At 62.6% G+C, this 57,671-nt stretch carries 44 protein-coding genes and 1 tRNA gene (1 of these 45 running past the window's edge); 20 read left to right on the top strand and 25 right to left on the bottom strand.

From position 1 onward, the window contains the following. The 9 genes from BTW08_RS01785 to BTW08_RS01745 all read left to right on the top strand — a co-directional run. On the top strand, nt 1–227 hold the end of the coding sequence (locus BTW08_RS01785) for a peptide ABC transporter substrate-binding protein (RefSeq protein WP_075560799.1). 1,372 nt of this gene lie to the left of the window's left edge; 227 of the gene's 1,599 nt are visible here — the last part of the coding sequence; its start codon lies beyond the left edge, outside the window; its stop codon occupies nt 225–227. Nucleotides 228–257: 30 nt separating this feature from the next. After that, on the top strand, nt 258–1,181 hold the full coding sequence (locus BTW08_RS01780) for a C40 family peptidase (RefSeq protein ID WP_075560798.1): 924 nt from the start codon (nt 258–260) through the stop codon (nt 1,179–1,181). A 244-nt stretch (nt 1,182–1,425) separates the two neighbouring features. After that, nucleotides 1,426–3,030: a peptide ABC transporter substrate-binding protein gene (locus BTW08_RS01775; protein WP_075560797.1), complete on the top strand. Its 1,605-nt coding sequence runs from the start codon at nt 1,426–1,428 to the stop codon at nt 3,028–3,030. Nucleotides 3,031–3,106: 76 nt separating this feature from the next. Then, nucleotides 3,107–4,711, top strand: coding sequence for a peptide ABC transporter substrate-binding protein (locus BTW08_RS01770; RefSeq protein ID WP_246837618.1), 1,605 nt, complete (start codon nt 3,107–3,109; stop codon nt 4,709–4,711). A 43-nt stretch (nt 4,712–4,754) separates the two neighbouring features. Next, the gene (gene oppB, locus BTW08_RS01765; protein ID WP_075560796.1) at nt 4,755–5,681 is read left to right on the top strand and encodes an oligopeptide ABC transporter permease OppB; all 927 of its coding nucleotides are present in this window, start codon (nt 4,755–4,757) and stop codon (nt 5,679–5,681) included. A 109-nt stretch (nt 5,682–5,790) separates the two neighbouring features. Continuing rightward, nucleotides 5,791–6,765, top strand: coding sequence for an ABC transporter permease subunit (locus BTW08_RS01760; protein ID WP_083627624.1), 975 nt, complete (start codon nt 5,791–5,793; stop codon nt 6,763–6,765). 10 nt (nt 6,766–6,775) lie between these two features. Continuing rightward, on the top strand, nt 6,776–8,377 hold the full coding sequence (locus BTW08_RS01755; protein ID WP_075560795.1) for an ABC transporter ATP-binding protein: 1,602 nt from the start codon (nt 6,776–6,778) through the stop codon (nt 8,375–8,377). 133 nt (nt 8,378–8,510) lie between these two features. Further along, nucleotides 8,511–8,816: a hypothetical protein gene (locus BTW08_RS01750; protein WP_139313555.1), complete on the top strand. Its 306-nt coding sequence runs from the start codon at nt 8,511–8,513 to the stop codon at nt 8,814–8,816. Between the two features lie 156 nt (nt 8,817–8,972). Beyond that, nucleotides 8,973–10,088 carry a porin gene (locus BTW08_RS01745; protein ID WP_075560793.1) on the top strand — a complete coding sequence of 372 codons (1,116 nt, stop codon included), beginning with the start codon at nt 8,973–8,975 and terminating at the stop codon, nt 10,086–10,088. A 201-nt stretch (nt 10,089–10,289) separates the two neighbouring features. Here the strand turns inward: BTW08_RS01745 and BTW08_RS01740 are convergent, their stop codons facing one another. Together BTW08_RS01740 and BTW08_RS01735 are read right to left on the bottom strand one after the other, a co-directional pair. Then, the gene (locus tag BTW08_RS01740) at nt 10,290–13,490 is read right to left on the bottom strand and encodes a hypothetical protein (protein WP_075560792.1); all 3,201 of its coding nucleotides are present in this window, start codon (nt 13,488–13,490) and stop codon (nt 10,290–10,292) included. Between the two features lie 310 nt (nt 13,491–13,800). Further along, a complete protein-coding gene (locus tag BTW08_RS01735) occupies nt 13,801–15,135 on the bottom strand; it encodes an outer membrane protein transport protein (RefSeq protein WP_075560791.1) in 1,335 nt (444 codons plus the stop codon). 313 nt (nt 15,136–15,448) lie between these two features. On the opposite strand from BTW08_RS01735, the gene BTW08_RS01730 reads away from it, so the two are divergent. The 3 genes from BTW08_RS01730 to BTW08_RS01720 all read left to right on the top strand — a co-directional run bounded on the left by BTW08_RS01730 (nt 15,449) and on the right by BTW08_RS01720 (nt 18,988). Beyond that, nucleotides 15,449–15,892, top strand: coding sequence for a MerR family transcriptional regulator (locus BTW08_RS01730; RefSeq protein WP_075560790.1), 444 nt, complete (start codon nt 15,449–15,451; stop codon nt 15,890–15,892). Continuing rightward, nucleotides 15,889–18,444 carry a heavy metal translocating P-type ATPase gene (locus tag BTW08_RS01725; protein WP_075560789.1) on the top strand — a complete coding sequence of 852 codons (2,556 nt, stop codon included), beginning with the start codon at nt 15,889–15,891 and terminating at the stop codon, nt 18,442–18,444. Before BTW08_RS01730 ends, BTW08_RS01725 begins: the two co-directional genes overlap by 4 nt. Nucleotides 18,445–18,553: 109 nt before the next feature. Next, nucleotides 18,554–18,988: a VOC family protein gene (locus BTW08_RS01720; protein ID WP_075560788.1), complete on the top strand. Its 435-nt coding sequence runs from the start codon at nt 18,554–18,556 to the stop codon at nt 18,986–18,988. A gap of 37 nt (nt 18,989–19,025) precedes the next feature. Here BTW08_RS01720 and BTW08_RS01715 read toward each other — a convergent pair whose 3' ends face one another. From BTW08_RS01715 to ffh, 12 genes are all read right to left on the bottom strand, one after another. Next, nucleotides 19,026–19,637 carry a YitT family protein gene (locus tag BTW08_RS01715; protein ID WP_075560787.1) on the bottom strand — a complete coding sequence of 204 codons (612 nt, stop codon included), beginning with the start codon at nt 19,635–19,637 and terminating at the stop codon, nt 19,026–19,028. Between the two features lie 235 nt (nt 19,638–19,872). Continuing rightward, nucleotides 19,873–21,684, bottom strand: a complete 1,812-nt coding sequence (locus tag BTW08_RS01710) for a DHH family phosphoesterase (protein ID WP_075560786.1) — start codon at nt 21,682–21,684, stop codon at nt 19,873–19,875. Between the two features lie 7 nt (nt 21,685–21,691). After that, the gene (locus tag BTW08_RS01705) at nt 21,692–22,312 is read right to left on the bottom strand and encodes a glutathione S-transferase (RefSeq protein WP_075560785.1); all 621 of its coding nucleotides are present in this window, start codon (nt 22,310–22,312) and stop codon (nt 21,692–21,694) included. A 53-nt stretch (nt 22,313–22,365) separates the two neighbouring features. Beyond that, entirely contained in the window at nt 22,366–23,754 is a 1,389-nt protein-coding gene (gene thrC, locus BTW08_RS01700) for a threonine synthase (RefSeq protein ID WP_075560784.1), read from the bottom strand. Between the two features lie 79 nt (nt 23,755–23,833). Beyond that, nucleotides 23,834–25,150, bottom strand: a complete 1,317-nt coding sequence (locus BTW08_RS01695; RefSeq protein ID WP_075560783.1) for a homoserine dehydrogenase — start codon at nt 25,148–25,150, stop codon at nt 23,834–23,836. Nucleotides 25,151–25,346: 196 nt separating this feature from the next. After that, nucleotides 25,347–26,105: a DsbC family protein gene (locus BTW08_RS01690; RefSeq protein WP_075560782.1), complete on the bottom strand. Its 759-nt coding sequence runs from the start codon at nt 26,103–26,105 to the stop codon at nt 25,347–25,349. Between the two features lie 2 nt (nt 26,106–26,107). After that, the gene (xerD, locus tag BTW08_RS01685) at nt 26,108–26,995 is read right to left on the bottom strand and encodes a site-specific tyrosine recombinase XerD (RefSeq protein ID WP_075560781.1); all 888 of its coding nucleotides are present in this window, start codon (nt 26,993–26,995) and stop codon (nt 26,108–26,110) included. Nucleotides 26,996–27,164: 169 nt separating this feature from the next. After that, nucleotides 27,165–27,521 (bottom strand): 50S ribosomal protein L19, encoded by a 357-nt coding sequence (gene rplS, locus BTW08_RS01680; RefSeq protein ID WP_075560780.1) that lies wholly within the window; start codon nt 27,519–27,521, stop codon nt 27,165–27,167. Nucleotides 27,522–27,642: 121 nt separating this feature from the next. Then, on the bottom strand, nt 27,643–28,422 hold the full coding sequence (gene trmD / locus BTW08_RS01675; RefSeq protein WP_075560852.1) for a tRNA (guanosine(37)-N1)-methyltransferase TrmD: 780 nt from the start codon (nt 28,420–28,422) through the stop codon (nt 27,643–27,645). 47 nt (nt 28,423–28,469) lie between these two features. Next, the gene (gene rimM / locus BTW08_RS01670; RefSeq protein WP_083627623.1) at nt 28,470–29,099 is read right to left on the bottom strand and encodes a ribosome maturation factor RimM; all 630 of its coding nucleotides are present in this window, start codon (nt 29,097–29,099) and stop codon (nt 28,470–28,472) included. Between the two features lie 11 nt (nt 29,100–29,110). Further along, nucleotides 29,111–29,362 carry a 30S ribosomal protein S16 gene (gene rpsP, locus BTW08_RS01665; RefSeq protein ID WP_075560779.1) on the bottom strand — a complete coding sequence of 84 codons (252 nt, stop codon included), beginning with the start codon at nt 29,360–29,362 and terminating at the stop codon, nt 29,111–29,113. A 174-nt stretch (nt 29,363–29,536) separates the two neighbouring features. Then, entirely contained in the window at nt 29,537–30,970 is a 1,434-nt protein-coding gene (gene ffh / locus BTW08_RS01660) for a signal recognition particle protein (RefSeq protein ID WP_075560778.1), read from the bottom strand. Nucleotides 30,971–31,308: 338 nt separating this feature from the next. Here ffh and ccsA point away from each other — a divergent pair, with 338 nt between their 5' ends. Both ccsA and BTW08_RS01650 read left to right on the top strand, forming a co-directional pair. After that, complete coding sequence (gene ccsA / locus BTW08_RS01655; RefSeq protein ID WP_075560777.1) at nt 31,309–32,112, top strand: cytochrome c biogenesis protein CcsA; 804 nt, start codon at nt 31,309–31,311, stop codon at nt 32,110–32,112. 107 nt (nt 32,113–32,219) lie between these two features. After that, nucleotides 32,220–33,503 (top strand): HlyC/CorC family transporter, encoded by a 1,284-nt coding sequence (locus tag BTW08_RS01650; RefSeq protein WP_075560776.1) that lies wholly within the window; start codon nt 32,220–32,222, stop codon nt 33,501–33,503. A gap of 7 nt (nt 33,504–33,510) precedes the next feature. Here BTW08_RS01650 and BTW08_RS01645 read toward each other — a convergent pair whose 3' ends face one another. Then, a complete protein-coding gene (locus BTW08_RS01645) occupies nt 33,511–35,412 on the bottom strand; it encodes an MFS transporter (protein WP_075560775.1) in 1,902 nt (633 codons plus the stop codon). Continuing rightward, nucleotides 35,409–36,023 (bottom strand): TetR-like C-terminal domain-containing protein, encoded by a 615-nt coding sequence (locus BTW08_RS01640; RefSeq protein WP_075560774.1) that lies wholly within the window; start codon nt 36,021–36,023, stop codon nt 35,409–35,411. Before BTW08_RS01640 ends, BTW08_RS01645 begins: the two co-directional genes overlap by 4 nt. Nucleotides 36,024–36,336: 313 nt before the next feature. Here BTW08_RS01640 and BTW08_RS01635 point away from each other — a divergent pair, with 313 nt between their 5' ends. Both BTW08_RS01635 and BTW08_RS01630 read left to right on the top strand, forming a co-directional pair. Then, on the top strand, nt 36,337–37,011 hold the full coding sequence (locus BTW08_RS01635) for an SOS response-associated peptidase (RefSeq protein ID WP_075560773.1): 675 nt from the start codon (nt 36,337–36,339) through the stop codon (nt 37,009–37,011). A 118-nt stretch (nt 37,012–37,129) separates the two neighbouring features. Next, nucleotides 37,130–40,033 (top strand): insulinase family protein, encoded by a 2,904-nt coding sequence (locus BTW08_RS01630; protein WP_246837617.1) that lies wholly within the window; start codon nt 37,130–37,132, stop codon nt 40,031–40,033. Between the two features lie 99 nt (nt 40,034–40,132). On the opposite strand, the gene BTW08_RS01625 is transcribed toward BTW08_RS01630, so the two are convergent. The 5 genes from BTW08_RS01625 to minC form a co-directional block, all read right to left on the bottom strand. After that, complete coding sequence (locus tag BTW08_RS01625; RefSeq protein WP_075560772.1) at nt 40,133–43,480, bottom strand: autotransporter domain-containing protein; 3,348 nt, start codon at nt 43,478–43,480, stop codon at nt 40,133–40,135. A 152-nt stretch (nt 43,481–43,632) separates the two neighbouring features. Beyond that, a complete protein-coding gene (gene sbcB, locus BTW08_RS01620; protein ID WP_075560771.1) occupies nt 43,633–45,141 on the bottom strand; it encodes an exodeoxyribonuclease I in 1,509 nt (502 codons plus the stop codon). 176 nt (nt 45,142–45,317) lie between these two features. After that, entirely contained in the window at nt 45,318–45,587 is a 270-nt protein-coding gene (gene minE, locus BTW08_RS01615; protein ID WP_075560770.1) for a cell division topological specificity factor MinE, read from the bottom strand. After that, nucleotides 45,584–46,405, bottom strand: coding sequence for a septum site-determining protein MinD (gene minD / locus BTW08_RS01610; RefSeq protein ID WP_075560769.1), 822 nt, complete (start codon nt 46,403–46,405; stop codon nt 45,584–45,586). Before minD ends, minE begins: the two co-directional genes overlap by 4 nt. Before the next feature lie 46 nt (nt 46,406–46,451). Then, nucleotides 46,452–47,207, bottom strand: a complete 756-nt coding sequence (gene minC, locus BTW08_RS01605; RefSeq protein ID WP_075560768.1) for a septum site-determining protein MinC — start codon at nt 47,205–47,207, stop codon at nt 46,452–46,454. Nucleotides 47,208–47,519: 312 nt separating this feature from the next. Between minC and BTW08_RS01600 the strand changes: the two genes are divergently transcribed. Then, nucleotides 47,520–50,288: a DUF349 domain-containing protein gene (locus BTW08_RS01600; RefSeq protein WP_075560767.1), complete on the top strand. Its 2,769-nt coding sequence runs from the start codon at nt 47,520–47,522 to the stop codon at nt 50,286–50,288. Between the two features lie 28 nt (nt 50,289–50,316). Then, nucleotides 50,317–50,393, top strand: a tRNA-Met gene (locus BTW08_RS01595). A 235-nt stretch (nt 50,394–50,628) separates the two neighbouring features. On the opposite strand, the gene BTW08_RS19430 is transcribed toward BTW08_RS01595, so the two are convergent. Beyond that, nucleotides 50,629–51,111 carry a cold shock domain-containing protein gene (locus tag BTW08_RS19430; RefSeq protein WP_075560766.1) on the bottom strand — a complete coding sequence of 161 codons (483 nt, stop codon included), beginning with the start codon at nt 51,109–51,111 and terminating at the stop codon, nt 50,629–50,631. A gap of 193 nt (nt 51,112–51,304) precedes the next feature. Between BTW08_RS19430 and BTW08_RS01585 the strand changes: the two genes are divergently transcribed. After that, on the top strand, nt 51,305–51,529 hold the full coding sequence (locus tag BTW08_RS01585; protein WP_083627622.1) for a SlyX family protein: 225 nt from the start codon (nt 51,305–51,307) through the stop codon (nt 51,527–51,529). Between the two features lie 92 nt (nt 51,530–51,621). Here the strand turns inward: BTW08_RS01585 and trxB are convergent, their stop codons facing one another. From trxB to BTW08_RS01570, 3 genes are all read right to left on the bottom strand, one after another. After that, nucleotides 51,622–52,575 carry a thioredoxin-disulfide reductase gene (gene trxB, locus BTW08_RS01580; RefSeq protein ID WP_075560764.1) on the bottom strand — a complete coding sequence of 318 codons (954 nt, stop codon included), beginning with the start codon at nt 52,573–52,575 and terminating at the stop codon, nt 51,622–51,624. 182 nt (nt 52,576–52,757) lie between these two features. After that, complete coding sequence (locus BTW08_RS01575; protein ID WP_075560763.1) at nt 52,758–53,360, bottom strand: peroxiredoxin; 603 nt, start codon at nt 53,358–53,360, stop codon at nt 52,758–52,760. 146 nt (nt 53,361–53,506) lie between these two features. Next, a complete protein-coding gene (locus BTW08_RS01570; protein WP_075560762.1) occupies nt 53,507–53,713 on the bottom strand; it encodes a CPXCG motif-containing cysteine-rich protein in 207 nt (68 codons plus the stop codon). 542 nt (nt 53,714–54,255) lie between these two features. Here BTW08_RS01570 and acnA point away from each other — a divergent pair. Further along, entirely contained in the window at nt 54,256–57,018 is a 2,763-nt protein-coding gene (gene acnA / locus BTW08_RS01565; RefSeq protein ID WP_075560761.1) for an aconitate hydratase AcnA, read from the top strand. The last annotated feature ends 653 nt before the right edge of the window (nt 57,019–57,671 follow it).

Below are 57,671 nucleotides of genomic sequence, written 5' to 3'. Positions count from 1 at the left end.
ATTCCAATCCCGAGTACGACAAGCTGATGGATCAGGCGGCGCAGACCCAGGATCTCGACGAGCGCGAGAACGTGCTGGAGAAAGCGGAGAACGTGGCACTCGACGATTATGCGTTCATTCCCATGCTGACCTACGTCACCCGCAATCTGGTGAGCCCGAAACTCGAAGGCTGGGAAGACAACGTCAAAGACAACCATCCGTCGCGCTGGGTCCACTTCTCGGAGTGATGGCTTGAACTGTCGACCGGGAACCTTGGCATGAGCTGCGTCGCTGTCGCCGTCGCCGGATTGTGGGCCTCGCCCGAAGCGCCGCGGGCAATCGATGCCCCGGCGCTGGCCAATCCGGTTCTGCTCGAGCGCTGGTTGGCGGCACTGGATGACGACACGCGCCTCACCCTGTGCCAGGAAAAATTGCTCGCCACCCAAGTGCTGCTGGACACGCCGGTCGAGATCCTCGAGCGAACGGTCGATAGCCAGGGCCTCGAATGGTGCCGCGTGATGGTGCCCAGCCAGGCCTCCTCGCTAGACGATCGCGGCTATCCCGGTTGGCTGCCGGCGCGACAATTACACGATGACCCCGGCTGCCGCCCTGATCACGACGATAGAGCTTGCGTCATTGCGCCAATCACCTGGTTGAGAGGGTTGCCGTCGGGCGAGTCGCTGAAGTTGAGCTTTCTGACGCGGCTGCGCCTGGCCACGTCTCCCGACGGTGAAGATTCCTCCCGCGTCTGGGTGGAGACGTCGCTCGGCCGGGGTTGGTTGCCACGCGACAGCGTCCATCTGCCGGGCGAGGGTTTCCCGGCGACTGCCGCGACGCTGGAAACGCTGGGGCGGCGCTTCGACGGCCTGCGCTATCTGTGGGCCGGCAACTCGAGCTTCGGTTACGACTGCTCGGGGCTGGTTCACAGCCTGTTCGCCGCCGTGGATATCGCATTGCCGCGCGATGCTCACGATCAGGTCAAGACGGGGCAGCCGGTTGAGCCAGGCGATCGATGTGCGGGCGATCTGCTGTTTTTCGAGAAGCCCAACGACGAAGGCCGGCTGGTGGTCGATCACGTCGCGCTCTATCTCGGCGAGGACCGCATGCTGCATTCGCCGACCAACAACGCGCGGATCGAATGTCGTCGCCTCGGCGGCAGCGATTATGCAAGACAGTTGTGCGCCGTGCGCCGCTATTTATGACGGGCGCTGTCTTTGAAGGGCTATGTCTTAGACGGGCGCTGTCTTTGAAGGGCTATGTCTTAGACGGGCGATGTCTTTGAAGGGCAATGTCTTTGAAGGGCTACGTCTGACGAGAAAATCGGCGGCAGACGCAGGGTAGCGCTAGTATCGAGTCGGGAGCGGTTTTCCCAGTACGACCATCGACGACAACAAATCGGCGACAACAAGCGACGACAACAAGCGACGACAACGGACGAACTCGATCATGCCCGAATTCCATTACCGCGCCGGACGCCGGCGCCGCCTGTGGCTACCCCTGCTGCTGGGGACGCTCGCATTTGCCAACACCACCCTGGCAGCGACCCTGGAGATCGGCATCCAGGGCGAGCCGGCCTCGCTGGATACCGCGCGGATCGGCGGCACCACCTGGGAAAACGACGTCCTGGGAGATCTCTTCGAGGGCCTGGTCACGTTGGACCCGGGCGGTGACTACATTCCCGGCGCGGCCAGTAGTTGGGACATCAGTGGCGACGGCACCGTCTATACCTTCAAGCTGCGCGACGACGCCAACTGGTCGGACGGCGAACCCGTGGTCGCCAAGGACTTCGTGCTCGCTTTCCAGCGCCTGTTCGATCCGGCCAATGGCGCGGTCTACGCCAGCCTGTTCTACCCGATTCGCGGCGCCGAAGCGCACACCAAGGGTGAAAAAGACGCCCCGGCTCTCGGCGTCGAAGCCGTCGACGCCAAGACGCTGAAGATCACGCTCGATCAACCGACGCCCTACTTCCCGACGCTGCTGGCGCATATCGCGGCGTCGCCCGTGCCCTCGCATCTGGTCGAGCAATTCGGCAACGACTGGACCCAGATGGACCACATCGCCACCAATGGCGCCTTTACCCCGGCCAGCTGGGTTTCCCACGATCACATCGCCGCGCGCAAGAACCCCGAGTTCCATGCCGCCGGCGACGTGGCTCTCGACGGCGTCGACTACTATCCGGTCGAGGATCGCAGCGCCGGCCTCCAGCGCTTCCGCGCCGGAGGTCTGGATATCGTCCGCGACTTCTCGCCGGATCGATATCAGTGGTTGCAACAAAACCTGCCCGACGCCGTTCATCTCGCGCCGCAGCTGGCCAACTACTACTTCGCGCTCAACCAGCGCGATGGCCACCCGACTGCCGACAAGCGCGTGCGCGAAGCGCTCAACCTGGCCATCCGTCGCGATGTCATCGCCAAGCAGATCATGGGTGGCGTCGTTTCCCCCGCCAGCGGTTTCGTGCCCGACGGCGTCAGCCATTTCGAGGCCCAGACCATGCCTGGCCTGGATCAGTCGATGGACGACCGGGTCGCCAAGGCCATAGGCCTGCTCGAGGACGCCGGCTACGACGCCGACCATCCGCTGGAACTGACCCTGCGCTACTCCACCACCGAGGCCAACAAGCGCATCGCCGTGGCGCTGGCCGCGATGTGGCAGCCGCTGGGCGTCGAGACGCAGCTGATCAACGCCGAAGGCGCGGTTCACTACGCCGAGCTTGCCGCCGGCAACTTCGATGTCGGACGCGGTAGCTGGGTCGCCGATTTCGATGATGCCAGCAACTTCCTCGGCATTTTGCAGAGCGATTCGCCCAAGAACTACGGCGGCTACCAAAGCGATGCCTTCGATCAGCTGATGGATCAGGCCAGCCGCGAAACCGACATGGATGCGCGTCAACGACTGCTCGAGCAGGCCGAGCGCCAGGCGCTCTCCGACTATGCGGTGGCGCCGATCTACGTCGACGTCTCGCGCAATCTGGTCAATCCGGAGCTGGCCGGGTGGAAAGACAACGCGCTCAATCGACACCTGTCGCGCTGGTTCTCGCTCGAGGCCGATTGACGACATAACAACTCGAATCACCAGCCCGTCGAATCGCACAATGGCTGCGATCGGCGGCCGGGGGACGCATTACACGATGACTTCGAAACACCACAAGATGATTTCACCTCGAACATTGGCCGCGCTGGGAAGCCTCACGCTGGGCGCTTTGGCCGGCCCGGCACAGGCCTTTTCGGTCGATATCGCCAACGGCGCCGAGCCGGGCTCTCTCGATCCGCAGAAGACCAACGGCGTCTGGGAAACCCGTATCACCCGGGCGCTGTTCGAACGGCTGGTCAGTTACGCTGCCGATGGCAGCCTCGAGCCTGGCCTTGCCGAAAGCTGGGAGATCAGCGACGACGGCAAGACGTACACTTTCCATCTCCGCGATGCCGAATGGTCGGATGGCGAGCCGATCACCGCGGACGACGCCGTGTTCGCGCTGCGCCGTGTGCTGGAACCGACGATCGCCAACCAGAACGCCAATCTCTATTACCCCATCGTCAACGCTCGAGCGGTCAACACCGGCAAGAAGGACGGCAGCGCGCTCGGCGTCGAGACCATCGACACCCACACGCTGCGCATTCACCTCACCCAGCCCACCGCCTGGTTCCTGCAGGCGCTGGCGATGACCGAAGCGTCACCGCTGCCCGAGCACGTGCTGGCCAAGGCTGGCGATGGCTGGGTCGAGCCGGGCAACACCGTCTCCAGCGGCGCCTTTACGCTGAGCCAGTGGCAGCCGCAGTCGCAGATCGTGGTGACCCGGAATTCGCGCTACTACGACGTCGACGAGGTCGCCGTCGACAAGGCCGTGTTCTATCCGATCGATGATGCCAACGCCGCGCTGAATCGCTTCCGTACCGGGGAGATGGACATCGCCTATTCGAGCGTGCCCGCCTCGCGTTTCGACTGGGCTCGGGAAAACCTGGGTGAGGCGCTCCGGGTCGGGCCGCTGACCGCCGAATATTTCTACATGTTCAACCTCCACGACGGCCAGCCGCTGGCAGATAAACGCGTCCGCGAAGCCCTCAACCTGGCCGTCCGCCGCGACGTCATCACCGACCAGATTCTGGGTCAGGGCCAGACACCCTCGTTCTGGTACGTGCCGCGCAACACCGCCAATGCGCCGCAGGGCGAACTCGAGTTCGCCGACCTGTCGCTGGACGAGCGCATGACACGCGCCAGGAAGTTGATGCAGGAAGCGGGGTACGGTCCCGATCATCCGCTGCATCTTCGGCTCAATTACAACACCCTCGAGGATCACAAGAAGATCGCGGTGGCCGTGGCCGCGATGTGGAAGCCGCTGGGCGTGGAGGTCGAACTGATCAACGCCGAAGCCGCGGTGCACTACGCCACGATTCGAGAAGGCAACTTCGAAGTCGCGCGCTACGGCATGGTGGCGACCATCAACGATCCGTTCGATTTTCTCAATGCCTACGCCGACAACGGCTCGGCCAGCCAGAGCAGCGGCTATCACGATGCGGAGTACGACGCGCTGGTCGCCGCCAGCACAGCGGAGCTCGATCCTCAGAAACGCCGCCAGTTGATGACCCGTGCCCAGCAGCGACTGCTGGACGACTACGCGCTGCTGCCACTCTACGACTACGTCTCCGTTCACCTAGTCTCTCCCCGACTTCAGGGCTGGGAGAGCAATCCGATGGACGTTCACCCGCTGCGCTATCTCCAGGAGAGCGAGCAATGATTCTCTCTAATACGCCGCTGCGTTCCGGCTCAGGTGATTCCGCATGCTGATCTACACCCTCAAGCGCCTGTTGCAGGCGATCCCCACGTTGCTGATCGTGATCACGATCTCGTTCTTCCTGATGCGGGTGGCGCCGGGCGGGCCGTTCGACGGCGAGCGCCAGCTGCCGCCGGAGATCGAAGCCAACCTGATGGCGGCGTATCACCTCGACGAGCCGCTGCCGATGCAGTATCTGCGCTACATGGGCAATCTGCTGCAGGGCGATTTCGGGCCGTCGTTCAAATACAAGGACTTCTCGGTCACCGAACTGATCATGCAGGGGTTCCCGGTCAGTCTGGAAATCGGGGGGCTGGCGATTCTACTCGCACTGATTGTCGGGCTGCCGCTGGGCATCGCGGCGGCGATCAAACGCAACTCGACCGTCGATTACGTGGTCATGGGGACGGCGCTGACCGGTATCGCGGTGCCCAACTTCGTGCTGGCACCCATCTTCGCGCTGGTGTTCGGCGTGCTGCTGGGCTGGCTGCCGGCGGGCGGCTGGAACGGCGGCGCCCTGCCCAATCTGGTACTGCCGGTGGTAGCACTGTCGATCCAGCAGATCGCCTATATCGCCCGGATGATGCGCGCCAGCATGATCGAGGTGCTGGGTAGCCACTTCATCCGCACCGCCCGGGCCAAGGGTCTCAACGAGGGCGAGGTGCTCTGGCGCCATGCGATTCGTCCCGCCCTGCTGCCGGTGATGTCCTATCTCGGTCCGGCCATCGCCGGGATCATCACCGGCTCGGTGGTGATCGAGCAGATCTTCGGCATCCCCGGTATCGGCCGCTATTTCGTCCAGGGCGCCCTCAACCGCGATTACACCCTGGTGATGGGCACCGTGGTCTTCTACGGCGTGCTGATCGTGTTGATGAACCTGATCGTCGACCTGCTCTACTCCGCGCTCGATCCGCAGATTCGCTATGACGACTGATTCATTACAACAACGACGCCATGACAACGAATCGACCATGACAACTAAACGACCATGAAAAAGACCGATCCACAACTTCATTCATGCTTACAACCCGGGGAGGCCGCTGATGACCAGTGACACCAAGCCCTACAGCGGCGAACAGGCCCACGGTGCGCCGCTGCCCGCCGGCGGCCCCAATCCGCCCCGCTCTCCGGAGCCGGAAGCCGACGTCGCCCCGGTAGGCGCTGCCCCTATTGGTGAAAGCCTGGCCAAGGATGCCTGGCGACGGCTCTCTCAAAACCGGGCTGCCATGCTCAGCCTCGGTCTGCTGATCGCCATCATCGTGGTGTGTATCGTCGGTCCGTGGCTGCTGCCATGGGGACTCGCCGAGGTCGACTGGAATGCTTTCGGCACAGGCCCCACGCTGGAAAACGCGCATTATCTCGGCACCGACGCCAACGGTCGCGATCTGCTCACCCGCGTGCTCTACGGCGGACGCGTCTCGCTATCGGTGGCACTGGTCGCGTCGTTCGTCAGTCTGGTGATCGGCGTACTCTACGGCGCGATCTCGGGCTATCTGGGCGGCCGCGTCGACAACTACATGATGCGTTTCGTCGATATCATGTATTCGCTGCCGTTCATGTTCCTGGTGATCCTGTTGATGGTGGTGTTCGGGCGCAACATCTTCCTGATCTACGCCGCCATCGGGGCGGTGGAGTGGCTCGACATGGCACGCATCGTGCGCGGCCAGACGCTGGCACTGAAGCGGCGGGAATTCATCGAGGCCGCCCATGCGCTGGGCGTGCGCGACACCAAGATCGTCACCCGCCATCTGATTCCCAACGCCATCGGCCCGGTGATCATCTACGTCACCCTGACCGTGCCCAAGGTGATCCTGCTCGAGAGCTTCCTGTCGTTCCTGGGCCTCGGCGTGCAGGAACCGCTGACCAGTTGGGGCGTACTGATCTCCGAAGGCGTCGACATGATGGAGAGTGCGCCGTGGATGCTGCTGGTACCGTCGATCTTCCTCGCGCTCACGCTTTTCTGTCTCAACTTCCTGGGCGATGGGCTGCGAGATGCCCTCGACCCCCGCACGCGCTGAGGACATATCGATGACTCAATCTCTGCTCGAAATCGACAAGCTCAGCGTCACTTTCCAGCTGCCCAATGGCCCGGTGACGGCGGTCAAGGACGTCAGCTTCTCCATCGCCGAAGGCGAGACGCTGGCGCTGGTGGGCGAATCCGGCTCCGGCAAGTCGGTGACATCGACCGCCGCCATGCGTCTGCTGCCGGAGCTTGCCGAGACCAGCGGTGCGATCCGCTTCAACGGCGAGAACCTGCTGGAGGTTACGCCCAAGCGCATGCGCCGGGTTCGCGGCAACGATATCTCGATGATCTTTCAGGAGCCGATGACCTCGCTCAACCCGCTGCATCGCATCGGCCGCCAGATCGGTGAAGTGCTGATCCGTCACAAGCAGCTCAAGGGCAAGGCCAACCGCCAGCGCGTGCTCGAGCTGTTGAATCAGGTCGGCATTCCCGAGCCGGAACGACGCATCGACAGCTACCCCTACGAGCTCTCCGGCGGTCAGCGACAACGCGTGATGATCGCCATGGCCCTGGCCGGCGAGCCCAAGCTGTTGATCGCCGACGAACCGACCACGGCGCTGGACGTTACCGTACAGGCGCAGATTCTCGAGCTGCTCAAGTCGCTGCAGGCCAAATACGGCATGGCGATTCTGTTCATCACCCATGACTTGAGCATCGTTCGGCACTTCGCCGATCACGTCGCGGTGATGCGCTACGGCGAAGTGGTCGAGAGCGGCCGCACGCTCGATGTCTTCGACAACCCTCAGCACGAATACACCCGCATGCTGCTGGACGCGATTCCGCGCGGACGCAAGGAGCCCGCGCCGGCGGATTCGCCGGTACTGCTGAGCGGGCAAGACGTCAAGGTGCGCTTCGCGCTCAAGAAGCGTCTGTTCGGCAAGAACGAGTACTTCGAGGCCGTGCGGGGTATCGACCTGTCGATTCGCCGCGGGCAGACGCTGGGTATCGTCGGCGAGTCCGGTTCCGGCAAGTCCACGCTCGGCCGCGCCCTGCTGCGGCTGCTGAAATCCGAAGGTGAAATCCGCTTCGAAGAGGCCGACATCTCCGGGCTCGACAAATCCGGGATGCGCCCGCTGCGCTCGCGCCTGCAGGTGGTGTTCCAGGATCCCTTCGGCTCGCTCTCTCCGCGCATGACGGTAGGCGACATCATCAGCGAAGGCCTCAAGGTTCACCATCCCGAGCTGAATCGTCGCCAGCGCGAGGCCGAGGTCATCGCGGCACTCGAGGAGGTCGCGCTGGATCCGTCGATGCGTAATCGCTATCCGCACGAATTCTCCGGCGGCCAGCGCCAGCGCATTGCCATCGCCCGCGCGCTGATCCTCAAACCCGAGCTGCTGCTGCTCGACGAGCCGACCTCGGCGCTCGATCGCTCGGTGCAGGTGCGCGTCATCGATCTGCTGCGGGACCTGCAGAAGAAGCACGGCCTGACCTATCTGTTCATCAGCCACGATCTGTCGGTCGTTCGCGCGCTCTCCGATGATGTGCTGGTGATGAAAGAAGGTCGCGTCATCGAACAGGGCTCGACGGAGATGATCTTCAGTCAGCCCAAAGAGGCCTATACCCAGGCGCTGCTCAAGGCGGCGTTTCTGGAAAGCGAAGCGGCCTAGCGCCCTTCTCTATCCAATAATAATAGATTTGGCCGCAGGCGCCTCACGGCGTCTGCTTAGGGCGCTTGCGGCTAAAAAGCGGGGAATAGCCCCAAAACCCACTCCTGCAAGGGAGCTCAAGATGTTCTTGAACATGAAGTCCATAACAACAGGACTCTTCACCACCGCCGCCGTCGTGGCATTGGCAGGTTGTCAGAACTACACCCCGGCGGGTGACGGTGCTGGCAGTTTCGATCGTGGCAAGCTGGAAATGAGCTTACCGCCAGCGGTGGTCGAGCAATTCAACTCGCTCGACAGCAATGGCGACGGCGTCATCGATGTCAGCGAAGCGCGCTCGAATTCGGACCTGATGGGTGCCTTCGGTACCGCTGACGTCGATAGTGATCGGCAGCTGTCGCTCGAAGAGTTCGCCGATAGTCAGGCCACCGATAACAACTAATCGCTCGAGCGATCACGGATCATCAATCAAGTGGCGCTTTTATCAATCGAGTCGACCTTTTTATAAATCCCGTGGACCTTTTTATAAATCCAGTGGACTCCGGTTTATAAAACGAATGACCACTTTCTACAAAAACAGTCAGTAAGAGTCATTACCATGAATAAAACTTTCTTGGCGGGTATCGTCGCCACCGGGACGCTTGTGGCCAGTCAATCCGCACTGGCCTTGACGCTGTACGAAACCACCCAGGACAAAGTGACCTTCAGTGGCCGTATCGCGGCGGGAAGCAGCTTCGTCGATGACGTGCATGACGATCACGATCCGACCAATGCCGGGTCACGTATTCGTCTGATTCATGAACACAACTTCAAGGGCGGCTGGTCATCGATCGCCCGCGCCGAGTGGGGCTTCGATCCCTTCTACGAGAACGGCGAAGATGCACACTACAAGCGACTGCTCTATGCCGGCGTCAGCCATGACGATTACGGCACCATTCTGGTCGGCAAGCAGTACTCACTGTGGTACGACATGGTGGGCGTCTGGACCGACTGGTTCTGGTACAACGGGGCGACAGCGCAGGGTTCGTTCAGCGGCGCTTCCAGCGATGGCGGCTTCGATGGCAACGGCCGGCCCGATAATGCCATCTCCTACAAGAACAGCTGGGGAGACTGGACACTGGGTGTGCTCTATCAGACTTCGAGAGACGACGTTCCCAGCTCCGTGGGCTATAGCGGCAACCTCACCGGCCTGGATCGGAAATACACCGCCCAGGGTGCGGCGGTCTACCAACCGCGCGATGATCTGTCGCTGGGCTTGACCTACACCCATAGCGATATCGATGGCGAACTCCGTGATGGCGACAACACCGACGAAAATGTCGATGCCGCCCTGCTCGGCGCGCGCTGGACGCCCGGGAACTGGTATTTCGCGCTGACCGCCGGGGAATATCACAACCTGGTTCGTGACGGCGACTTCAGCGGAGTCGAAAACGGCGACGGGATCGTCGACGAGGCGCGGGGTTACGAGGGTGTCGCGCTCTACAACGTCAAGGGTCAGGTTCCCGGCACGGTGCAGCTCTATACCGGTCTCAACCGGCTGGAAGATCGCGACTCCGATGCCCGCAACGCGTTCTATCTCGCCGGCGCGGCGTGGATGCTGTTCGACGACAATCTGATCCTCGCGCTCGAACAGAAGTTCGACGACTCGAAAAACGTCGACGACAGTGACTACAGCAACGACGAGACCGACCTGCTGGTACGCTACAACTTCTGATCCCACGTACATGGAACACTCCGGCAGGAGTGCTCCATGGACACACTCTGCCGAAAAGAGGCCCGAAGGCATCTCGTAACATGGTTTCTTCGATCGATTGCCGTTGCCCTGCGCAGCGGCTTTTTTTATCCGCCTCGCCAATGGCTCATGGAGGCACGGCGGAGCTTCCACCTTCGATCGTTGTCAGGACATCCATTAGGCTCAGGCGATATCAAGAAACTTCTTGAGGTCGTCGAGATCGTTGTAATCGTCGGTACTTCCGAACAGCTCGTCGACCTGCGCCGCGAGACGCTTGTTCAGCACGCCATCATCGTGGGTGATGTCGTAAAGCTCCTTGAGGTAGCCGGTGAACTTGTCGAACTCGCCGTCGATCTTGCTGTTGGCGTTCGGCGTAAGCACGTACCAGGTTCCCGACTTCTTGAAGTAGACTTCGCCATTGTCGAACACCCGGATGGAGGCCACATCGACCTTGTCCATATCCTCCTTGAAATCTCCGAAATTACCCGGGCTCCCCTTGTCGCCGAAGATATTGACGACATCAGGCTTTTCGTCCCAGGCGGCGGGGTCTTCCGCCTCGATGTAATTGCCGATGGCATCGACATCGTTGTAGCGATCGGTCTGGGCGAACACGCTATCCATCTCGTCGATACGCTGCTGACTTCTCTCCCCGTCTGGATGCGCGAGATCGTAGAGCCCCTTGAGGTAGTCGATGATCTCGGTGCGAGTCTCCTTGTCCGAGTGACTGTCGCCGGCCTCGGGGTCGATAATCTGCCTGACGCCATCTTTCACGAACACGACGCGGCCATCGTCAACGAGCTCGATGGAACCAATATCGACCCGGTCGATATCCTCTCTGAAGTCGCTGAAGGTGCCCGCGCCGCCACTATCGCCATATCGGGGCAGACCGGATTCGTCCGCAGGATCCAGTATTTCCGTGTCCGTATCGCCCCAGGGACGCCAGTCATCGGTTTTGTAGTAGCTGTCCTTGCCGTTCTGTCGCGTGGTGCCGCCATCCAGATGTTTTTCCCAGAGATTTTTCTCGTCCGGGTCGCCGTCCTTGTGTAGATGAGGCGCCAGGCGCGGCAACGAGCTGCCCTTCTCGCCCTCGGTGTTCTGGAAGTGTTCCCATTCGTCGGCCTGATACTCGAAGATCGACTGATCGTCGGGCGAGTCGCGCCCGCCATACATGTAGGACTCGTAGCGGGCGAACTCGAGCTTGTCGCCCCAGTCCTCCTCGGTCACGCCGTACTCGGAGAGATCCTTGAAGAACTGCCCCTGGGAGTCGGTCAGCTTCTGTAGCTTCTTGTGGTTGATCGCCTCGGCGATCAGCGTCCCGGCGATACCGAAAATAGTGCCGACGACACCCAGTACCGGTCCAGCCACCCGCGCCCCCATGAACACACCGCTCATCACGCGGGTACCGATTCCGCCGATATTGGCGGCCAGATTGCTCCCGCTGGGGGCGAACATCGACACCGTATTGGCGATCGCCATGCCGGTGCCGGAAGCACCGAGCCCGATCTGAAGGCCGGCCCCTGCTCTTTCCAGCGCGGTGTCGGCATCCTTGAGCTTCTTGACGCCGCTGACGAGGTCCATGACGCCACCGGTGATATCCAGTCCGGCGCCCCCCATGAAGCGAAGGAACGAACGCCCGGCATTCTTGGCGATATCCCCGCCCGAGGTGCGAGACCCCGTGTCGATCATCTGATTGCCCAGGTTTTCCGCCAGCTTCTCGAAATTCTTGCGCCCGTTCTCGTCGAGATCATCCAGCGGGATCCCCTGATTGCCCAGATTCTCGGAGGCCTTGTTGACTCGGGTACTGATCGCCTCGGAGAACAGGTCAGCCTTGGCGTCGGCACCCGATCTCCAGATATCCGGGAAATTGTCGCCCAGAAGGCCCAGCCACGAGGTCGCCTGCGCTCGGGGGACTCCCCCCTCGACGCCGGGCACATCGACCTTGCCCGACAGTTGCTCGATGAGGTTCGAGCCGAATCGAGCGAAATCGTTGCCGAAACTCAGCGCACCGACCAGATCCCTGACCGCGGCGACGCGCTCGTCCGTGGACATGTCGTCCCAGCCGCCGTTGGAAATCTGCATGCCGCCACTGATCAGGCTCATCGTGCCACTCATCGCGCCCAACGTGCCGGTGGAGCTTGCCGAATCGAGCAGCTTCTTGAAGGTCCCTCTTTCCGCCTCGGGCAGCGATTTCAGGTTGTCATTGATGACCGACTGGAACAGTTTGTTCTTCTCGTTCTGGTTGATCCCAGGACGATTGGTGACTTCGGTCGCCAACTGCAGCGCCTTGGCCAGCTGTTTATGACCTTCCGGTGACAGATTGGGTAGTGACTGCTTGAAGGACTCCAGATCCTTGTTCAGCGTCTGATAGGCGTTATAGGACTTGTCGGACTTGTCGAGACTCTGAAGCGTGCTGTTAACGCCGGCCTGCACGATATCGATCGTATCCCGCAGACCAATGCTGGCGTTTTCGGCATCTACCGAGTCGGGGTTCTCCATGTAGGAGTCCAACTGGTGCGTCATCATGTTTTGATCGAAAGTCTGCTTCCGATCCTTATAGCTATCCGGCTCCAGCGCCTGTAGCGCTTCGAAGTAGTTGTCGACCTCATCCTGGAGCTTATCTGTCAGTTCTTCATCGTCCGTTGCCTCCGCCTTCTCCTTCATGGCGATGACGTAGTCTTCGAAGCCCGGATTGGGGTCCTTGCTGTCGGGCTCGAATAGCGCCTTGTCCACCCTGTCGGCGATATCCGTCCTGGTATCCTCGGGGATGCTCTCGATCGCGCCTTGCAGGGCATCGTCGTAACGCTTGCTGATACCTTCCTTCTGCATCAGGCCGGAAATCTGTTTGGCCAACTCGTCTTCGTCGATGATCGCCTTGGCGTCATCGCCCGTAAGGTGCGTCGGGTCCGTCTGGGTTTGGCGGTAGGTCGAGCCGCCAGACTCCATCAGCTCGACGTAGCCGTAGAGATCGTAGCCGTTTTCGGTGGCGCCCTGAGCGTCGATCAGATCGACCAGTTTCGCTTCATCCGAATCCTCGGCGAGTTTTCCACTCTTCACGTCGTCGCGGATACCGTTGATGAAATCCTCGGCGGCTTTCTCGCCCACGGTCTTGTCGTCACCGACCTTGACCTCCAGCAGCCCGTCGTCGGAGAAATCGGGAATGTCGTACTTCTTGCGAATCTCGTCGACACTCAGATCCGAATCTCCCGAGACCTCTTCTGCGTCATCCTTGCCACCGGTTCCCTTGGCTTTGCCGCTCTCCTTGCCTTCCGACTTTCCTGCCGCGACGGCTTTCACCAGGGTGGCAAGCCACTCGGTGGCGCCAGCATTGGAACCCGTCTTTTCCAGCGACTTAACACCCTGGTCTGAGTTCACGGACGATGCCATCGATAGCCTCCTGAGCCATGGGATGGAAGAATCGGAAAGACAAGAGCCAAGATTGACCCGAAGTCAATTGAGTATCTCACCTTCTTATTCTTCAGGGAGGGCGGTCGAGTGGCTTATTACTTTATTGTGTAGTGATTTTGAAACAGCTATCGATATTTATGCATCTTTGTCGCAGCTCGCGACTTCTAGATTTCTATCAATCGACCACCAGTGCACCAAGCGCTATTCATGACTCGACCCTGACATAGCGCAGTAACGCCAAAACCCCGGCCTGGGCCGGGGTCGTATGATTGCCGAGACTGACGTGACATCAGAAGCGATAGGTCGCCTGTAGACCGAACAGATTAAGGGTATTGTCGTACTCGGCGCGGTAGGAAGTGCCGTTGGGGTCCTGCAGATCGACATCCGCCCGATCTTCCCAGATATAGCTGTAGGCCGCATCGATGGTCAGGTCGTCGATCGGCGTCCAGCCGGCACCGATGGAAACCAGCGTCCGATCTGCCGAGGGCACGCGCGGACTACGATGCTCGTCGTTGATCGGCGATTCGTCGTAGCCAATGCCTGTACGCAGGAGCCACTGCGGATTGACGCGGTAGGAAAGACCCGCGCGATACTGCCACACATCGTCGTAATCCTGCTCTTCCACGATGTCGCCTGTTGGCGCGCCGGGCCCGACATTCACCTTGATTTCGTCGAAACGACTCCAGCGGATGTAGCTCGCGCCGGCCATCAGCGTCCAGCGATCGTCGAGCTCGTGTGTCAGGGAAAGATCGATCGTTTCCGGCAGCGTGATCGCCAGACCCGCATCGGCACTGGTATTGATGGGCCCGGCCAGCGGATTGGCGCTATTGAAGATATTGTCGTAATCGACGTCACCGTCGAGATCGAAATCGACCTTCGAGTGATAGGTCAGACCGAGCGTCGTCGACTCGACTGGCTTGTAGATCATGCCAATATTGTATCCCCAGGCGTCGTCGTCACCCTCGACGTTGACGGTGCCGTCACCAGTGCCGCCCAGAGCGGCCGGCAGCGGATTGGGCGTCTTGCTCTCGAGTTCGCCGTTGATATGGTTCCAGGTCACGCCGACACCGATCGCGAATTGATCGTTGAAACGGTAGGAGAGCGTTGGCTGAACGGTGACGACTTCGACTTCACTATAGTTGCCGAAATAGCGGCCCTGAAAATCGTTGTCGTAATCGGTGACCAGACCGAACGGCACATAGGCGCCGAGGCCGAAGGTCCAGCGGTCATTGATCGGCTGTACGTAGTAACCGAACGGGATCGCCTTGTGCGGGATCATGTCGCCGTCGTTACTTCCGCTGGAAGGCACGGCGCCGATCACCGGCCCGCCCGGACCGACACCGGTTACCGCCGGCTGAGTGCCGCTGGCCTCGTCGATGTCGGCGCTGGCATCGATGAGGTTGGCACCAGCCGTAATCTGGGCACGATCGAGGAAGGACATCCCCGCCGGGTTACCGTAGACGATCGAAGCATCCTGTACGTTGGAAGCTCGCCCGGCCCAGGACGTGCCCTGACCGCTGACGCTCTGCTCCTGCAACTGGAACGACCCGGCGAAAACCTGTCCCGATGTCGCAATGCTCGCTAAGGCGATGGCCAATGTCAGACGGTGATAACGAATAATCATGATTGGTTCCCCTGGACCCAGGAAGCCGCCGCGGCGTCAGTTCGGCCTGATAATGCGGTCGGTCATTCCCTTATTCTCTGAGTCGTTTCCGGGATGGAAAGACCCGACTTTTTCGATATCCGTTTTGACGGAATGCCGGTTTAGCGTCAATGCGCAAACGGTCGTTTTAATCGCTTTTTAGAGATTTCTTTAGTCGTAAGACCAAACGCTATATCCCTGACAGGCCAAGCGAAACCGGTGACGGCGACGCTTGACCTTTGGGCAACACCTGGGTTTTAGACTGACGTTATCAGTGGATCAGCGAGGACATCAGATGAAGGTAACCGAACTGGCCAGGGCCGCCGGGGTCACCGCCGAGACGGTGCGTCACTACACCCGCCTAGCGCTGCTGAAGCCTCAGCGCGATCCGGACAACGGCTATCAGCTGTTCGATCAGCGGGACCTAGAGCGGCTGTGTTTCATTCAGCGCGCCAGAACGCTGGGCTTCAGTCTCAAGGAGATCGCCGACATTCTCGCGCAGGCCGATCAGGGCGACTCTCCCTGCCCGTTGGTGCGCGACCTGCTGGCCGCGCGTCTGCCGCAGATCCATGCCAGGATTCGCGAACTTCAGGCTCTGGCGGAGCGCATGGAGCGTGCCATGAACGACTGGTCGCGGCTGCCGGATGGCACCCCCGACGGCCATAGCATCTGCCGGCTGATCGAGCAGGCGCCGGAAAGTGGTGACGACTGCCGCGCCCCGGCAAGGAAGAGTTCATGAACCGCTACCAGTATCGCGTCGACGCCATGCACTGCCAGGGCTGCGTTAAACGCATGCGCGCGGCCATTCGAGCCGAGGATGCCCAGGCCGAAGTCAGCGGCGAACCGGATCAGCATCGCCTTCACGTCATCAGCACGCTGTCACAGGATCGGCTCGCCCAGGTTCTGGCCGAAGCCGGTTATCCCCCGGTCGAGAGGGCGCGCGAGGAAGACACCGGGACGGCAGACACGGCTCCGGTCGAGGCCGGAGTTGAGCCTGACGCCGAATCGGACGCGACGGGATCGGCTAGAGAGGTCGGTCAGCTGCAACGCCTGTCGATCAGCGGCATGACCTGTGCCGGCTGCGTCAACGCAGTACAAAAAGCGCTGTCGAACACGCCTGGCGTGCAGCATGCCCAGGTCAACTTCGCCAGCGAGACGGCCCAGGTCAGCGGCCAGGCAGGCACCGCCGATCTGATTGCCGCGGTCGAAAGCGCCGGCTACGGCGCCTCGCCAATCGAGGATCTGCGCGAGGCCTCCGCCAAGCGCCAGCAGAACGCTTCCCGCCTGGCCCGTCGCCACGCCATCGAATCCGCCATCAGCCTGGCGCTGGGCGTGCCGATGATGTTGGCGATGTTCGTGCATACCCCGCAGCTCGCCGGCGGGGAACGCTGGATCTGGCTGCTGCTGGGACTGGCCACGCTGGGCGTACTGGCGACGGCTGGCCGTCGTTTTTTCGGCGGCGCCTGGAAAGCGTTCCGCCACCATCAGGCCAACATGGACACGCTGATCGCCCTGGGTAGCGCCTCGGCGTGGCTCTACTCGATGGCCGTACTGCTCTTCCCGACCGCGATTCCCGAAGGCTCTCGCCATCTCTATTTCGAAGCCTCGCTGATGATCGTCGGTCTGATCGGCATCGGCCAGACGCTGGAGCTGCGGGCCCGAGGCCGTACCAGTCAGGCGCTCTCCCGGTTGCTCGATCTGCAGAGCAAGACGGCCCGGGTAATCCGTGGTGGACAAGAGCGCGACATCGAGATCGATCAGGTACAGGTGAACGATCGCATCCGCGTACGTCCCGGCGAGCGTCTGCCGGTCGACGGCGAAGTCGAAGACGGCGAAAGCTACGTGGACGAGTCGATGCTCACCGGCGAACCGGCGCCGATACGCAAGGCGGCCGGAAATCGGGTCAGCGCGGGTACCGTCAACGGCAAGGGAAGCCTCGTCTATCGAACGAGCCATGTCGGCGACGACACCCGGTTGGGGCGTATCGTCGATCAGGTCTCCCGCGCCCAGGAGTCGCGGCCGCCGATCGGCGCGCTGGCAGACCGGGTGTCGGCGATCTTCGTGCCCAGCGTGATGATCGCCGCTGTCGTCACCGCGCTGATCTGGTGGAACTTCGGCCCGGCGCCGCAACTCGTGCACATGCTGGTAGCGGCGACCACCGTGCTGATCGTCGCCTGCCCCTGCGCCCTGGGCCTGGCGACACCGATCTCGACCATGATCGGCATCGGCAAGGCCGCCGAGTACGGCATTCTGATTCGCGACGGCGAAGCGCTGCAGACCGCCAGCCAGTTGACTACCCTGGTGGTCGACAAGACCGGCACCCTGACCGAGGGCAAGCCGCGCGTTACCGACAGCCGCTACTGGCAGCAGGAAGCGCGTATCGGCGCGGTAGTAGCCGCCATGGAGCGCGGTTCGGAGCACCCGCTGGCCGATGCATTGATGGCGCACGTCGGCAATCCCCCGGATGATGTGACGATCCGTAATTTCCGAAGCCTGACCGGGCGAGGCGTCAGCGCCGCGCTGGATGACGGCAGCCAGGTGTTGCTGGGTAACGCTACGCTGATGAACGAGCACGACATCGACACCGCCCCCGCAGCAGCCGATGCCGATAAGTGGCAGGCGCAGGCCACCAGCGTGATCTATCTCGCCATCGGCGGCGAGCTGGCGGCCCTCTTCGGTGTTCGCGATGCGCTGCGCCCGGACAGCCGCGCGGCGATATCGCGCTTGCAGGCCGAAGGGCTAAAGGTGGTAATGCTGAGCGGCGACAATCGTGCCGCCGCCGAAGCCATCGCACGGGAAGCGGGCATCGACGAAGTCCGCGCCGAACTGAAGCCGGGCGACAAGCAACAGGCCATCATCGAGCTGCAAAACCGCGGCGAGCGGGTCGGGATGGCCGGCGACGGCATCAACGACGCCCCGGCGCTGGCTCAGGCCGACGTCGGCTTCGCCATCGGTCAGGGCACCGATATCGCCATCGAGAGTGCCGGCATGACGCTGATGCGCAACTCGCTGCACGGCGTCGGTGACGCCATCGCCATCAGTCGCGCCACACTAACCAACATCAAGCAGAATCTGTGGGGGGCCTTCGGCTACAACGCGTTGGGCATCCCGATTGCCGCCGGGATACTCTACCCGTTCACCGGCATGCTGCTGTCGCCGATGATCGCGGCGCTGGCGATGTCGCTCTCCTCGGTCACGGTGGTCAGCAATGCCAACCGGCTGCGCCTGTTTCGACCGGACAGCGGCCGCCACTCGAAATCCGAGATCCCAGCAGAGGAAGCACCGGCATGACACTCCTGCTCAACACCTTGGGCCTCGCCGTGATCGTGTTCATCGTTTGGTGGTTCTGGCTGCGCGGCTGATCGAACGGACGAGAGCGTCAAACCCCCAAGGAGCAACGATGGCATCATCAAACCAGGCGCCCCCGCTGGGCGGCGTCATTGAAAGCGTTCTGTATACCCGGGACATGTCCCGAACCCGCGAATTCTTCGCTCGCGTGCTGGGTCTGACCGCGCACCTCGAAGACGAGCGTTTCACCGCCTACCCCACCGGCAACACCATGCTGCTGGTATTTCAGCGGGGTCAGACCGACGAGACGGTATTCCTGCCGGATGACATGGGTACGATTCCACCCCATGACGGCGAGGGCCGTCAGCACCTGGCGCTGGCGATTCCCGCCGATAGCCTCGAAGCCTGGGAGACGCATCTCGCCGATCAAAGCGTCGAGATCGAAGGTCGAACCCGCTGGCCGAAAGGCAGCGTGAGCCTCTACTTCCGCGATCCGGACGGCCACTTGCTCGAACTGGTCTCGCCGGGTCTGTGGCCCAATTATTGAGCGGGGCGGCCCTGACGGGGCCAATCCGGCACCCTCTTCAACTCTGGCTGACCCCCGCGTAGAGCCCCGGGCGGTGATTGATGGTGAGAATCGCCCCCAGCACCACGGTGCCGATGATCGAATAGACCACGTTGGTTGCCGGCAGCACGAAAAATGCTGCCAGCATGATCAAGCCGTCCAGCCCCATCTGGACCTTGCCGGCCGGCCATCCGAAACGGTCCTGCAGATAGACGGCCAGAATGTTGAAACCGCCGAGGCTGCCGCGGTGGCGGAACAGGAACAGCACGCCCAGCCCGATCAGACTGCCCCCGGCCAGCGCCGCAAACAATGGATCGACTTCGCCGATCTCCAGCCAGCTCGGCAGCATCCAGGAAATCCACGACAGCAGCGCCACTGCACCGAAGGTCTTGAGCGTGAACTGGTGCCCGACGCGTCGCCAGGCGAGCCAGTAGAACGGCAGGTTGATGACGAAAAAGACTAGCCCGAAACTCCAGCCGGTGACATAGGTTACCAACAGCGCGATGCCGGCCGTGCTGCCGATCAGGATCTCGGCGTGATGGTAGAGCGCCAGGCCCAGGGCGGCACAGGACGCCCCCAGTAAAATGGCCAGCACATCCTCATAGGAACGGTGGCGGTGCGTCGTTTCCATCGGGCAATCCTTGTTGTCTTGTCACTGCCGGATAGGCAGCCGAATTCAGAGACGGCGCTTGTGGCGCCTGAACGAACGCCGCCTCGGAACTCCAGTGAGGCCGAGGGCGGCGTTCGTCGAAATTATATCGTCAACGCGACTCAGAAGAGAGCGTCGGCATCACGGGAAAGCACCGAGGTCGTCGCGGCAGGAATGCAGGGCAGGAACTGGGATTAAAAGCGAGCGGATCGAGAGTTTAGGAAGTCAGGCGCTCGGCGTGCTCGACCATAAGCTGCAGCGATTCGCGACCCTTCCAGCGATTGCGGGAAAGCTTGAAGGCGCAGCGCACCCGATCGCCCAGCGAAATTGGCGCGGCTTCGCCCGGGTTGAGCGCTCGGAACCAGATCGCTCGATTCACCACCGCTCCGCAGGAGAGTTCGAGCATCAGATGATTGCCCTCGGCACCGACCGGCCGCAGCTGCTCGATCAGGAATTCGGCCTCGAACAGCGGCGCCTCGAATTCGCGCCCGTAGGGCGCCAGCGTTTCGAGTTCATCCAGCGTTGTCAGCGTCAGCTGTGAAGCCGCCAATTCGCCATCGGTCCAAACCACCGGGAACAGCTCGCGCTCGCCAAGCTGCTCTTTGACGGCTTGCAGAAAGGCGCGGCGGAAGGCTTCCAGCTCGGCAACGGGAACGCCCACGCCGGCGGCCCCCCGGTGGCCGCCGAAACGCGGCAGACTCGATGGCGCGAGGTCATGAACCCGCTGCAGCGCGTCACGCAAGTGCAGCGCCTCGATCGAGCGGCCGGAGCCGGTCAGCATGTCCGGGGCGGTGGCCGGCGTCAGCACCAGCGCGGGGCGACCGTAGGACTGCACCAGCCGAGAGGCAACGATCCCCTGCACGCCGGCGTGCCCTTCCGGCAGATGGATCACCAGTGCCGGCAGGTCATCCGCCAGCTGCGGCTGGGCCAGTACGCGGGCGCTCTCGACCATGTCGGCCTCGAGCGCCTTGCGGGCCTGGTTGTCGTCGTCGAGTACCTGAAGATGCCGACGCGCGACGCCGTCCTCCACCGCCATCATGTAGTGCAGCGCGGCGTAGGGATCATCCAGTCGCGAACGGGCGTTGATGCGCGGGCCCATCTGAAAGGCCAGCGTCTCGGCGTTGAACGGCACGCTATCGGCGCCCAGACGCTCCGCCATGACCCGCCAGCAGGCCGACTCCATGCGGTTGATCAGGCGTAACCCATAGGTCACCACGGCGCGGTTGGCGGCACTCGCCCCCAGCGACACGCAGTCGGCCACCGTGCCCAGCGCCACGTAGGAGAGCCACGGCGAGAGTTTGGGCGTCGACGGCGACAGCACGCCCTGCTCGACCAGCACCGCACGAGTCAGCGACATCACGAGCCACGCCACCATGCAGCCGGCGATGGTCTTGTCGGGATAGCCGCAGTCCGAGCGGGTGGGATTGATGGTGGCATAGGCGGAAGCCGGCGGGCCTTCGATCGGCAGCGCGTGGTGATCGGTGACGACCACGTCGATCCCCGCTTCACGCAGGCGGGCGATACGCGGCTCGTCGGAAGAGCCGCAATCGGCGGTGATCACCAGACTCGGCTGCGGCTTCAGCGCCAGGGTGCGCTCGACCAGCGGCAGGCTGATGCCGTAACCGTCGTTGATACGATGGCCGATCAGGCTGTGCAGTTTCGCGGATGGCACGCCGAACAGCTCGGTCATTGAACGCAGCATCACCACGTGCGAGGTGATCCCGTCGACATCGTAGTCGGTGAGAATGCCGATGTGCTCGCCCTCGCTCACCGCCCGCGCGATGCGTTCGGCACCCCGACGAGCGTCGCAGAGCTGCTCGGGGTGGTTGAGGTAGCGCAGCGCCGGTGCGGTCAGCGCCTCGAGCGGGCCATCGTGGCCGTGAAGGCGGCCGGCGAGAATCCGCGCCTGAAGCTCGCTCAGCCCGCCGTCCAGCCCGCGCCGATAGACGTCTTCGTCGCGGGGGCGCGGCTGAATGCGACGGCGGGAATGGTCGCGAATCACATCGGGAGAAGTTGAAAAAACAGGCATCTAGAACTCAGGTGAGTGCGATCATGACGTGCTCGCGATAGGCCGGGCGCGACTGCAGGCGCGTGTACCACGCTGCCAGATGCGGCAGGTCAGGACGCGCGATATCCATCTTGAACCACGCGTAGACGAAGCAGCCCAGCGGGATATCCCCCATCCCCCACTCCGGCCCCGATAAAAAAGGCTGTCCAGACAATGTCCGGTCTGCCATGCCGAGTAGCGCGCCGCAGGCGGCAAGCCCTTTTTCGACAGCCTTGCCGTCCCGCTGCTCGACCGGCAGGCGCACCGTATTCCAGAACACATCCCTGAAGGGCGATGCCAGTGACGATGTCGTCCAGTCCATCCACTTGTCGGCTTCGGCACGTGCGGCGGGGTCCCCGGCATGCAGAGAGTCGCGACCATATTTGGCGCATAAATAGCGCACGATCGCGTTGGATTCCCAAAGCACGAAGTCGTCGTCCTGGATACAAGGGATCAGACCGTTAGGGTTCATGGCCCGATAGGCAGGTTCGTTGATCACGCCATAGGCGCCGCCCGCATCGATTCGTTCGAAGGGCAGCTCCAGCTCAGCGGCACACCACAACACCTTCTTGACGTTGGTGGAGTTCGCCCGTCCCCAGATCTTCAACATGACTCGTTCTCTCCCTGCCGTCCCATACGACGTGTCGCACCGTGCGCTTCGGCTCAGCGCCGGTTGTCGGCGACGAACGCCTGCACGGCTTTCAGCTCGGCAGGCAGTACACTGTAGCGCTCTTCGCGCTCGAGCAGGTCGGCCATGTGCGCTGGCAGCGGCACGCCGGAGAAGCCCGCCTTGACCACGGCTTCGGCAAACTTGGCCGGATGCGCCGTGGCCAGGGTGATCATCGGCGTGGTGGCGTCGGCTCGCGCGCGCTGTGCAGCCAGGTAGCCGGTGGAGGTATGCGGATCGAGCAGTTCCTTGGTGCGATGACGCGCATCGCGAATGGCTTCGAGAATGGTGTCGTCGTCGACACTGAAGCTCGAGAACTTTTCGCGCAGCTTAGCCAGCGGCGCTTCGGCCAGCACCGCTGGTTCGCTCTGGAAGCGTTCCAGCAGCTCCCGCACGGCGTCGCCATCGCGATCGTAGGCGTCGAACAGCAGCCGCTCGAAGTTCGACGACACCACGATATCCATCGACGGCGCCAGCGTCGCTGCCAGCTCGCGCTTGGAGAAGTCGTTGTCGGCCAGCGTGCGGTGCAGGATGTCGTTGGCATTGGTAGCAATGATGAACTGCTTGACCGGCAGTCCCATCTGGTACGCCATGTAGCCGGCGAAGAGATTACCGAAGTTGGCCGACGGCACGCAGAAGCTGACTTCGCGGTGCGGCGCGCCCAGCGCCACTCCAGCGGCGACGTAGTAGACGATCTGGGCCATGATGCGCGCCCAGTTGATCGAATTGACCGCCACCAGCCGCTCCCCGTTCAGGAAGCCCTGATTGGCGAAGCTCGCCTTGACCATCGCCTGGGCGTCATCGAAGTTGCCCTCGATGGCGATATTGAAGACGTTGTCCGCCAGCACCGTAGTCATCTGGCGCCGCTGCACTTCGGAAACCCGGTTATGCGGATGCAAGATGAAGATGTCGAGATGATCGCAGTGGCGACAGCCCTCGATCGCCGCCGACCCGGTATCGCCGGAGGTGGCACCCATGATCACCGCACGCTCGCCGCGCTTGGCCAGAAAATGATCGAGGATCCGACCCAGCAGCTGCAGCGCGACGTCCTTGAACGCCAGCGTCGGGCCGTGGAACAGCTCGAGCAGGAAGTGGTTGGCGTCGAGCTGATTGAGCGGCACGATGGCATCGTGACTGAAGGTGGCGTAGGCGTCGCGGACCAGCCCGCGGAACGTCTCGTCGTCGATCTCGCCGCCGACGAACGGCTTCATCACTCGAAAGGCGATCTCGGCGTAGGAGAGCCCGGCCATCGAGGCCAGCTCTTCATGCGACAGCTGCGGCACCGTCTCGGGGACGTAGAGCCCGCCGTCGGTGGCCATGCCGGTCAACACCACTTCCTCGAAATTCAGCGCCGGCGCCTGGCCGCGCGTACTGATATAACGCATATTTCACTCCGTGAGTGACGAGCTTCGAGCTGCGGGCTTCGAGCACAACCCGCTCGCGGCTTACGGCTCGGAACTGAAGTTATTCCTGTTCGTCCAGCGACTCCACCCGAATCCGCGTTACCGGACCGGCAATATCGGCCAGCGATTCCAGCTGACGGATCGCTTCGTTCATATGTTTCTCGCGCGTCCGATGGGTCAGCAGGATGATCGGCACCAGCTCACCCTCGGTGGCTTCCTTCTGGATGATCGCTTCGATCGAGATGCCCTGCTCGGCGAGAATCGTCGCGACCCGTGCCAGCACACCGGGGCGATCCACGGCCAGCAGACGCAGATAGTAGGCCGTGACGATCTCTTCCATCGGCAGGATCGGCAGCGCGTTGATCTCGTCGTTGACGCCGCTGAAGGCGAGATAGGGCACCCGATAACTATGCGCCGTGGCGATGTTCCGCGCCACGTCCAACAGATCGGCGACGACGGCCGACGCCGTGGGTTCGGCACCGGCGCCGGCGCCGTAATAAAGGGTCGGGCCGACGGCATCGCCCATCACGGCGATGGCGTTCTTGACCCCGTGTACATTGGCCAGCAGCCGCTCCTTGGGGATCAGCGTGGGATGGACCCGCAGCTCGATACCGTTTTCGCCGCGACGAGTGATGCCCAGATGCTTGATGGTATAGCCGAGATTGTCGGCCTGCTCGACGTCATCGGCGGTGATACGCGCAATGCCCTCGGTATAGGCGCGATCGAACTGCAGCGGCACGCCGTAGGCGATGGACGCCAGGATCGTCAGCTTGTGAGCGGCGTCGATGCCTTCGACGTCGAAGGTCGGGTCGGCCTCGGCATAGCCCAGCGCCTGCGCCTCGGCGAGCACGTCATCGAAAGCTCGCCCTTCGTCACGCATATGGGTCAGGATGTAGTTGCCGGTGCCGTTGATGATACCGGCCAGCCACTGGATCCGGTTGGCACCCAGGCCTTCGCGCAGCGACTTGATCACCGGAATGCCGCCGGCGACGGCAGCTTCGAAGGCGACGATGACGCCCTTCTTGTGGGCGGCGTGGAATATCTCGTTGCCGTGGACGGCGATCAGCGCCTTGTTGGCGGTGACCACGTGCTTGCCGTGCTCGATCGCCGTCATCACCAGTTCGCGGGCGACGTCGTAGCCCCCGATCAGTTCGACCAGCACATCGATATCGGGATTGCGCGCGACCTCGAAGATGTCGCGTGTCACCTTCACGCCGGACGTATCGCAGTCAGGGTTGTCACGCCGGGTACCGACCTGCTCGATGACGATGGGCCGGCCCGCACGCCGGGCGATTTCATCGGCGTTGCGCGTCAGAACGTCAAAGGTGCCACCGCCTACGGTACCAAGCCCGCAGATACCCACTCTCACCGGATCCAAGATGTCGCTCTCCCCTGCTGATATGTGCGTGCCGCATCACCCTCCGGGGCGGTGACCGCGGTTACGGCACCAGACGCCTTGCGGTATCCATCTCGACCCCATCGATCTCGACTTACAAAGTGCCCTGAAGGGCGGTCACGGTAGAAACCCCGGCGGCCCTTGTCAAGCTGGCGCGCGGGCCGTGCCATGGCCGGTATCAGCTATCGCCATCGGCATCCACGTTCAGCATCGTCGCCAGGCGTTTGGCCGGCAGGTAACCCGGCACCATCCTGCCGTCGGGGAAGATGATCGCGGGCGTACCCTGAATGCCCGATTCGACCCCCAACTGGTACTGGGAGGCGATCGGCGCTTCACAGCTGGCAGAGCTCTTCACGCTGTCGCCACGGAACGCCGCGCTCATCGCCTCGGACCGGTTGTCGGAACACCACACGTCGGCCAGCTGTCGCGCCGCATCCGAATTGGGGCCCATTCGCGGGAAGGCCAGATAGTCGACCTCGATGCCCATGTCATTGAGCTGGGCCATCTCGGCGTGCAGCTTGTGGCAGTAGGGGCAGGTCGGATCGGTGAACACGGTGAGCCGGGCCTTGACCTCGCCAGCCGGCTTGTAGACCACGCGCGCGTCCTCGGGTACGGCGTCGACCAGCGCCCGGCGGCGCTCGTTGGCCGCCTGCTCGGTGAGATTGACCATCCCGTCGTCGGCGTTCTGATAGAGATCGCCGACGATCATGTACTGGCCTTCGGCGTCGGAATAGAGTGTATTGCCGCCACGCAGACGCACTTCATACAGCCCCGGGACCGGCGAATCGTCGATAGCCTCGATCGGGAGCGGCTGTCCGCTATGCGCATTGAGCTTGTCGGCCAGATCGGCCGGAGGCTCGGCAAACGCGCTGGACGCCACGGCGGAGGCCAGGGAAAGGCCCGCCAGGGCAAGGGCGGACAGTAAACGACTTCTCATGTTCAACCTCTTGGATGATGTTGGGCGTGCAGCGCTTCCAGCCGCGCCTGGGCCACGTGGGTATAGATCTGCGTGGTCGATAGGTCACTGTGACCCAGCAGTAACTGTACGACACGCAAATTGGCCCCATGATTCAATAAATGCGTGGCGAAGGCGTGGCGCAGCGTATGCGGAGACAGCGGTTTGTCGATCGCCGCGAGCTGCGCGTAGTGCTTGAGACGATACCAGAACGTCTGGCGAGTCATGAAACCGTCATGCCGCCCCGGAAACAGCGGCGGCTGGCGGATGTCATGCATCAGCTCGTTACGACCCTGGCGCAGATAGCGCTCGACCCACGCCAGCGCCTCTTCGCCCAATGGGACCAGACGCTCCTTGTCGCCCTTGCCGCGCACCAGTACCACGCCCTGGCGCAGATTGACCGCGGCAACGGTCAGCTCCACCAGTTCCGTGACCCGCAGCCCGCAGGCATAAAGCACTTCCAGCATGGCGCGATCACGCAGGCCCAGCGCGGTCTCGACGTCCGGTGCCGTGAGCAGCCGATCGACATCCTCCTCTTCGAGCGTCGACGGCAACCCCGGCTGCACCCGCGGCGGCCGAATCTCCGCCAGCGGATCGTAATGCATCAGACTCTCTGCCAGCGCCCAGCGGTAGAAGCGACGCAGGCAGGAGAGCTGACGGGCGATGGAGCGTGCGTGGTAGCGCTCGCGACACGTCTCGACGAAGTCGCTCAGCGTAGTATCGCCGGGCGCCAGCAGTCGTTCGTTCTGCGCGTCGAGATAGGCAATCCACGCGGTCAGATCGCGGCGATAGGCACTTAGCGTATGCTCGCTGACACCCCGCTCCAGCCACAGCGCATCGAGGAAGGCATCGCGTCGGTCGTGATCGTTCATGCGGCTCCCGGACGGAAAGTGACTGAACAAGAAGGAGGATGACGATGACAGAAAGCGTACCATCATAACGCGAAAACCCCGCGAGCCGAGATGCTCGCGGGGTTTCCGTAGGTCCTGCCAGACACGCTCCGGCATCAGCAGGAGCGCGTGGATCAGCGGCGTGCGCTGATCAGCCCAGCTTTTCCTTGATCCGCGCAGACTTGCCGCTACGCTCACGCAGATAGTACAGCTTGGCCTGACGCACGTCACCGCGACGCTTGACTTCGATACCGGCCACCAGCGGGCTGTAGGTCTGGAAGGTACGCTCGACGCCGACACCGTGGGAAATCTTGCGCACGGTGAAAGCGGAGTTGAGGCCGCGGTTACGCTTGCCAATAACGACGCCTTCGAAAGCCTGCAGACGTTCACGAGTCCCTTCCACCACCTTGACCTGGACGATGATGGTATCGCCGGGCGCGAACGGCGGGATTTCCTTGCTCATCTGCTCGTTCTCGAGCGCCTGGATCACCTTGCTCTTGCTACTCATGTCTTGCTCCTCGTTTGAAAAACATCCCTGGAGGACGTTTCGTGATCCCGGCGCCCGCCAAAAGAGAGTCGGGGCGGAATCGGACTCGTGGGTGACGCATACAGGCCGATTCGATCGCGCCTCATGCACCGCCGTCGCGGGAGGCAGTGCTTTCCGCGACGTGTTCATCGATGAATTCATCGAGCAGCTGACGCTGTTCGCGATCCAACGTTCGGCTCTCCAACAGATCCGGACGCCTGAGCCAAGTGCGCCCGAGAGATTGCTTCAGTCGCCAGCGGCGAATCCACTCGTGATTGCCGCTGAGCAGCACGTCCGGCACCCGGTGACCATCGATCACTTCGGGCCGCGTATAGTGCGGGCAGTCCAGCAGGCCATCGGCGAACGAATCTTCGCTGGCCGACGCTTCATGCCCCAGCACGCCCGGCACTTCGCGGGCCAGCGCATCGATCATCACCATGGCCGGCAACTCGCCGCCGCTGAGCACGTAGTCGCCGATCGACCACTCTTCATCGATATCGGCCTCGACAACGCGCTCGTCGATCCCTTCGTAACGCCCCGCCACGACGATCAATCCGTCACGCGACGCCAGCTCGCGAGCCCCGGCCTGATCCAGCTTGCGCCCCTGAGGCGAGAGATAGATCACGCGAGGCCGATGACCGGCCGCTTCGGCGCCGGCACGCGCGTCGGCCAATGCACCGCGCAACGTATCGACCTTCATCAGCATGCCTGGGCCGCCGCCGTAAGGGCGATCGTCGACAGTGCGATGCCGATCCGAGGCGTAATCCCGAGGGTTCCAGAAAGCCATTTCCAGCAACCCGCGTTCCACGGCACGTCCGGTAACGCCATGCCGGGTAATGGCCTCGAACATCTCCGGAAACAGGGAGACGACACCAATCCACACGGTACGCTTCTCCTGGCCGCCGGCCGCCAACCCCTCGATTTCCGAGGTCAGAAGGACGGATCCCACTCCACGATCATGGACTGCGCGCCGAGGTCGACCTGAACGATCACATCGTCAGGCAAAAACGGCAGCAACCGTTCTCGATCATCGAGGCTACCCTCGGAGGGTTTGATCACCAGCACATCGTTGGCGCCGGTCTCGAACAGATGATCGACTCGCCCCAGCTTGACGCCATCACGGGTCGAAACCTCGAGGCCTTCCAACTGGTGCCAGTAATATTCGCCGCTATCCAGTTCAGGTAGCGCCGTCTTCTCCATCAACACCTCGGCACCGGCCCACTGCTCGGCCAGCTCTCGGGTGTCGATACCTTCCAGTCGTACCACCAGACCCTTGCCCTGGGGCCGCGCATCGAGCAGGCGCCGTGTCTGGCGCTCGCCGTGCATCGACAGCACCCATGTCGGGTAGTCGAAGATGCCCTCGGCCGGGCTGGAGTACGAATAGACCTTGAGCCAACCTTTCACACCGTGCGGACTGGTCAGACGCCCCAGCACCACATGCTGCGTCTCCTCGCCCTGCCTGGAGTCAGCCTGTTCGGCATTGCCCTGCGTGGACTTATCCTGCGTGGATTTGTCCAGACTGGGCTTGTCCTGATCGGGCTCGCGAGACGCTTGCGGCATGACGATCGAACTCAGGCCTGAGCCTTGCGAGCTTCTTTGACCAGCTCGGCGACGCGCTCGGAGACCTGCGCACCCTGAGACTGCCAGTGGGTGACGCGGTCCAGATCGACGCGCAGACGCTCTTCCTGGCCGCGAGCGACCGGGTTGAAGAAGCCGACGCGCTCGATGAAGCGGCCGTCGCGAGAAACGCGAGAGTCGCTGACGGTCAGGTGATAGAAGGGACGCTTCTTGGCGCCACCACGTGCCAGACGAATGGTTACCATTGCGTTGATAATCCTTCGGTTAAGTTAATCGTTACGCCACGAAATCAAGTCTTCTCGAACACTAGCCCGAGACGAAGACGCAGCATTCTACGGAAAAGGCCGCGTCTTGGGAACCTTTTGTTGAGATCGGCGAAAGCGTCGAACCCGAAGCGGGTGCCGGATCCAGCGCAAGCCTCAGCGGCGCGGAAAACCGCCGCCGCCCATGCCACCCATACCCCCGGGACCGCCCATGCCACCAGGACCGCCCGGGCCTCCGGAACCACCCCCGCCCATCATGCCGGACATCCCGCGCATCATCTTTTGCATGCCGCCCTTCTGCCCGGCTTTCTTCATCATCTTCTGCATCTGCTTGTGCTGTTTGAGCAGACGGTTGAGATCCGGCACCTGGAGGCCGGCGCCGGTGGCGATACGGCGCTTGCGCGAGCCATTGATGATCTCGGGCTTGCGACGTTCCTGAGGCGTCATCGAGTTGATCAGCGTCTCGAGCTTGCCGAACTCCTGCTCGGCGCCCTTGTTCTGAGCCATATCCGCCATCTGCCCCATGCCCGGCATCTTGGACATCAACCCACCCATGCCACCCATCTTCTTGAGCTGCTGGAGCTGATCGCGGAAGTCCTCGAGATCGAAGCCCTGGCCCTTCTTGACCTTCTTGGCAAGGCGTTCGGCCTTGCCCTTGTCGACGTTGCGCTCGGCTTCCTCGATCAGCGACAGCATGTCGCCCATGCCGAGAATGCGCGAGGCCACGCGATCGGGGTGGAAGGGTTCGAGAGCATCGACCTTCTCGCCCATGCCCATGAACTTGATCGGCTTGCCGGTGACATGACGGACCGACAGGGCGGCACCGCCACGCGCGTCACCGTCGGCCTTGGTCAGGATCACCCCGGTCAGCGGCAGGGCATCACTGAATGCCTTGGCGGTATTGGCGGCATCCTGACCGGTCATGGCGTCGACGACGAACAGCGTCTCCTGCGGCTGAATCGCCTGATTCAGCGCCTGGATTTCGGCCATCATCGCCTCGTCCACCGCGAGTCGGCCGGCGGTATCGACGATCACCACGTCATGGAACTGGATCTTGGCGTGCTTGATCGCCGCCTCGGCGATCGCCACCGGCTGTTGGGCGCTGGTCGACGGAAAGAAATCGACCTCGACTTCTTTCGCCAGCGTCTCGAGCTGATCGATGGCCGCGGGGCGGTAGACGTCGGCCGAGACCACCAACACCTTCTTGTTCTCGCGCTCGCGCAGATACTTGGCCAGCTTGGCCACGGACGTGGTCTTACCCGCGCCCTGGAGACCGGCCATCAGCACCACGGCGGGCGAACCGCGCAGCGTCAGCGATTCATTGGCCTGACCCATGATCGCTTCCAGCTCCTGCTGGACGATCTTGACGAACTGCTGACCCGGCGAGAGGCTTTTCGACACCTCCTGCCCGACCGCCCGTTCGCGAACGCGGTCGACGAAATCCTTGACCACCGGCAGCGCGACGTCCGCTTCCAGCAGCGCCCGGCGCACTTCACGCAGGGTGTCCTTGATGTTGTCTTCGGTCAGACGCGCCTGGCCGGTGATCGACTTGAGCGTCTGCGAGAGACGATTGGAGAGACTTTCGAACATGTAACGCTCCGGGCGACGATGCCTGGCGCCACCGTTGCTCGAAACAAGCTCGCGGCGCCGCTAGAAGGAATGTGGCAAGCATTATACGCATGGATGGCGCTTGGCTCCATGCAGCGAGATCGGGAGAGGCGATTACCGAACCGGCGGCTAACGAGTCCGCAAGGCAAAGCGCGAGGAGAGAGGCTATCGCTGGGCGAGGTGGCGGTGATTGGGTATAGTAGCCGCGAAACGCGACTGGCTATCATCTAGCCAACCCGCATCTTAAATTCTTTCATCGTCATGGCGGCTGCTAGCCACGATCCGCTAGTCAGAAGACCGCCCACGAGGCCAAAACACCGATGCCGGCGCTTCCTTTCGCCCTTGTCGCCATTATCTGTTATCTCGCCGCCGGGCTATGGCAAAGCCTGAGCCTCGCCCGCCGCGTGACCGAACGCCCGAACTGGGTTCGCGGGGCAGGGCTGATCGCCCTGGTCTGCCACAGCCTCATCGTTGGCCTGGCCATCATCGGCCCGCAAGGGCTGCACCTGGGGCTGACCCAGAGCGCCGCGCTGGTCGGCTGGCTGGTCGTGGCGCTGCTGCTGCTGGCCAGCCTGTTCAAGCCCGTGCTAAATGCCGGCGTATGCGTCTTTCCGCTGGCCGCGGTCACCATCGTCGGTGTCGTCGGCATGCCGAGCCGAATGATCGAATCCGGCGTTTCTCCCGGTCTCTACTTTCATATTCTGAGTTCGATCGCGGCGTTCTCGTTCCTCGCCATCGCCGCCGTTCAGGCGGCGCTGCTGGGCTTCCAGCACCACGCGCTCAAGCGCCGCCACACCGGCGGCATCGTTCAGGTCCTGCCACCGCTGACCCGCATGGAACAGCTGCTTTTCGAACTGATCTGGTGCGGCATGCTGCTGCTAACGGTCGCCATCGTCAGCGGCTTTTTGTTCGTCGACAACCTGTTCGCCCAGCATCTGGCCCACAAGACCATTCTGTCACTGCTGGCATGGCTGATCTTCGCCGGTCTGCTGGCAGGCCATCACTACTTGGGCTGGCGTGGCCAGAAGGCGGTGCGCTGGACGCTGGCCGGCGCCGCCGTGCTGGTGCTGGCCTTCTTCGGCACCAAGTTCGTGCTCGAATACATCTTCCATTACAACGCCTGATCGGCACTCCAAGCCGATAGGCGCAACCGGTTCGGCCATCGGCAACGTTGACAGCGTTCAGCCAACGCCCTACAACAATCTGACAACTCCACGAGGAATTCCCCGCCTTGAGCGATGACATGCCCTTGGGCCTCATGCTGGGCCTGCTCTTCATCCTGGTTTGCCTTTCAGCATTCTTCTCCAGTTCCGAAACCGGCATGATGTCGATCAACCGATATCGGCTGAACCATCGAGCCAATGCCGGCTCCCGCTCAGCCATTCGTGTCGTCGAACTGCTCAAGCGCCCCGACCGTCTGCTGGGCGTGATCCTGATCGGCAACAATCTGGTCAACAACCTCGCTGCCTCCATCGCCACCATCGTCGCCATTCACTTCTTCGGTGACGTCTCCGGTCCGGCGATCGCCACCCTGGTGCTGACGATCGTGGTGCTGATTTTTGGTGAAGTGACGCCCAAGACCTACGCGGCAATCAAGCCCGATCGAGTCGCGCTCCCCGCCTCGCTGATACTGGCTCCGCTGTTGCGGCTGTTCTATCCCGTCGTGTGGCTGGTCAATGCCGTCTCCAACGGGCTGCTGCGTCTGATGGGCGTGCGCCATCTGGATGCCGGCGCCGACAGCCTGACTCGCGACGAACTGCGCAGCGTGGTGCATGAAGCGGGATCGCTGATTCCCGGTCGTCACCAGGCGATGCTGCTGTCGATCCTCGATCTCGAAAACGTCACCGTCAACGACATCATGGTGCCGCGTCACGAGATCGTCGGCCTCGATCTCGACGACGACCTGGAAACCCTGCTGGCCCAGATGCGTCAGAGTCAGCACACCCGACTGCCGATCTTCAAAGGCGACATCAACAACATCATCGGCATTCTGCATCTGCGCAATGCCGCCCGCTTCCTCTCCAAGCCTGATCTGAACAAGGCCGCGATCGTGCAGGAGGCCCGCGAGCCCTACTTCATCCCCGAGTCGACGCCGCTGCATACGCAACTGCTCAATTTCCAGCGGCAGAAGCGCCGGATCGGCGTGGTCGTCGATGAGTACGGTGACGTGCAGGGCCTGGCCACGCTGGAAGATATTCTGGAAGAGATCGTCGGCGAGTTCACCACCGATGTCGCCGGCACCTATCGCGAGATTCACCCGCAGACGGACGGCGGCTACGTGATCGAAGGCACGGCCAACATTCGCGAGGTCAACAAGGCGCTGGGCTGGGAGCTGCCGACCGATGGCCCCAAGACCCTCAACGGCCTGATCCTGGAAGAGCTCGAGTCCTTCCCCGACGCCCAGGCCTGCCTGCAGATCGGCACTACGCGCCTCGAGATTCTCGAGATCGGCGACAACCTGATCACTTCAGTACGTTGCTGGCAGCAGGGCGTTCGCCGCCGCAGCACCGAGTAGACGGATTCTAGATCGGGCCGCCCGGATGCTTCGACAGGCTCTGGTCGGCCGCGCGCTTGAGCCCTCGAACGCGACGCTCCAGGATTCTCCGCGGTGATTGGCCGGCCGGAATCGCCTCCCCGAAGACCAACAGGACCCGGGCTCGCAGTCGTCGCGGCCGTTTGGTCAGCGCCTTGCCATCCTTGTTGGAGGTCCACGACCCCCACAAGCCCGACAGCGCCGCCGGCACCACCGGTACCGGGTCTCGCGCCAACATCAGATCCAGCCCCCGGCGGAAGGTGTGCACCTCGCCGTCCGGCGTCAGCCGCCCCTCCGGAAAGACCATCACCACTTCACCGTTGCGCAGTGCTCGACTGACCTCTTCCAGGGCACGACGGACGCCGCCCGGATCCCGTCGATCGGAGTCGACGGGAATAGCCCCGGCGATTCGGAAAAACCAATGAATCCAGGGATTTTCGTAGATCGGCCGATCCATCATGAAGCGCAGCGGGCGCGGGCAGGCGCCACCCAGTACCAGGGCATCCATGAAGCTGACGTGATTGCAGACCACTAGCGCCGGGCCGGTCGCTGGGATGTGTTGCCGACCGCGACAGCGGAGCCGATAGAGCACCTGAACCAGCACAAAGATCAACAGTCGCAGCGCGGATCGCGGGTTGCGCATCAGCAGCGCCACGCCCACCAGCAGCGATAGCCACCCGAGGCAGGCGAACAGCACGGTGAGCGACAGCCCCAGCACGCTCAGCATCACGATGCCGAAGACGGCGGACAGAATCATGAACAGCGCGTTGAGAATATTGTTGGCGGCGATCATGCGTGCGCGACGCTCTTCACGACTGGCCAGCTGCATCAGGGTATAGAGCGGCACGCTGTAGAGACCGCCCCCAAGCCCCACCAGTCCGAGCAGGGTGCTCATGCGCCAGAACTCGGTCAGCGCCAGCAGCTCCGGGAGCGCCAGCGTCTCGCCGCTGAAGTCCGTCTGCGAGGCCAGCTCGATACCGGAAACCCCGATCACCAGTGCCCCGATCGGTACCAGCCCCAGCTCCAGACGGCCGGCCGACAGTCGCGAGCAGAGCAAGGCGCCGAGCCCGACCCCTACCGCGAAAGCGCCTAGCAGAAAGCTGACGGCGCCCTCGCTGCCGTGAACGACATCACGCACCCAGGCCGGTAACTGGGTCAGATAGCAGGCCCCCAGAAACCAGAAGAAACTGATACCGATCAGCGCCGGGCGCACTCTTTTCTCGGCAAGCCCGTCGCGCATGACCTGCCAGGTTCCCGACAGCGGTCGCCAGGCAACACGACCGCTGACACTCGGCGGCGCCGGGGGAATCTTGAGGCTGGCAGCGACACCGATGATCGCGATGAGAACCAGGCTCCCGGCAATCGCGGCGCGCTCCAGCGAACCGTCCAGCGATGTCAGCACGCCCGCCAGCAGTGTGCCGAGCAAGATCGACACGAACGTGCCCAAGTTGACCCAGGCGTTGCCTTTGACCAACTCGGTGGCCGCCAGATGCTGCGGCAGAATCGCGTACTTTACCGGGCCGAAAAGCGCTGACTGCGTACCCATCATGAACAGCAGCGCCAGCAGCAAACCGAACAGTTCGAACCAGACCGCCACCGCGGCAGCGATCATCGTCACCAGCTCAAGCAACTTGAGTCGGCGTACGAGTCGTTGCTTGTCGAGGTGATCGGCGAGCGTCCCGCCCCAGGCGGAAAACAGAAAAAAAGGCAGAATGAACAGTCCCGCCGCCAGGTTGTTGAGCAGCCCGGTGTCCCAGCCATAACGGGGAACCGCGACGAAGGTCAGCAACAGCAGCAGGACGTTCTTGAATAGATTGTCGTTGAAAGCACCCAGCGCCTGGGTCCAGAAGAACGGAGCAAACCGGCGCTGGGCCAGCAACCCCCGAATCACGAAGGATCCGGCAGGTAGCGCAGGCCATTCAGGGTCATCGTCAGCAGCTGATCGAGCAGGTCGCCGGCTTCCATCGGTTGCCCCTGCCAGTAGCCAAGGCGATCGTTGAGCCCGAGCTGAACCAGACCATGCACGCTGCCCCACAGCGTGCGCGCCATGCGTTTGGCAGCAACGTCGTCGAGCGCGGGCTGGTATGCCTTGAGAGCGCTTTCGACGCGCAGGAACAGGGCATCGATGATATGGGTCTGGCGTTCGTCCAGCTCCCCTTCGTCCGCCAGTGGATATTCGAACAGCATCTGCCAACGATGGGGTTCATGCTGGGCGAACTGCCAGTAGGCCATCGCCAGGGCCTTGAGCTGGGGAGTCGGCTCGGCATCCTCGAGCCAGGAGACAGCAGCGCCCATACGATCGAGCGTCTCGATATTGACGTACTGGAGCAGGTTGCTGAAGCTGCCGTAGAGTTTGAGCAGCGTGCTCGGCGCGCAACCCACATCGCGAGCCAGCGAGCGCAGCGACAGCGTGTGCACAGGATTTTCACGTAGCCAGGCATCGCAGGCCGCCATGACCTGAGCATGGAGCGCCTCGGGGGCGTGCTGTCGCGGTCGAGCCATAACATCCCTCGCTCGGAATAGTGTCGAAGTGCTGCTGATGCTGCAAAAGCCGGGAAATCTTGTTGTCGACTTAAAATCGAACAGCGTTTCCCAGCATATCGCCATACCGTATAAACGCAAGCGCCATGCGCATTAAGGTGACGATTTCGTGAGACTTTTACGTCGAACACCAATAGCGGTGTCATGCCCTGGGGTCGTCGCGGCGAGCGCAATAACGTCTTGGCCCCGAACTCTCGGTGGCATACGCTGTGGCCCCTGCCATCCGATCACCTGTCATCGATCACCTGTCATCGATTACCAACGAGGAGAGACCATGGCCGGTCGACTGCACGTCGACGACTGGACACGACATCCGACGAGCCCCGCTTTTCGAGCTGTCGATTCGCCGATATTCAGCCCCAACCTGGCGCCCCGCCACTGGCTTTCGATCCTGCGCCAGGAAGCGGAGACGACGGTTCTGCGAGACGCGTTCTGGGGGCTGACGCCAACCTGGCTGAAAGTCCTGGATCAGGCGCCTCACTGCGCTCGTGCCGAGTCGCTCGACGAGCGCCCGATGTTTCGCGAGGCATTGGCCGAACGGCGCTGCCTGGTACCCGTGACCGGCATCTACGTGTGGCAGGCCGGGCTGCGCGGCAAGCAGCCGTTCCTGGTCACGCATACCGACCGTTCGCCGCTGCTGCTGGCCGGTATCTGGAGTCGCTACGCACCGGAGACCGGTGAATCCCGGGACTCGTTTGCGCTGATCACGGTGCCCGCCACAGAGATCGTCGCCCCCATGAGCGATCGTCTGCCGGCGATCATCGCCGCGTCCCAGGCCGAGACATGGCTATCGCCCGGAACACCGTCTGGCTCGGCCCGAGAGCTCCTCGGCGCGGCCGACAGGGAACTTCTGGGCGCATTCCCGGTATCTAGACGGGTGAACGATCCCGCCTATCAGGACTGGAACTGCGCCTACCCGGTCGGCGCCATGCGCGTGTGGACCGCCTGAAAGATCGCTGGACGTCTTGTATTTCTCTCTTCGTTGTCGCCCTTGTTCGTCATTGCTTTTGTTCAACATTGCCTTTGTTCAACATCGAGCCGATCTTATTCACTACCGAGACAACCATATGCAGGAATCCCGTTCTCGAGCGCTATCGCATGGCCCTCTCTCGCGCGCGTCAGACTTCTCTGACAGCGTTACATCGCCGCGGGCCGGTCTGCGCAGCTGGTTCATCGCCGGTTATCTGGCCATCAGCCTGGCGCTGGCATTCACGGCCATGCCGGGCGAAGCCGTCGCCAGCCCCGAATCCGCCCATCCAGCTCAGTTAATCCAAAGCCCGAATGACGACCGCCAGTACCGCGCGGTGACGCTCGACAACGGACTTCAGGTACTGCTGGTCAGCGACCCCGATGCCGACAAGGCGGCCGCCGCCATGGATGTCTCGGTGGGCAGCGACAACGATCCGGCCGACATGCCGGGGCTTGCGCACTTTCTCGAACACATGCTGTTTCTGGGAACCGAGGGCTATCCCGACCCGGATGGTTACCAGCGTTTCATCAGCCAGAACGGCGGTTCCCACAACGCCTTCACTGCGGATCAGGACACCAATTTCTATTTCGACGTCGATCCGAGCGCCTTTCCCGAAGCTCTCGACCGCTTCTCGCAGTTCTTCGTGTCGCCACAGTTCAACCCGGACTACGTCGATCGCGAGCGACATGCGGTGAATTCCGAGTACCAGGCACGCCGCGACGATGACGCCCGGCGGATCAACGAGGCGCTGAGCCAGGCGCTCAACCCCGATCATCCGATCAATCATTTCTCGGTCGGCAGCCTGGAGACGCTCAACAGCGACAAGCGCCCGCTGCGTCAGGCCCTGCTCGATTTCTACCAACAGCACTACGACGCCAACGTCATGCATCTGGCCGTGCTCGCGCCGGAGCCGCTGGACACGATCGAACAGCAGGTGCGTCAGCGCTTCGGCGCGGTGCCCGATCGCGACCTGGAAAAACCGGTCGTCGATCAACCGCTGGCCAGGGACGACGATCTGCCGGCGTCGCTGCGCATCAAGACCAACGAGGCACGGCGCCAGCTCGAATTCCTGTTCCCCATCGACGACCCGATCCTCGAGTACGCCGACAAGCCGGTCGATTATCTCGCCAACCTGCTGGGTCACGAAGGTGAAGGCAGCCTGCTGGCCGCTCTACGCAAGGCCGGCTGGGCCGACGGGCTCTCCGCCGGCACGACCCAGAGCGACGGTCAGCATGCGTTGTTCGATATTTCCATCAGCCTGACGCCGGAGGGCGAAAACCACCTCGATGACATCCAGGCGAGCCTGTTCGACCAGATCCGGCGGATCCGCGATCACGGTGTCGACGCCTGGCGCTACGACGAACAGGCCAAGCTGGCCGAACAGAGCTTCCGTTTTCAGCAGCGCAGCGAGCCGATCGATACCGTCAGTTCCATGGCGATGAGCCTGGCGCACTATCCGCTCGAGGACGTGCAGTACGCGCCCTACCGCATGGACCGGTTCGATGCCGCGGCGATCGACGAGATTCTCGACCGGCTGACAGCGGACAACCTGCTGCGGGCCTACAGCGGACCGGACGTCTCGGGTGACGAAACCACACAGTACTTCGCGACGCCCTACACCTTGACGCGTCGCGACGACTGGCCTCGCGGAACGTCACTCGACGGACTGGCGCTTCCCGAGCCCAACCCCTATATCGCCGAGGACCTGAGCGTCCAGCCGTTCGATAGCGCCGAACCCGCGCGCCTCGTCGAGTCACCTAGCGTCGAGATCTGGCACCAGCCCAGCAGCGAATTCGGCGCACCGCGGGTCGAGTGGCGCTTCAGTCTGCAGAACCCCGATGCCACGCAGGACGCCCGCCACGCCGCGCTGACACGCCTGCTGGCCGGATGGTTGAACGACGGCCTCAACGAGCGCTTCTATCCCGCGTCATTGGCGGGCCAGGATTTTGCCGCCTACGCTCACGGTCGCGGCATCACCCTGGCGTTTTCCGGCTGGCGCGACCATCAGGATCGACTGATGCAGACCGTCGTCGAGCAGCTCGAGCAGGGCGAGATCACCGCCGACAGCATTGCCCGAGTCAAGCAAGGGCTGAAACGTAGCTGGGAGAATGCCCCGCAGGACGCGCTCTACCAGCAGGCACAGAGAACGCTGGGCGAAGCCCTGATGCGACCCCAGATCAGCACCCGCAACATGCTGGCCGCCCTCGACGGCCTCGGCGTGGAGGATGTACGCGACTATCGTCAGCGATTCCTGAGTCAGCTCTATGTTCAGGCCATGGCGGTGGGCAACCTCGATGCCACGCTTGCCAGGCGCGAAGGGTTACTGGTCGCCAACGCGCTGGCGCCCCAACTTCACGCCGACGACATCCCGCCATTGAGCGTGCTCGATGTGCCGTCGAACGCTCCGGCGCTGCACCCCGCAACGACACGAAATGACGCCGCCGTGCTGCGCTATCTTCAGGGCCCCGATCTCTCGCTGCAGAGCCAGGCCAGTCTGGCCGTGATCGGGCAGCTGATCGGCCCCCCGTTCTTTGCCAAACTGCGTACCGACGAGCAGCTCGGGTATATCGTCAGCGCCGGCTACGCGCCGTTCATGGATGCCCCGGGGCTGATGATGCTGGTGCAGTCGCCAAGTGTCGCAAGCGATACCATCGGCCAGCGCATGGACGCTTTCCTGAAGACGTTCGATCAGCGCATCGAGACGCTGAGCGATGACGATCTAGCGCCTTATCGGCAGGCCGTGCGGCAGCAACTGCTGCAGCGCGATCAATCGCTGTCGGCGCGCGCCGACCGGCTATGGCAGACGCTTGCCTATCCGCAGGTCGAATTCGATCGCCGCCAGCAACTGGCTGCACAGGTCGACAAGCTGAGTGTCGAGGAGATCCGCAGCGCCTGGCAGATCCTGCGCCACAGCCCGGCGCTCGACATCACCGCCGACCCGGGCAATCAGCCCAGTGACGTCGATGCGCTGACCAGTGACTTCGAGCCTTTGACACAATAGGGCCCGCATCGTCACGGGTTCATCAATGCAAAACCCCAGCCGTCTGGCTGGGGTTTCGTCGTTAGCGCAGGCTCGGCGCGGTCGATTATTGGACGGTGCCTAGAAACGTATCTTCAGATTGGCGTCGACACTCTGGTCCCGTGCATCGCTGGCCAGTCTGCCCGTGTAGCCTACCCCCACCGAAGTTGCCGGCGAGAGTGCCATATCGATCCCGGTTTCGAGCGTGATCGCGTCCTCGCCCACCGGCACGGCGTCGACCGAAAAGGCGTCTCCGCCCCGGAATGCCTGGTCTGCCGTCGGCGTCCGCTCGCCAAAAGCATGCTGCCAACCGAGTGCCGCCTGCCAACCGGCGTTTACACTGCCGATCTCGAATGGCGTGGTCGACCGCAGCCCCAGCGTCGAAAAAGTGACATCCGCGTCCCCGTCCTGGCCCTGCAGGCCCGCCTCCCCGCTCTCCTGATAGCCGTCGCTATGCAGATCGACATAGGCGAGTCCGGCGTAGGGCTCCAGCCGGGTCCGGCCCGCCGTCAGAGAGATACCGATCTCGCCGAAGACCTGGGCGGTGCGCGCATCATAGGAAGCCTTGGCCGTATCGACGTCCGCAACGTCGATCGAGCGGCGCGTGTCGAGGTCGTGCCAGGATTGCGCCGCGCCCAGACGCAGTCCCAACGGCCCAAAGGATCGGCCGGCGTAGGCGGCCAGGGTAAAGCTGTCGATATCGGCGGACGAGTCGCGACGGTCGACATCGTAGTCCGAGCGGCTATAGCCACCCGCCAAGCCGAGTCGCCATGCGCTATCGCCAGCGGCACCCATCAGCGTATCGACGCCCACGAAAAGCCCGTGTGTCGAGCGCTCCAGCCCGGCCGCGTTATCGTCGCCGTCACTCTCGCCCCAGCCGCCGAAACCTTGCAGCCAGACCCCCGACCGGTCTTTGGATAGCGCTTTCGTCGCCGGTGAGGCGCCCGAGGCGATGGCGACGTGGGAGGAACCCGCGTCGGCACCACGCATCCGGTCGAACACGGCCTCGCGCACGAATCGGCTCTCCTCGATCAGCCCGGTGCGCGCGCTGGCATGAATCTCGCCGGAAAGCGCGTCGTAATCGTGGCGAAGCTTGGCGGTATCGGTCGTGCTGATGATCGTGTCATAGAGACCGTTGCCCGTGCCCAGACTCTCGAGCCCGGCCGCTGCCGCCCGCTGATTATCGCTCGCGGCAAGATCGGCGAAGCGGGTGTCGTTGCGCGTGACGTCGAGCACCACGGCGTTCGCCTGATAATCCAGATCGAGATCGAAAAACGGCGAATACGCCTCGGGATCGGTGTAGCGCCCGCTGACGCCCTCGGTCGCGGTGAGCAGGGTGTAGCTCGAGGCCGCATAAGCGGCATCCGACAGTGGCGTCACCACGAGATCTCCCGCCAGTGTCGCCGTGCCATCGACGCGGATCCGGTCGGCGCTGGTTGGATCGGCGCTGGTTGAATCGATAGTCGCGCCGCCATCGATTTCCGCCAGATAGGTGGAGCCGGCAGTCTGCTGGTATTCGCCGGCCACGTTCAGCTGGCCGACGGAGTGACCGGGCGAAATCGTGCCATTCATGGTCACGTCACCCAGCGTGCCGTTGCCCTCGAGCAGGCCATCGGTCGCGACCGTCAGCGCGCCATCCAGCGTGCCGTCGAGATCGAGCCGGCTGCCACTGGCGAGATCGATCCCGTCCGCATATCGCTGAGTGCCGGTGAGCCGCCAGTTACCGTTGACCGAGAGCGACTCGAAACTGTCGCCGCCGGCGAACTCACCGTCACCGTCGAGCACGATGCTATCGACGCCGTCCCCGCCGTCGATGCGACCGTCGAAACTCCCGCCAGTCTCGACGACCAGCGTGTCGTTGCCATCGCCGAGAGCCAACGCCAAGCCGTTACCGCCGGCGATCAGCCCCGAATTGACGACGGTGTCGTCGAAGTCGCCCACCAGCGAAATGCCGTAGCCGTCGATGCCTTCGATGGTGCCGCGGTTGACGATCGTGGTCTCGCCATAAGCGCCGCCGCTGCTGCCATCATCGATCAGAATGCCGTTGTCGGCGCCGCTGATCAGCGCACTCTCGTTGGCATTGACGATGGCGCCGCCGCCCATGGCGATCCCTTCGCTCTGATTGGGCGTATCGCCCGGCTTCTGGCCCTTGGCGCCGGTTCCCCGAATCGTGCCGCCGTTGGTGATCTCGCCGATGTAGTCGATATCCACGCCGTCGCCGTCGCCCAGCTCGGAGTCGCTATCGATATCACCGCTGATCAGACCCTCGTTGACGACCGTTCCATTGCCATCGGAGCCGACACCCGAACCATTGCGACCCCGGAGCGTCGCCCCGGCCGCGTTGTAGACGGTCACGTCGACGTCGGTGGTGATGCCGTGGCGCGCGCCGGAGATCATGCCGCCGGTCAGGTTATTGATCGTCGCGGCATGGCCTTGAAGATCGACGCCGTCGTTGGAGGCGTCAGGCTCGGCGCTGTTGGAAACGATGGTGCCGGCATTATTGACCGTGGCGCCCTCGCCGGGACGCACGCCATCGGCATCTTCGGCCCGGATTTCGCCGCCGGCGTAGTTGTTGATCGTGACGTCGACCTGGCCGGACTCGATGTGATCGAAATCGATCGCCTGCCCGGCATCGTCGCCGGTGCCGGAGGAGAGAATCAGGCCGTCGTTGTCGACCGTGACGACGCCATTGGCGCCCTGCTGGTCGTCATCGCCATCGATTCGCACGGCGTCGTCGATGGACTCGATGATCCCGGTACTGTCGTTGGTCAGATGAAATTCGGAGAGGTTGGCGACATCGGCGACATTGATCGCCCGATTGGCGGAGGCCGTCGACAGAATCCGGCCCGCGTTATCGATGGTGATCGTGCCGGCACCCGGGCGAATCGCATCATTGTCGTCGGCCTCGATCAAGCCACTTTCGGCATTGCTGATCGTGACGACGGCCGTCGGCGATTCGATCGAGTCGAAATCCAGAACCTGACCGCCGGCCGAGTGCAGGGTGCCTGCGTTATCGACGGTGATCTTGCCATCGGTGACGTCGGTGTCGACCCGAAAGGCGTCGTCACTAGTTTCAATGACCGCGCCGGCGGCGTTGTACAGCGTCAGCGAGCGCTCGCTCTCGTCGCCATCGGTATCAATGCCACGGTCCCGGCTGAGAATCGAGCCGGCGTTGGTGATGGATACGCCGGCATCGGGCGACGCCCCGGTCCATTCGATCGCCGTCTCCTCGGTCTCGAGCACGGCCCCGGCCTCGATGCTCAACGTATCCGTACCGGTCACGCTGCGAGGTGTCGCTACGGTGTTGCCACTAGCGAGGGTGTAGACGTCGGCAAGGCTCAGCGCCGGCACCAGTGCCGACAGCGCCGCGGCCGAAAATGACGCTGCCATCAGCGTCACGCCGCGACGCCGTCTGATCTCGATCCCCATGAAGCTCCCCTGATCCCTGCTTGTTGGTTGTCATCAAGGGAATGCAGGCTAGGCAGAGAGTGTGACAACGCGATGACCGACGATCGCGCTTCGGGTCATCACCTTGGACATCGCCCGGGAGTTATGACTTCGAGGATCGGGCCCGGAACGTCTCAGTAGGCGTCGAAGGCCTGTTCTGGCATGATCGATTCGACGTACATCACCAGTTCCTCGAGGACCTGGCGTTCGCGATCCTCGAGCGGGGTCTGATTGAGGCGTTCGATCTCGCGGGCGAAATCCTTGAGCGTCACCCCGCCGCTCTTGGCATCGTTCATCCGCGACCAGCGGAAGGCGTCCCACTGGGACTTCTCTTCACTGTCGAGCGTGTCCGGATAGCTTCGCGCCCGCAGCCGGAACAGCATCTCCTCGAGACGCGGATCCTGAAAGGCGAACGCGGTGGTCCCCAGGTCATCGGGGGACGTGGCGTGCACGCGCTCCATGACCTGTCTATCGTGCGGCGAGAAAAAGCCACCGGAATAAAGCATCAGATCGGGATCCGACGGCGGATCCGGTGGCGATTCGGCAAATGCCAGCGCGGCCTTGCTGGACGACTCGGGATTCTGCACCAGCGCCTGCCAGTGCTGTTCGCAGAGCGCCCGGTCGAGCCCCACACGCTTGGCAACGGCATCGTCGGCCGTGGCGATCGGCAACAGCACCGGGCTGCGGTTGAGGTGGACCACTTTCAGCGGGATGCGCGTCTCGCCCTCGGCCAGCTCGTTGTCGCTGACGAAAATACGCGCGCGAATCTCCTCTGGCGTCAGCGAGAACAGCGGCGCCGGGTCGACGGCAAGATCGTAGACAATGACGCCGTTGGGGTTGGAGGGATGCATGGCCAGCGGTACGACCAGAGCACTGCAACCGCGACTGGCGGGATATCGCCGGGAAATGTGCAGCATCGGCTTGCGCGCATCGACATCAAGCAGCCCGGCCACGCGTCGTTTGCTGCGCAGCGACAGCAGGTAATCGAAGAATTTGGCATTCCGCGCCCGTAGCAGTCTCGCCAGGCCGATGGTGGCACGCACGTCGGCAAGCGCATCGTGAGCGCCTTCGTGCTCGATGCCATTGGCCGCGGTCAGATGCTCGAGCTTGAAACTCGGTGCACCGTCTTCACGCTTTGGCCATTCAATACCGTCGGGGCGCACGGCGTGGAAAGCGCGCACGGCATCGATCAGATCCCAACGGGAATTGCCGTTCTGCCATTCACGTGCATAGGGGTCGAACAGGTTGCGATAGAACAGATGGCGGCTGACTTCATCATCGAAGCGCAGGCTGTTGTAGCCCAGCGAGCAGGTACCGGGAACGCTCATTTCCGCCTGGATGCGCGCGGCGAACTCGACTTCCGGGACGCCACGCCGTAACGCCGCCTGGGGGGTGATGCCGGTAATCAGACAGGCTTGAGGGCTGGGCAGGTCATCATCGGCCGGCCGAGCGTAGAGCGTCAGCGGCTCGCCGATCTCGTTGAAGTCGGCATCGGTACGGATCGCTGCGAACTGCGACGCCCGATGCCGGCGCGGATCGGCGCCGAAGGTTTCATAGTCGTGCCAGAGAAAGGTAGGCTCTGCCTGAGGCTGGACTTTTTGGCTCTGGAATTTGTTACTCTGGACCCTTCCGCTCTCGGCCATACCGCTCTCCGCCTGCGCAAAAGCCCAAGCCTAGCATAGCCGGCCACACGACTCATGTGCGGCTGCCATGCCAGACCCATTCCTCGACCGGCCGTCTGTTGGCGAGCCTGGGTCGAGAGCCATTGCAGGAAGCCGTCGCCATGAGTCACTGACACGATCATGGCCGACGCTGGCGGTCAGCTCTTGGCCGCCTCGCCTTCGTTGGGCAGCGTCACGTTGAGTTCGAGCACCGAGCAGTCGTTGTCGCTGTCGAGGCTGATATTGATGGCATCCTGGTCGACCTTGACGTACCGCCGAATGACCGCGAGCAGCTCCTGCTCCAGCATCGGCATGTAGTCGGGCTGCCCGCGATGCCCGCGCTGATGGGCGACGATGATCTGCAGCCGTTCCTTGGCAACGGATGCCGATTTCTTGCGTTCGCCCTTGAGAAAATCGAGTAGCCTCACCGGCGGCCTCCTCCTCCGAACATGCGTGCGATCAGTCCACGTTTCTGCACCGACTGAAAACGTAGCGGCACGTCTTCACCCATCAGACGCGACACGGTATCCGCGTACGCCTGGCCGGCGTCGCTCTTGTCGTCATGGATGACTGGCACCCCCTGGTTGGAGGCACGCAGTACGGCTTCCGATTCGGGTATCAGACCGACCAGATCGATGGCCAGAATCTCGCGAATGTCATCCAGGTTGAGCATGTCACCGTCATCGACCCGGTTCGGATTGTAGCGGGTGACCAGCAGATGCTCCTTGATCGGTTCACGACCCTGCTCCGCACGGCGCGATTTGGACGACAGCAGCCCGAGAATGCGATCGGAATCTCGAACCGACGAGACTTCCGGGTTGGTGACGACGACGGCCTCGTCGGCGAAGTAGAGCGCCAACTGGGCACCGCGTTCGATACCGGCGGGGGAATCGCAGATGATGTAATCAAACTCTTCGGAGAGATCCATCAGCACCTTCTCCACGCCTTCCAGTGTCAGCGCATCCTTGTCGCGCGTCTGGGAGGCGGGAAGGATATGCAGGTTCTCGGAGCGCTTGTCGCGAATCATGGCCTGCTTGAGGCCAGCCTCGCCCTGGATGACATTGACCAGGTCGTAGACGACTCGGCGCTCGCAACCCATGATCAGGTCGAGGTTACGCAGACCCACGTCGAAGTCGATGACCACGGTCTTGTTGCCGCGCAGAGCCAGCCCCGTGGCAATGGCCGCCGCACTAGTCGTTTTACCGACGCCACCCTTACCGGATGTTACAACGATGATCTTGGCCAAGATGAACTTCCTGTTGCCCGATAAATGTTGATCACTCTCGCGCCATTCAGGTCAGCGCCGAGATCCTTAACTGGTCTTCCTTGAGCCGCACCTGGACAGAACATCCCAGCATCTTGGGATCGATATCCTCGAGACGCTTGTAAGTCCCTGCCACGGAAAGCAACTCGGCATTCAGATCGTGGCAGAAGATACCGGCCTCACGATCGCCATGGATACCGGCCAGCGCCCGCCCGCGTAACGGTCCGTAGACGTGGACGCTGCCGGCAGCCAGCACTTCGGCACCGGGATTGACCGCGCCGATCACGACCAGGTCGCCTTCGGAGGCGGAAATCTGCTGGCCGGAGCGCACCGTGCCGCGATGAATACGCCCGCCGGCGTGCGCCGCCGCTTCTGGCACCGGCAGCTCGGCTTCGGCTTCCACCGGCGCCTCGACGAGCCGGGATTCGGCGGGCCGCATCTCGACCGCCCGCGGGCGGATTTCCTGAGGCGGAAACCATCCCAACCCCAATGCCCAGGCCGACTGTTTGACCGGATCCGACCCGCCGCGCACGGCCACCGGCAGCAGCTTGTGCGCGCGACATACCGCGCAGATGCGCTCGAGCGCGAGATGAGGCTCATCGATCTGCTCGACGCTCAACACCACCGGCGTGTGCTGGAAGAAGGCAGGAGCCTGGCTGACCTTGCCGGCCAGTTGCGCACGAATGCGCTCCGGGTCGCCACTGGCCAATTCCATGACTGTCATCGGCAACATGCCACCTTTGAAGGTAAAGGCAGTATCTGCCCGATCCCTGTTGAGACTCATGACCGAACTCCGCGGCGGGGGAATGGGGTTACGCTAAGCGAGGGCGGACGTCGCTGCAACCGATCATAAGGCTCCTCAGACATTTTGTCAGGTGTCTCCGCAGACCGACGCACCTGACGATCCCGGACCGATGCATTCATTGGTCGCAGACCGCCGCATCCATCAATACCAGACTTCATCGCAGACCGACGTCCATCAATCGGGCTTTTACCGCCGGCCGTCAGATGGTTAGATAGACAGTTGCCGTCGGCGCCGCCCAGTTGCGAGGCCGACCTTTGCCAGCCTCGTCGTTTTCAGGATGCCACACCGGCCATGCCAGGACTCTTTCAACGTTTTTTCTCTCCCCGCTGGCGGCACAAGGATCCCGCTGTCCGCGCCCAAGCCGCCTCTCAGCTGAGCCCGGACGATCTCGATACGCTGCGACAGCTCGCCCAGGACGAATCGCCCGAGGTTCGCAGGGCAGCCTTGGCGCGAGTGCAGGAACTCGATCCGCTCTTTAAATGGCACCGCCAGTCGCCGAGCGAGGAATCGTTCCAGCGTCTCGTCGACCTGCTCGGCGGTCGCGTATCGCCCAGCCCCGATCTCGATACGCGTCTGGCCAAGGTCGAGCAGCTAGAGGACTTTGCCCTGGTCGATGCCCTGATCGTTCACAGCGACAATCAGGCGTTACGCCTGGCGGCGCTGGCGCGTATCGACGATGAAGCCCGCCTGATCCACCACGCCAGTGACAACGGCATCACAGCCGTGCGTCACGCCGCCGCCGATCGAGTCACCACCGCCGAAGGGTTGACGCTTCTGGTCAAGCAGGCGCGCCGCGACAAGCAGGTCGCCCGACTCGCCCGTGAGCGTCTGGCACGCCTGCGCGCCGACGCCGAACAGCAGGCCCGGGAAGAGAGCGAGCGCGAACAGCTTCTGGTCACGCTGGAGGCCCAGGCCAATCGGTCCTGGGAACCTACCTTCGAGGCGCGCCTGAAGCACTGGATCAAGAACTGGGACGCGCTGACCAGCAGTGCCGACGAGGAACAGCGATCTCGGTTCGACGCTGCAGTGGCGCGCTGCCGCCAGCGAGTGGCCGAGCACGAACACCAGTCTCGAGAGATCGAGCGCGTCCAGCGCGAGAAAAGCGAGGCGCAGGCGACTCGCGAAGGCATTCTCGAAGCGCTGAGCCAGGCCTTGAGGATCGTGGCTGAAGCTGACCGCCTGACCCCGGAGGTCATGCAGGCGCTGCAAGGCAAATGGCGGCTGCAAGAGGAGCGCTGGCAGGACGTCTCGGATCGCTACGGCGTCAGCGAGTCTTTCCAGCAACGCTATCTGGCACTCGACCAGCAGGCTCAATCTATCTGGCAGGCCTGGGAGCGGCTGCAGGCGGAAACGCCGGCCCTGCGCGAGGGCCTCGAAAAGGACCAGCCGTTGCAGTCCGCGCTCGATCGTCTGGCCTGGCCGGCCGCGCTGCCACCGACCGAGCTGGTCCTCGATGCGCAACGTCAGGCCGCAGCCAGCGAGCGCTACGCCAGCGCGCAGAACGCCGCCAAGGTCGAAGAGCACTGGTCGGATGAGGAGCTCGGCCGCCATCTCGAAGCGCTGATCCAGGAGCTCGACCAGGGGCGCTATCGCCCCGCCTCCCAGCTACATCGTCGTCTGCGTCAGCATCTGGAGTCCAGCGAGCAGACGTTGTCTTCGACGCATGAGCAGATTTACAAGCAGCAGACCGCTCGCCTTGCCGAGCTGCGGGATTGGCGCGGCTTTGCGGCGGCGCCCAAGCGCGAGGCCTTGCTGGCAAATATCGAAGCGCTGGTCGAAGCCCGCGATCAACCGGATGCCGAGCGTCATCGTCGCCACCAGCAGTTGATCCGCGACTGGCGTCTACTCGGTGATGCCGCGGCGACCCGCGACCTGGCCCAGCGTTTCCGCGCCGCCTCCGACGCGCTGCATGCGCAGCTGGCAGACTGGGAAGCCGAGCTGAATTCGCGGGAGCAGGACAATCTGGCCTCCCGCCGAGCTCTCTGCGATCAACTGGAGGCGCTGCTCGCCAACCCTTCCGCGGCGGCCGACCCCGATGGCCTGCGCCGAGTGCGCGATGCCGCACAGGAACAGTGGGACCATCACTGGCCGATCCCGAAACGCCAGGCGGCTTCCACCGGGCGGCATTACGCCCGCCTTCGCCGCCAGCTACAGGCATTGATCGACGAGCGCGCCGGCGACGTCGCCAATCGCAAGCGGGCACTGGTCGAACAGGCCCGACAACTGGCCGACGACAGCGCACCCGCCACGCAGCGAGCCGAGCAGGCCAAGACGCTACAGCAGCGCTGGCGCGAGATGGGGCGCGCCCCCAAAGGGATCGAGCAGACGCTGTGGCAACAGTTCCGTACCCATTGCGATACCATTTTTGCCGCTCGCGACACCGTTCGTGACGAACAGCAGACGCGCCAGCAGCAACGGTTCGACGACATGCAGGCGTTGATCGACCGCCTGGATGCCTGGCAGCCGGAGTCCGGTGGTGAGCGCCACGTGCTCGACGCGGCGCTGGCAGAGGCTCAGCGCCTGATTCCGCTGCCACGTAGCCGACGCAGCGACGGCATGGAAAAGCGCTGGCAAGGCATCGTTCATGCCCGGGAAGTGACGCTGGACCGCCTCGCGCTGGTCGAAGAGGCAAGGCAGTGGCCCGATTACCGGCACTACCTGCGCCAGGCGATCGCAGGCGAGCTCGATACCGGACAGCTCGACGGCGACGTACGCCGCGCCTTCGAGATTCGTCGCACCCAGCAACAGACGCACTCCATGGAGCACGCCGAAGAGAGCCTGCAGAGATGTCTGGTTCAGCTGGCGCTGCTGGCAGGCGATGCGATTCCCGCCGAGCTGGAGCCGCTGCGCCTCGAAGTCCAAGTGGCAAGGCTCAACGATGGGCTGGGTCGCCCGCCCACGCCGCCCGAAGAACTGGAGCAGACGCTGCTGCGCCTGCTGTCGATCGCCCCGCTCTCACTGGAGATCTGGGAACGCTATGAACCGGCGTTCGACAACGTCATGCGTCATCTAGGGCGCGCGGGACATCATCATGGCGATGATGCTGTTGACATCGTCTAATCCATACGTATAATACGCCACAAGTTGATGCGGGGTGGAGCAGTCTGGTAGCTCGTCGGGCTCATAACCCGAAGGTCATCGGTTCAAATCCGGTCCCCGCTACCAAATTATTTAACCGGTGCCTTCCCCAGGCGCCGGTTTTTTTTGGTCTGAATCTTTATTCTATCGGAACAATCTTCTCTGGCAGATTCCAGCGAGTTCAATAGCGTTCGACTCCCTCGGCAATGCCTAACCTGGCGGACGGGCAACCAACGAAAAATGCCCCCGAAAGCGCAAGCTTTCAGAGGCATCGAAGCGTTTTTAGAGAAGCGCTTTTCGAGAAAGGCTTACCGAGTCGAGATCAGGTGATGACGGTAACGTCATCCGCCTGCAGACCTCGATCATTCTCGATCACGTGATAACGCACTTTCTGCCCCTCGGCGAGGGTACGATGCCCCTTGCCGCGAATCGCGCGGAAATGCACGAACACGTCTTCACCATCGGCGCGGGTGATGAACCCGTAGCCCTTGTTGACGTTGAACCACTTGACCTCGCCCAGCTCGCGATCGTCGTTTTCGACATCGGCGAGCATGGCAGCGGTGACCGCCCTGGGCGTGGCCGGCGACAGCAACGCCATGGCCAGGGTGCCAAGCCACAACACGATGAACACGGCGATCACCGTCGCACCGTACATGGCGGAGACCCCTTCCACATTCAGAAACCAGGTCAGGTCGGTCGCCAGCATGCTGCTGATCAGCGTGATCAGGAGACCGATCAGCAATGGCGAAGGTATCGAAAGGAGGAGACTGATCAGCGTACAACGCAGAATTACCTTGCTATTCATGGATTCTCATATCTCTGGACGTCGGGACACGGAAAAAGCCCGTTTTCATGGCGGGCAGGAACGGTTTTCATACTCATCATCACTCATCTACTATCACTAACTGACTGTCAATAATCTACTTTTACTGAAGGTGCCGTGAATGAAAGATGACACGCAATCAGGGAAGTCTAGCACGGTAGACTCACCCTCGCGCATGACCACGGACGCCCGTTTCGAGGCTCTCGAGAGCCGTCTGGCATTCCAGGACGATTGGCTGGAAACGCTGGATCGGCTGGTCAGAGAGCAGGCAACCGAACTCGAGCGATTGACCCGGGCCAATACCTTGCTGCGCACGAGACTCAGCGAACAACGCCAGGCCATCGACGAGCTGGGCGGAGAGACGCCGCAGCCGGAGGACGAACTCCCGCCTCACTATTGAGAGCCACCGCTGTTAAGAATCCAGAACCACCCCGGACACGATGAAGCCCGGCCGGAGCCGGGCTTCATTAGTGCGGCGACATCCCGTCCGGCTCAGTCGATACCATCCAGAAAACGCTCGGCATCCAGCGCCGCCATGCAGCCGCTGCCGGCGGAAGTGATCGCCTGCCGATAGATGTGATCCATGACGTCGCCGGCGGCGAAAACACCGGGAACGCTGGTCGCCGTGGCATTACCTTCCAGGCCGGAATGGACGCGGATATAGCCGTTGGCCATGTCGAGTTGGTCCTCGAAGATGCCGGTATTCGGTGTGTGACCGATCGCGATGAAGACGCCCATGGCATCGAGCTGCTTGGTCTCGCCGGTCAGCGTGGAGCGCAGCTGGGCGCCGGTCACACCGCTGCCGTCGCCCAGCACTTCGTCGAGGGTATGGTTCCACTCGATCGCCATGTTGCCGTTCTCGACCTTCTCCCGCAGGCGGTCCTGCAGGATCTTCTCGCCCCGGAGCCCGTCGCGGCGGTGAACCAGAGTCACCTTCGAAGCGATATTGGAACGATAGAGCGCCTCTTCCATCGCCGTGTTGCCGCCACCGACCACGACCACATGCTGATTGCGATAGAAGAAACCGTCACAGGTGGCGCAGGCGGAAACGCCCTGCCCCATGAACTGCTGTTCGGAAGGCAGTCCGAGATAACGGGCGCTGGCACCGGTGGCGATGATCAAGGCATCACAGGTATAGGTACCGTTTTCCCCCTTGAGGGTGAACGGCTTCTCGCGCAGTTCGACTTCGTTGATATGATCGAACAGCACTTCGGTTTGGAAGCGCTCGGCATGCTTGCGCATCCGCTCCATCAACTCGGGGCCCTGAACGCCTTCATCGTCGCCGGGCCAGTTGTCGACGTCGGTCGTCGTCGTCAGCTGGCCGCCCGCCTGCATCCCGGTGATCAGCAACGGCTTGAGATTCGCTCGCGCCGCATACACGGCAGCGGTATAACCGGCCGGCCCGGAGCCCAGAATGATCAAACGTTCGTGGCGCGCGTCGCTCATGGCTACCTCGGTTCAGATGTCGATTCGATTGGCGTGTCGATCCAAACGCCTTGTGGGATGCGTCGCGATACGAAGCATGCCGCAAGGCACTTATCAAATAGCCCAGGATGTCAAAATGACCCGGGATGATACCAGAAATGAATGGGGCGACCGTATCGGTCGCCCCAGGAACTCAGCGCGGCTTACAGACTGCCGGCATGAGTGCCGAGGTACTTGGCCACGCCTTCAGCGGTGTCCTTCATACCTTCCTGGCCTTCTTCCCAGCCAGCCGGGCAGACTTCGCCGTTCGTCTGGTGGTACTTGAGCGCCTTGACCATACGCAGCATCTCGTCGACGTTACGACCCAGCGGCAGGTTGTTGACGGTCTGGTGCTGAACGACACCGTCTTCGTCGATCAGGAAGGAGGCGCGCAGCGCGACACCGGCTTCCGGATGCTCGATCCCGTAGGCCTGACAGATATCGTGCTTGACGTCGGCCACGATCGGGAAACCGACTTCACCGATGCCACCGGCGTCCGGCGAGGTCTTGCGCCAGGCGTGGTGGGTGTACTGGGAATCGATGGAAGCACCGATCACTTCGACGCCGAGTTCCTTGAACTGCGCCAGACGATTGTCATGGGCGATGATCTCGGACGGGCAGACGAAGGTGAAATCCAGCGGCCAGAAGAACAGCACGCGCATCTTGCCGTTACTGTCGGACAGACGATAGTCGTCCTTGATGGAGCCATCAGGCATGACGGCTGCCGTTTCGAAATCCGGGGCCTGGCGACCTACGAGTACGCTCATGAGCATCTCCTATAGTGAGTTATCGAGGGGTTAGAATCTTGAGCGGTTAGACTAACGGCTAACCTCTCATGCTCCAATTTAATTGCCGCAATAGATCGTATAGCGCTTCACTATTGAAACAGTGCGATGTTCCTATCAATGCCTATTCATACCACGTCGTCGTCATCCGCCAGCGTGACGCTCTCCAGCTCGCCGGAAAGCGTCGTTCTCACGCCCACGTGAATTGGCTGACAACAGACCACGCAATCTTCCCAGGTGTCGTAACCGCCGGCGCTGAGGTCCAGCAGCAGTGAAAACGGCGCGTCGCAATACGGACAATTGACCGGCCATTCGATGATCGATTCATGCGACATGGGTCACCTCCCGCGATGCGGATCGTTTGCGTGGCCAGGCTGCTACAGAGCCAACGTCATGGCGCTCCTGGCGAGGCTGTTCATCAAAGTCGCTCAGCCAATGCCCTGAGCCCTGAGCCAGAGCCCGCCCTGAGCCAAGGTCCTTTCGGCAGAGTCCATGACCACGAACTACGCTGAAACTGGTGGCGGTGGGATGCGCTTTCAAGGCCGCACCGGACGATAGTCGCGGAGCATCCGATTGAAAATCCATGTTATTGTACCCATGATTATTGTCGACAACCTGTTTCGTCCGGCCGCCGTGCTCGATGTTATTTGCCGGACCGCTGGAGAATCTCGAGCAATTTCATCCGACAGGGCAAAGCGTATCAGCCGAAACCAGGCTCGAAACCAGACCCGAAACTAGACATAAGAGCGGTGCAAAGACACCCCTTCGACAGACGATCGGCAGTGATTGAATGCTGGCGAATCGTAGTTCAGGAACCGGACAGGCGAGTTGGCACCGCATCTCGATGCCAGGCGCCGCCATGAGGAGGATCACTGAGATGGCTACAGCCCCAAGTCATACGCTAGCGACGCTCGACGTCAAAGGTACGACCTTTCACTATTACAGCCTGCCCAAGGCGGCCGAGACCCTCGGCAACATCGACAAGTTGCCGATGACGCTCAAGGTGCTGCTGGAAAACCAGCTGCGCTACGCCGACGACCCTACCGTGTCGGAAGACGATATCCAGGCGCTGGCCGACTGGCTCAAGGAAGGCAAGTCGACTCGCGAGATCGGCTATCGTCCGGCACGCGTATTGATGCAGGACTTCACCGGCGTTCCCGGCGTCGTCGATCTGGCTGCCATGCGGGATGCGGTCAAGAAGCTGGGCGCCAAGGCCGAGCGCATCAATCCTCTGTCCCCGGTGGATCTGGTCATCGACCACTCGGTGATGGTCGACCATTTTGGCGACGCGTCCGCGTTCAAGGACAACGTCGCGATGGAGATGGAACGTAACCTCGAGCGCTACGAATTTCTGCGCTGGGGCCAGGACGCCTTCGACAACTTCCGCGTCGTACCGCCGGGCACCGGCATCTGCCACCAGGTCAACCTCGAGTATCTCGGCAAGACGGTGTGGACCAAGGAAGTCGACGGCAAGACCTACGCGTTCCCGGACACCCTGGTCGGTACCGATTCCCACACCACCATGATCAACGGCCTGGGCATTCTCGGCTGGGGCGTGGGCGGTATCGAAGCCGAAGCGGCGATGCTGGGTCAGCCGGTGTCGATGCTGATTCCGGAAGTGGTCGGCTTCAAGCTGACCGGCAAGCTCAACGAGGGCATCACCGCCACCGATCTGGTGCTGACCGTCACCCAGATGCTGCGCAAGAAAGGCGTCGTGGGCAAGTTCGTCGAATTCTATGGCGACGGCCTCGACGATCTGCCGCTGGCCGACCGTGCCACCATCGCCAACATGGCACCGGAATACGGCGCCACCTGCGGTTTCTTCCCGGTCGACGAGGAAACGCTCAACTACCTGCGCCTGACCGGTCGCGAAGAAGAGCAGATCGAACTGGTCAAGGCCTACACCCAGGCCCAGGGCCTGTGGCGTCAGCCGGGAGCCGAGCCGACCTTCACCGACGCCCTCGAACTCGACATGGGCAAGGTCGAGGCGTCTCTGGCCGGCCCCAAGCGTCCGCAGGACCGTGTCGCCCTGACCGACCTGAAGTCCACTTTCGAAGGGCTGATGAACGGCGATAAGCCGGACGCCTCGAAGGAAGAGCAAGGCAAGTGGATGTCCGAAGGCGGCGATACCGCGGTCGGCGCTCCGCCTGCCGACGGCGAGAGCTATCGGACCGGCAGCGATTACCGCACCGGCGACAGTCAGCAAGTCGAGTACGAGGGCGAATCGTTCTCTCTCAACCATGGCGCCGTGGTGATCGCCGCCATCACCTCCTGCACCAACACGTCCAACCCCAGCGTGATGATGGCTGCCGGCCTGCTGGCGCGGAAGGCGCACGAGAAAGGGCTGACCACCAAGCCTTGGGTCAAGACCTCGCTGGCACCTGGTTCCAAGGTCGTCACCGACTACCTGGCCGCCGGCGGCGTGCAGGACGATCTCAACGCGCTGGGTTTCAATCTGGTCGGTTACGGCTGCACGACCTGCATCGGCAACTCCGGCCCGCTGCCCGAACCGATCGAGAAAGCCGTCAACAACGGCGATCTGACCGTTGCCTCGGTGCTTTCCGGTAACCGCAACTTCGAAGGTCGCGTGCATCCGCTGGTCAAGACCAACTGGCTGGCGTCGCCGCCCCTGGTCGTCGCCTATGCCCTGGCCGGCAACGTGCGCAAGGATTTGACCAAGGAGCCGCTGGGCAAGGATCAACAGGGTAACGACGTTTACCTGAAGGATATCTGGCCGTCCCAGGCCGAGATCGCCGAGGCGGTCGAGAAGGTCAAGACCGAGATGTATCGCAAGGAGTACGCCGAAGTCTTCGACGGCGACGAGATCTGGCAGTCGATCGAGTTTCCGGAAAGCGAGGTCTACGCCTGGTCCAAGGATTCGACCTATATCCAGCATCCGCCGTTCTTCGAGGGCATGGAGAAAGAGCCGAAACCGGTCGAGGACGTCAAGAATGCCCGCGTGCTGGCCAAGCTCGGCGACTCCGTCACCACTGACCACATCTCGCCGGCGGGATCGATCAAGCCGGACAGCCCTGCAGGCAAATATCTGCAGGAGCACGGTGTGGCGGTGAAGGATTTCAACTCCTACGGCTCGCGTCGCGGCAACCACGAAGTGATGATGCGCGGCACCTTCGCCAACGTGCGTATCCGCAACGAGATGCTGGAAAACGTCGAAGGCGGCTACACGCGCCACGTGCCCAGCGGCGAACAGATGTCGATCTACGACGCGGCGATGAAGTACGCCGAAGACGACACGCCGCTGGTGGTCATCGCCGGCAAGGAGTACGGCACCGGCTCCTCGCGTGACTGGGCGGCCAAGGGTACGCGTCTGCTTGGCGTGCGCGCCGTCATCACCGAATCCTACGAGCGTATCCACCGCTCCAATCTGATCGGCATGGGCGTGCTGCCGCTGCAGTTCCCTGAAGGCGAGAGCCGCGAGACGCTGGGTCTGACTGGCGACGAAACCGTCTCCATCGAAGGCCTGAAGGATCTCGCGCCGGGCAGCACCGTCAAGGTGACCATTGCGTCCGACAAGGGCGAGAAGAAGATCGACGCCCTGTGCCGCATCGATACCGCCAACGAGCTGGAGTACTACCGTCACGGCGGTATTCTCCACTACGTACTGCGCAGCATGCTGTAAACGCATATCGCGTAGTTTGAATGGCGTTGCACGGCAGTCAGCGAAGCCCCACCGATTGGTGGGGCTTTTTTGTGGATCCTGCGCCAACCGAACGAGGAGACTCATTTCATGTCCTCGTGGTTACCACTGATCCGGCATTAACCTACTTTCCGCTCATGGTCGTGAGGGGCAAGCCCCTCACACTCCCCTTTTTGACGCCGCACAATAGCGAAACCCTGAACGCTGTCACGCCGAATTCGGGTCGGCGCAAAAGGGCATCCTGCCCAACGCGCCTTTTGCGACATCCATGTCGCAAAACCCGATTCGTCGTTCCTGCGTTCAGCGCTATTGCGGAGGCGTCGAAGGGTGGCAATTTTCGAGCGTGGAGAGAAACACCCATTAACGAACAAGCCCCGCTCTCGGGCGGGGCTTGTTCGTAGCTCGTAGCTCGTAGCTCGTAGCTCGTAGCTCGTAGCTCGTAGCTCGTAGCTCGTAGCTCGTAGCTCGTAGTTCGTAGCTCGTAGCTCACGACATCAGATCGAACGCCGACGATACTGGCGGTAACGCGGATACCAGAAGTGACCGTGGATCGCGTCCCACAACACTTCGTCGCTGGACGAGAGCGCGACACCGTCGGTCTGGGCCTGCTTGCCGACAGCGAAGGCGATCAACTG

The organism is Salinicola sp. MH3R3-1 (assembly GCF_001937155.1).
In the GTDB taxonomy this organism is placed as follows: domain Bacteria; phylum Pseudomonadota; class Gammaproteobacteria; order Pseudomonadales; family Halomonadaceae; genus Salinicola; species Salinicola halophyticus.
Note: the sequence above shows the minus strand (reverse complement) of the source record. Positions and strands in the feature narration are given on the sequence as shown.

Bases quoted from the DNA above. Each gene is read 5' to 3' on its own strand.
- BTW08_RS01780 (WP_075560798.1), top strand. From the start codon at position 258: ATGAGCTGCGTCGCTGTCGCCGTCGCCGGATTGTGGGCCTCGCCCGAA.
- BTW08_RS01720 (WP_075560788.1), top strand. From the start codon at position 18,554: ATGGCATCATCAAACCAGGCGCCCCCGCTGGGCGGCGTCATTGAAAGC.
- BTW08_RS01725 (WP_075560789.1), top strand. From the start codon at position 15,889: ATGAACCGCTACCAGTATCGCGTCGACGCCATGCACTGCCAGGGCTGC.
- rimM (WP_083627623.1), bottom strand. From the start codon at position 29,099: ATGCCGCAAGCGTCTCGCGAGCCCGATCAGGACAAGCCCAGTCTGGAC.
- BTW08_RS01585 (WP_083627622.1), top strand. From the start codon at position 51,305: ATGACCACGGACGCCCGTTTCGAGGCTCTCGAGAGCCGTCTGGCATTC.
- BTW08_RS01600 (WP_075560767.1), top strand. From the start codon at position 47,520: ATGCCAGGACTCTTTCAACGTTTTTTCTCTCCCCGCTGGCGGCACAAG.
- BTW08_RS01745 (WP_075560793.1), top strand. From the start codon at position 8,973: ATGAATAAAACTTTCTTGGCGGGTATCGTCGCCACCGGGACGCTTGTG.
- rplS (WP_075560780.1), bottom strand. From the start codon at position 27,521: ATGAGTAGCAAGAGCAAGGTGATCCAGGCGCTCGAGAACGAGCAGATG.
- acnA (WP_075560761.1), top strand. From the start codon at position 54,256: ATGGCTACAGCCCCAAGTCATACGCTAGCGACGCTCGACGTCAAAGGT.
- BTW08_RS01690 (WP_075560782.1), bottom strand. From the start codon at position 26,105: ATGAGAAGTCGTTTACTGTCCGCCCTTGCCCTGGCGGGCCTTTCCCTG.
- thrC (WP_075560784.1), bottom strand. From the start codon at position 23,754: ATGCGTTATATCAGTACGCGCGGCCAGGCGCCGGCGCTGAATTTCGAG.
- trxB (WP_075560764.1), bottom strand. From the start codon at position 52,575: ATGAGCGACGCGCGCCACGAACGTTTGATCATTCTGGGCTCCGGGCCG.
- BTW08_RS01635 (WP_075560773.1), top strand. From the start codon at position 36,337: ATGGCCGGTCGACTGCACGTCGACGACTGGACACGACATCCGACGAGC.
- BTW08_RS01575 (WP_075560763.1), bottom strand. From the start codon at position 53,360: ATGAGCGTACTCGTAGGTCGCCAGGCCCCGGATTTCGAAACGGCAGCC.
- ffh (WP_075560778.1), bottom strand. From the start codon at position 30,970: ATGTTCGAAAGTCTCTCCAATCGTCTCTCGCAGACGCTCAAGTCGATC.
- BTW08_RS01735 (WP_075560791.1), bottom strand. From the start codon at position 15,135: ATGATTATTCGTTATCACCGTCTGACATTGGCCATCGCCTTAGCGAGC.
- BTW08_RS01630 (WP_246837617.1), top strand. From the start codon at position 37,130: ATGCAGGAATCCCGTTCTCGAGCGCTATCGCATGGCCCTCTCTCGCGC.
- rpsP (WP_075560779.1), bottom strand. From the start codon at position 29,362: ATGGTAACCATTCGTCTGGCACGTGGTGGCGCCAAGAAGCGTCCCTTC.
- BTW08_RS01770 (WP_246837618.1), top strand. From the start codon at position 3,107: ATGACTTCGAAACACCACAAGATGATTTCACCTCGAACATTGGCCGCG.
- ccsA (WP_075560777.1), top strand. From the start codon at position 31,309: ATGCCGGCGCTTCCTTTCGCCCTTGTCGCCATTATCTGTTATCTCGCC.
- BTW08_RS01775 (WP_075560797.1), top strand. From the start codon at position 1,426: ATGCCCGAATTCCATTACCGCGCCGGACGCCGGCGCCGCCTGTGGCTA.
- BTW08_RS01750 (WP_139313555.1), top strand. From the start codon at position 8,511: ATGAAGTCCATAACAACAGGACTCTTCACCACCGCCGCCGTCGTGGCA.
- BTW08_RS01640 (WP_075560774.1), bottom strand. From the start codon at position 36,023: ATGGCTCGACCGCGACAGCACGCCCCCGAGGCGCTCCATGCTCAGGTC.
- minC (WP_075560768.1), bottom strand. From the start codon at position 47,207: ATGAGTCTCAACAGGGATCGGGCAGATACTGCCTTTACCTTCAAAGGT.
- BTW08_RS01625 (WP_075560772.1), bottom strand. From the start codon at position 43,480: ATGGGGATCGAGATCAGACGGCGTCGCGGCGTGACGCTGATGGCAGCG.
- BTW08_RS01730 (WP_075560790.1), top strand. From the start codon at position 15,449: ATGAAGGTAACCGAACTGGCCAGGGCCGCCGGGGTCACCGCCGAGACG.
- BTW08_RS01710 (WP_075560786.1), bottom strand. From the start codon at position 21,684: ATGCCTGTTTTTTCAACTTCTCCCGATGTGATTCGCGACCATTCCCGC.
- sbcB (WP_075560771.1), bottom strand. From the start codon at position 45,141: ATGGCCGAGAGCGGAAGGGTCCAGAGTAACAAATTCCAGAGCCAAAAA.
- BTW08_RS19430 (WP_075560766.1), bottom strand. From the start codon at position 51,111: ATGAATAGCAAGGTAATTCTGCGTTGTACGCTGATCAGTCTCCTCCTT.
- BTW08_RS01570 (WP_075560762.1), bottom strand. From the start codon at position 53,713: ATGTCGCATGAATCGATCATCGAATGGCCGGTCAATTGTCCGTATTGC.
- BTW08_RS01740 (WP_075560792.1), bottom strand. From the start codon at position 13,490: ATGGCATCGTCCGTGAACTCAGACCAGGGTGTTAAGTCGCTGGAAAAG.
- oppB (WP_075560796.1), top strand. From the start codon at position 4,755: ATGCTGATCTACACCCTCAAGCGCCTGTTGCAGGCGATCCCCACGTTG.
- BTW08_RS01760 (WP_083627624.1), top strand. From the start codon at position 5,791: ATGACCAGTGACACCAAGCCCTACAGCGGCGAACAGGCCCACGGTGCG.
- xerD (WP_075560781.1), bottom strand. From the start codon at position 26,995: ATGAACGATCACGACCGACGCGATGCCTTCCTCGATGCGCTGTGGCTG.
- BTW08_RS01755 (WP_075560795.1), top strand. From the start codon at position 6,776: ATGACTCAATCTCTGCTCGAAATCGACAAGCTCAGCGTCACTTTCCAG.
- BTW08_RS01705 (WP_075560785.1), bottom strand. From the start codon at position 22,312: ATGTTGAAGATCTGGGGACGGGCGAACTCCACCAACGTCAAGAAGGTG.
- BTW08_RS01715 (WP_075560787.1), bottom strand. From the start codon at position 19,637: ATGGAAACGACGCACCGCCACCGTTCCTATGAGGATGTGCTGGCCATT.